Annotated in this window: 51 protein-coding genes and 1 riboswitch; of the genes, 19 read left to right on the forward strand and 32 right to left on the reverse strand. The window is 66.6% G+C overall.

Going from position 1 to position 47,797, the window contains the following annotated elements; genetic code table 11:
* Nucleotides 1-92 precede the first annotated feature (92 nt).
* On the reverse strand, nucleotides 93-419 hold the full coding sequence (locus A5740_RS08270) for a hypothetical protein (protein WP_076193057.1): 327 nt from the start codon (nucleotides 417-419) through the stop codon (nucleotides 93-95).
* A gap of 10 nt (nucleotides 420-429) precedes the next feature.
* Entirely contained in the window at nucleotides 430-654 is a 225-nt protein-coding gene (locus tag A5740_RS08275) for a hypothetical protein (RefSeq protein WP_139335013.1), read from the reverse strand.
* Nucleotides 655-750: 96 nt separating this feature from the next.
* Here A5740_RS08275 and A5740_RS08280 point away from each other — a divergent pair, with 96 nt between their 5' ends.
* Nucleotides 751-1,998, forward strand: coding sequence for a TetR/AcrR family transcriptional regulator (locus A5740_RS08280; RefSeq protein ID WP_076193061.1), 1,248 nt, complete (start codon nucleotides 751-753; stop codon nucleotides 1,996-1,998).
* Here the strand turns inward: A5740_RS08280 and A5740_RS08285 are convergent.
* The 7 genes from A5740_RS08285 to thiC form a co-directional block, all read right to left on the reverse strand.
* Nucleotides 1,965-2,234 carry a hypothetical protein gene (locus A5740_RS08285; protein WP_076193062.1) on the reverse strand — a complete coding sequence of 90 codons (270 nt, stop codon included), beginning with the start codon at nucleotides 2,232-2,234 and terminating at the stop codon, nucleotides 1,965-1,967. The two genes, A5740_RS08280 and A5740_RS08285, sit on opposite strands and share 34 nt — an antisense overlap.
* 16 nt (nucleotides 2,235-2,250) lie before the next feature.
* On the reverse strand, nucleotides 2,251-3,735 hold the full coding sequence (locus A5740_RS08290; RefSeq protein ID WP_076193064.1) for an NAD(P)/FAD-dependent oxidoreductase: 1,485 nt from the start codon (nucleotides 3,733-3,735) through the stop codon (nucleotides 2,251-2,253).
* A 42-nt stretch (nucleotides 3,736-3,777) separates the two neighbouring features.
* The gene (locus tag A5740_RS08295) at nucleotides 3,778-5,166 is read right to left on the reverse strand and encodes a cytochrome P450 (protein ID WP_076193066.1); all 1,389 of its coding nucleotides are present in this window, start codon (nucleotides 5,164-5,166) and stop codon (nucleotides 3,778-3,780) included.
* A 46-nt stretch (nucleotides 5,167-5,212) separates the two neighbouring features.
* Nucleotides 5,213-5,752, reverse strand: a complete 540-nt coding sequence (locus tag A5740_RS08300) for a septum formation family protein (RefSeq protein WP_076193068.1) — start codon at nucleotides 5,750-5,752, stop codon at nucleotides 5,213-5,215.
* Nucleotides 5,749-6,381, reverse strand: a complete 633-nt coding sequence (locus tag A5740_RS08305; protein ID WP_076193070.1) for an alpha/beta family hydrolase — start codon at nucleotides 6,379-6,381, stop codon at nucleotides 5,749-5,751. The genes A5740_RS08300 and A5740_RS08305 overlap by 4 nt, the downstream gene beginning before the upstream one ends.
* A complete protein-coding gene (gene thiD, locus A5740_RS08310) occupies nucleotides 6,378-7,214 on the reverse strand; it encodes a bifunctional hydroxymethylpyrimidine kinase/phosphomethylpyrimidine kinase (protein ID WP_175616199.1) in 837 nt (278 codons plus the stop codon). Before thiD ends, A5740_RS08305 begins: the two co-directional genes overlap by 4 nt.
* Nucleotides 7,211-8,851 (reverse strand): phosphomethylpyrimidine synthase ThiC, encoded by a 1,641-nt coding sequence (thiC, locus tag A5740_RS08315; protein WP_076193072.1) that lies wholly within the window; start codon nucleotides 8,849-8,851, stop codon nucleotides 7,211-7,213. The genes thiD and thiC overlap by 4 nt, the downstream gene beginning before the upstream one ends.
* Nucleotides 8,842-8,951, reverse strand: a riboswitch (TPP riboswitch). It overlaps the preceding gene by 10 nt.
* A 162-nt stretch (nucleotides 8,952-9,113) precedes the next feature.
* Between thiC and A5740_RS08320 the strand changes: the two genes are divergently transcribed.
* From A5740_RS08320 to A5740_RS08330, 3 genes are all read left to right on the forward strand, one after another.
* Nucleotides 9,114-10,877: an MFS transporter gene (locus A5740_RS08320; protein WP_371454736.1), complete on the forward strand. Its 1,764-nt coding sequence runs from the start codon at nucleotides 9,114-9,116 to the stop codon at nucleotides 10,875-10,877.
* A 104-nt stretch (nucleotides 10,878-10,981) separates the two neighbouring features.
* Nucleotides 10,982-11,623, forward strand: a complete 642-nt coding sequence (locus A5740_RS08325) for a class I SAM-dependent methyltransferase (protein ID WP_076193076.1) — start codon at nucleotides 10,982-10,984, stop codon at nucleotides 11,621-11,623.
* The gene (locus A5740_RS08330) at nucleotides 11,620-12,369 is read left to right on the forward strand and encodes a TIGR00730 family Rossman fold protein (protein ID WP_076193078.1); all 750 of its coding nucleotides are present in this window, start codon (nucleotides 11,620-11,622) and stop codon (nucleotides 12,367-12,369) included. Before A5740_RS08325 ends, A5740_RS08330 begins: the two co-directional genes overlap by 4 nt.
* A gap of 10 nt (nucleotides 12,370-12,379) precedes the next feature.
* Here A5740_RS08330 and A5740_RS08335 read toward each other — a convergent pair whose 3' ends face one another.
* The 3 genes from A5740_RS08335 to A5740_RS08345 are packed head-to-tail and all read right to left on the reverse strand — an operon-like array spanning nucleotide 12,380 to nucleotide 14,730.
* Nucleotides 12,380-13,192, reverse strand: coding sequence for an exodeoxyribonuclease III (locus A5740_RS08335; RefSeq protein WP_076193079.1), 813 nt, complete (start codon nucleotides 13,190-13,192; stop codon nucleotides 12,380-12,382).
* A gap of 24 nt (nucleotides 13,193-13,216) precedes the next feature.
* Nucleotides 13,217-14,137, reverse strand: a complete 921-nt coding sequence (locus tag A5740_RS08340) for a GNAT family N-acetyltransferase (RefSeq protein WP_076193081.1) — start codon at nucleotides 14,135-14,137, stop codon at nucleotides 13,217-13,219.
* The gene (locus A5740_RS08345; protein WP_076193083.1) at nucleotides 14,137-14,730 is read right to left on the reverse strand and encodes a peptide deformylase; all 594 of its coding nucleotides are present in this window, start codon (nucleotides 14,728-14,730) and stop codon (nucleotides 14,137-14,139) included. The genes A5740_RS08340 and A5740_RS08345 overlap by 1 nt, the downstream gene beginning before the upstream one ends.
* A gap of 138 nt (nucleotides 14,731-14,868) precedes the next feature.
* Between A5740_RS08345 and A5740_RS08350 the strand changes: the two genes are divergently transcribed.
* From A5740_RS08350 to A5740_RS08370, 5 genes are all read left to right on the forward strand, one after another.
* Nucleotides 14,869-15,180, forward strand: a complete 312-nt coding sequence (locus A5740_RS08350) for a DUF3263 domain-containing protein (protein ID WP_076193085.1) — start codon at nucleotides 14,869-14,871, stop codon at nucleotides 15,178-15,180.
* 74 nt (nucleotides 15,181-15,254) lie between these two features.
* Nucleotides 15,255-15,728 (forward strand): LytR C-terminal domain-containing protein, encoded by a 474-nt coding sequence (locus tag A5740_RS08355; protein WP_139335014.1) that lies wholly within the window; start codon nucleotides 15,255-15,257, stop codon nucleotides 15,726-15,728.
* Between the two features lie 10 nt (nucleotides 15,729-15,738).
* Nucleotides 15,739-16,449, forward strand: coding sequence for a superoxide dismutase family protein (locus A5740_RS08360; protein ID WP_076193088.1), 711 nt, complete (start codon nucleotides 15,739-15,741; stop codon nucleotides 16,447-16,449).
* Nucleotides 16,430-17,560 carry a glutamate--cysteine ligase gene (locus A5740_RS08365; RefSeq protein ID WP_076193090.1) on the forward strand — a complete coding sequence of 377 codons (1,131 nt, stop codon included), beginning with the start codon at nucleotides 16,430-16,432 and terminating at the stop codon, nucleotides 17,558-17,560. Before A5740_RS08360 ends, A5740_RS08365 begins: the two co-directional genes overlap by 20 nt.
* A 68-nt stretch (nucleotides 17,561-17,628) precedes the next feature.
* Nucleotides 17,629-18,255: an LON peptidase substrate-binding domain-containing protein gene (locus tag A5740_RS08370; RefSeq protein WP_076193092.1), complete on the forward strand. Its 627-nt coding sequence runs from the start codon at nucleotides 17,629-17,631 to the stop codon at nucleotides 18,253-18,255.
* Nucleotides 18,256-18,267: 12 nt separating this feature from the next.
* Here A5740_RS08370 and A5740_RS08375 read toward each other — a convergent pair whose 3' ends face one another.
* The 9 genes from A5740_RS08375 to A5740_RS08415 form a co-directional block, all read right to left on the reverse strand.
* The gene (locus tag A5740_RS08375) at nucleotides 18,268-19,173 is read right to left on the reverse strand and encodes an SAM-dependent methyltransferase (RefSeq protein WP_076193094.1); all 906 of its coding nucleotides are present in this window, start codon (nucleotides 19,171-19,173) and stop codon (nucleotides 18,268-18,270) included.
* A 535-nt stretch (nucleotides 19,174-19,708) separates the two neighbouring features.
* The gene (gene mnhG, locus A5740_RS08380) at nucleotides 19,709-20,062 is read right to left on the reverse strand and encodes a monovalent cation/H(+) antiporter subunit G (RefSeq protein WP_076193096.1); all 354 of its coding nucleotides are present in this window, start codon (nucleotides 20,060-20,062) and stop codon (nucleotides 19,709-19,711) included.
* On the reverse strand, nucleotides 20,059-20,358 hold the full coding sequence (locus tag A5740_RS08385) for a monovalent cation/H+ antiporter complex subunit F (protein ID WP_076193097.1): 300 nt from the start codon (nucleotides 20,356-20,358) through the stop codon (nucleotides 20,059-20,061). Before A5740_RS08385 ends, mnhG begins: the two co-directional genes overlap by 4 nt.
* Complete coding sequence (locus A5740_RS08390) at nucleotides 20,355-20,897, reverse strand: Na+/H+ antiporter subunit E (protein WP_076193099.1); 543 nt, start codon at nucleotides 20,895-20,897, stop codon at nucleotides 20,355-20,357. Before A5740_RS08390 ends, A5740_RS08385 begins: the two co-directional genes overlap by 4 nt.
* Nucleotides 20,894-22,492 (reverse strand): Na+/H+ antiporter subunit D, encoded by a 1,599-nt coding sequence (locus tag A5740_RS08395; RefSeq protein ID WP_076193101.1) that lies wholly within the window; start codon nucleotides 22,490-22,492, stop codon nucleotides 20,894-20,896. Before A5740_RS08395 ends, A5740_RS08390 begins: the two co-directional genes overlap by 4 nt.
* Complete coding sequence (locus A5740_RS08400; RefSeq protein WP_076193102.1) at nucleotides 22,489-22,956, reverse strand: Na(+)/H(+) antiporter subunit C; 468 nt, start codon at nucleotides 22,954-22,956, stop codon at nucleotides 22,489-22,491. The genes A5740_RS08395 and A5740_RS08400 overlap by 4 nt, the downstream gene beginning before the upstream one ends.
* Nucleotides 22,953-25,835, reverse strand: coding sequence for a Na+/H+ antiporter subunit A (locus tag A5740_RS08405; protein WP_076193104.1), 2,883 nt, complete (start codon nucleotides 25,833-25,835; stop codon nucleotides 22,953-22,955). Before A5740_RS08405 ends, A5740_RS08400 begins: the two co-directional genes overlap by 4 nt.
* Nucleotides 25,836-26,042: 207 nt before the next feature.
* On the reverse strand, nucleotides 26,043-27,329 hold the full coding sequence (locus tag A5740_RS08410) for an SLC13 family permease (protein WP_076193106.1): 1,287 nt from the start codon (nucleotides 27,327-27,329) through the stop codon (nucleotides 26,043-26,045).
* A gap of 21 nt (nucleotides 27,330-27,350) precedes the next feature.
* The gene (locus tag A5740_RS08415; RefSeq protein ID WP_254849119.1) at nucleotides 27,351-27,860 is read right to left on the reverse strand and encodes a CBS domain-containing protein; all 510 of its coding nucleotides are present in this window, start codon (nucleotides 27,858-27,860) and stop codon (nucleotides 27,351-27,353) included.
* Nucleotides 27,861-28,016: 156 nt separating this feature from the next.
* Here A5740_RS08415 and A5740_RS08420 point away from each other — a divergent pair, with 156 nt between their 5' ends.
* Together A5740_RS08420 and A5740_RS08425 are read left to right on the forward strand one after the other, a co-directional pair.
* Nucleotides 28,017-28,976, forward strand: a complete 960-nt coding sequence (locus tag A5740_RS08420; protein ID WP_076193143.1) for a sensor histidine kinase — start codon at nucleotides 28,017-28,019, stop codon at nucleotides 28,974-28,976.
* A complete protein-coding gene (locus A5740_RS08425) occupies nucleotides 28,976-29,623 on the forward strand; it encodes a response regulator transcription factor (RefSeq protein WP_076193108.1) in 648 nt (215 codons plus the stop codon). Before A5740_RS08420 ends, A5740_RS08425 begins: the two co-directional genes overlap by 1 nt.
* On the opposite strand, the gene A5740_RS08430 is transcribed toward A5740_RS08425, so the two are convergent.
* The 3 genes from A5740_RS08430 to A5740_RS08440 all read right to left on the reverse strand — a co-directional run bounded on the left by A5740_RS08430 (nucleotide 29,590) and on the right by A5740_RS08440 (nucleotide 30,981).
* Nucleotides 29,590-30,039 carry a DUF1707 domain-containing protein gene (locus A5740_RS08430; protein WP_076193110.1) on the reverse strand — a complete coding sequence of 150 codons (450 nt, stop codon included), beginning with the start codon at nucleotides 30,037-30,039 and terminating at the stop codon, nucleotides 29,590-29,592. The genes A5740_RS08425 and A5740_RS08430 overlap by 34 nt on opposite strands.
* A 67-nt stretch (nucleotides 30,040-30,106) precedes the next feature.
* Nucleotides 30,107-30,595 carry a hypothetical protein gene (locus tag A5740_RS08435; protein ID WP_076193112.1) on the reverse strand — a complete coding sequence of 163 codons (489 nt, stop codon included), beginning with the start codon at nucleotides 30,593-30,595 and terminating at the stop codon, nucleotides 30,107-30,109.
* Nucleotides 30,592-30,981, reverse strand: a complete 390-nt coding sequence (locus tag A5740_RS08440) for a hypothetical protein (RefSeq protein ID WP_076193114.1) — start codon at nucleotides 30,979-30,981, stop codon at nucleotides 30,592-30,594. Before A5740_RS08440 ends, A5740_RS08435 begins: the two co-directional genes overlap by 4 nt.
* 21 nt (nucleotides 30,982-31,002) lie before the next feature.
* Here A5740_RS08440 and A5740_RS08445 point away from each other — a divergent pair, with 21 nt between their 5' ends.
* Both A5740_RS08445 and A5740_RS08450 read left to right on the forward strand, forming a co-directional pair.
* A complete protein-coding gene (locus tag A5740_RS08445; protein ID WP_076193116.1) occupies nucleotides 31,003-31,584 on the forward strand; it encodes a TetR/AcrR family transcriptional regulator in 582 nt (193 codons plus the stop codon).
* 36 nt (nucleotides 31,585-31,620) lie between these two features.
* Entirely contained in the window at nucleotides 31,621-32,076 is a 456-nt protein-coding gene (locus A5740_RS08450) for an SRPBCC family protein (RefSeq protein ID WP_076193118.1), read from the forward strand.
* 518 nt (nucleotides 32,077-32,594) lie between these two features.
* Here the strand turns inward: A5740_RS08450 and A5740_RS08455 are convergent.
* Genes A5740_RS08455 through A5740_RS08480 form a run of 6 tightly spaced genes read right to left on the reverse strand, consistent with a single transcriptional unit; the run spans nucleotide 32,595 to nucleotide 39,868 of the window.
* On the reverse strand, nucleotides 32,595-34,820 hold the full coding sequence (locus A5740_RS08455; RefSeq protein ID WP_076193120.1) for an AAA family ATPase: 2,226 nt from the start codon (nucleotides 34,818-34,820) through the stop codon (nucleotides 32,595-32,597).
* A gap of 1 nt (nucleotide 34,821) precedes the next feature.
* Nucleotides 34,822-35,631, reverse strand: coding sequence for a CDP-diacylglycerol--serine O-phosphatidyltransferase (gene pssA, locus A5740_RS08460; RefSeq protein ID WP_083653976.1), 810 nt, complete (start codon nucleotides 35,629-35,631; stop codon nucleotides 34,822-34,824).
* Nucleotides 35,632-35,681: 50 nt separating this feature from the next.
* Nucleotides 35,682-36,380, reverse strand: a complete 699-nt coding sequence (locus tag A5740_RS08465) for a phosphatidylserine decarboxylase (RefSeq protein WP_076193121.1) — start codon at nucleotides 36,378-36,380, stop codon at nucleotides 35,682-35,684.
* Between the two features lie 35 nt (nucleotides 36,381-36,415).
* Nucleotides 36,416-37,615 carry a gephyrin-like molybdotransferase Glp gene (gene glp, locus A5740_RS08470; RefSeq protein ID WP_076193146.1) on the reverse strand — a complete coding sequence of 400 codons (1,200 nt, stop codon included), beginning with the start codon at nucleotides 37,613-37,615 and terminating at the stop codon, nucleotides 36,416-36,418.
* A 2-nt stretch (nucleotides 37,616-37,617) separates the two neighbouring features.
* Nucleotides 37,618-38,541, reverse strand: a complete 924-nt coding sequence (locus A5740_RS08475; RefSeq protein WP_076193123.1) for an SDR family NAD(P)-dependent oxidoreductase — start codon at nucleotides 38,539-38,541, stop codon at nucleotides 37,618-37,620.
* Between the two features lie 31 nt (nucleotides 38,542-38,572).
* Entirely contained in the window at nucleotides 38,573-39,868 is a 1,296-nt protein-coding gene (locus tag A5740_RS08480; RefSeq protein WP_076193125.1) for an NAD(P)/FAD-dependent oxidoreductase, read from the reverse strand.
* 94 nt (nucleotides 39,869-39,962) lie between these two features.
* Here A5740_RS08480 and A5740_RS08485 point away from each other — a divergent pair, with 94 nt between their 5' ends.
* From A5740_RS08485 to A5740_RS08500, 4 genes are all read left to right on the forward strand, one after another.
* Nucleotides 39,963-40,370 carry a MerR family transcriptional regulator gene (locus A5740_RS08485; protein WP_076193127.1) on the forward strand — a complete coding sequence of 136 codons (408 nt, stop codon included), beginning with the start codon at nucleotides 39,963-39,965 and terminating at the stop codon, nucleotides 40,368-40,370.
* A gap of 29 nt (nucleotides 40,371-40,399) precedes the next feature.
* A complete protein-coding gene (locus A5740_RS08490) occupies nucleotides 40,400-40,912 on the forward strand; it encodes a PH domain-containing protein (RefSeq protein ID WP_139335015.1) in 513 nt (170 codons plus the stop codon).
* A 68-nt stretch (nucleotides 40,913-40,980) separates the two neighbouring features.
* Complete coding sequence (locus tag A5740_RS08495) at nucleotides 40,981-42,414, forward strand: PH domain-containing protein (protein WP_083653977.1); 1,434 nt, start codon at nucleotides 40,981-40,983, stop codon at nucleotides 42,412-42,414.
* Between the two features lie 25 nt (nucleotides 42,415-42,439).
* A complete protein-coding gene (locus tag A5740_RS08500) occupies nucleotides 42,440-43,255 on the forward strand; it encodes an HAD-IIA family hydrolase (protein WP_076193131.1) in 816 nt (271 codons plus the stop codon).
* A 114-nt stretch (nucleotides 43,256-43,369) separates the two neighbouring features.
* On the opposite strand, the gene A5740_RS08505 is transcribed toward A5740_RS08500, so the two are convergent.
* Together A5740_RS08505 and A5740_RS08510 are read right to left on the reverse strand one after the other, a co-directional pair.
* Nucleotides 43,370-45,076, reverse strand: coding sequence for a DEAD/DEAH box helicase (locus A5740_RS08505; protein WP_076193132.1), 1,707 nt, complete (start codon nucleotides 45,074-45,076; stop codon nucleotides 43,370-43,372).
* Between the two features lie 295 nt (nucleotides 45,077-45,371).
* On the reverse strand, nucleotides 45,372-46,298 hold the full coding sequence (locus A5740_RS08510; RefSeq protein WP_076193134.1) for an SDR family NAD(P)-dependent oxidoreductase: 927 nt from the start codon (nucleotides 46,296-46,298) through the stop codon (nucleotides 45,372-45,374).
* A 99-nt stretch (nucleotides 46,299-46,397) separates the two neighbouring features.
* On the opposite strand from A5740_RS08510, the gene A5740_RS08515 reads away from it, so the two are divergent.
* Entirely contained in the window at nucleotides 46,398-46,952 is a 555-nt protein-coding gene (locus tag A5740_RS08515) for a TetR/AcrR family transcriptional regulator (protein WP_076193136.1), read from the forward strand.
* The gene (locus tag A5740_RS08520) at nucleotides 46,949-47,758 is read left to right on the forward strand and encodes a sulfotransferase (protein ID WP_076193138.1); all 810 of its coding nucleotides are present in this window, start codon (nucleotides 46,949-46,951) and stop codon (nucleotides 47,756-47,758) included. Before A5740_RS08515 ends, A5740_RS08520 begins: the two co-directional genes overlap by 4 nt.
* Nucleotides 47,759-47,797: the final 39 nt, after the last annotated feature.

The raw sequence follows: 47,797 nt of genomic DNA on the forward strand, positions 1-47,797 counted from the left end.
GTAGGCGGACCGTAACGCCGCCACCGCCTCAACCGCACCTGCCTGCATGATTCGAACATACATTCGACCACCGACAAGTCCCGCGGCTCAGGTCAGGGCGTATCGCGCTTGGGCAGCAGGGATTCGTGTGCCGATGACGTCGCGGCGCGGAACAGTACGGCGATCAGTGCCAGTGCTCCGAGTGCGACGACCGGGATGGTCCACAGCCGACGCATCGTCAGGGCGCTCCCGCACTTGTCGACGTATTCCTGGCCGGCCGCGGTGGCCTGCACGAGGTGAGCCGAGAACCCGGACCCGCAGGGGATCTGCATGCCGTACTGGTCGAAGTCATTCAGATAGACCGGCATGCTCATCAGGTACAGCCCGATGGCGAGCACCACGGCGCCGGCCAGTCCGATGTAGACAGCGCGATAACTCACGCATCCCCCTTCAGGTCATACAGACGTCGGTGAACAGCAAAACGGGCCACGAGACGATCGACCCGAGGAACGACACCACCGCATCCAGACCGGCCATCGACTGCAGGTGATCGGTATGGGTGCCGGACCAGACGGTGCCGATCAAGAGGTACGGCACCCCCAGCACCACCGCGACGACGATCAGTTCGCCGAGGGCGGCGCGGTAGGCCAGCAACCTTCGCAACCTGGCAAGCACGAGACCCCCATCCAGCGACGATGCCATCTATGTTAATGACGATTCTCACTGGAACCACCATTTTGACCCGGCTGTTCGGTCGGTTAGGGTGACGGAATGGCGCGCACCTCGCCCCGGTCGATGGACAGCGGTGCCAATGGTGTGCGACGACGACCGAAGGATCGAAAGGCCCAGATAGCGCGGGCCTCGGCGGAGTCTTTCAGCGCTCTCGGCTACCACGGGGTGAGCATGGAAGCCATCGCCTCGCGGGTCGGAATTTCGGCAGCCGCGTTGTACCGGCACTATTCCAGCAAGTACGAATTGTTTCGCGACGCGGTGCTCAACCTCAGCCAGCAACTTGTCGACGGGACGACGTTCGCTGACGAAGCCGAGGGCGACCCGCAGGAGCAGCTGCGCCGGATCGTCGCCGCGCTCAGCGACACCGCGCTGGCCAACCGGGAATCCGGCGGCCTGCACCGCTGGGAGGCGCGCTATCTGCGCGGCGACGACCAGAGCACCCTGGATGCGCAGGTACGCACCGTGCACCGCCGGATACATCGGCCACTGACGCAGTTGCGGCCCGAGCTGAGCTCGCGGGAACGCTGGACGATGTCGACCGCAGTCCTCGGTGTGATCGGCAGCGTCGTCGACCACCGGTCCAAACTGCCGGCCGGGCAGGTTCGCGCCCTGCTGGCCGACATCTGCGACACCGTGCTGGCCGCCGAACTGCCCGAATTCCCCACGGCGAGCGATCCGGTGGAAACCCCCCAGCCCGCGGTGACCACCACCAAATACGAAGCGCTGCTCACCGAATCGATGCGACTGTTCAACCTGAACGGCTACCGCGACACCACGATGGAGGACATCGCCGCCGCGGTCGGCATGCCCGCCTCGGGGATCTACCGGTACTTCTCCGGCAAATCCGACATCCTGGCCGCCGGGTTCCGCCGGGCTGCCGACCGGCTGTCGGCGGACATGGCCGAGGTGCTCGGTGCGGCTCAGGATCCCGAGCAGGCGCTTGGGGCCCTGATCGACGACTACGTGGCCCGGTCGTTCGACCACCCCGAACTCGACTACGTCTACTACACCGAACGTCTGAACATGACCCCGGCCGACCAGAAGATCCTGCGCGACCTGCAGCGTGCGGCCGTGGAATCCTGGGTCGAGGTGGTCACGCCGGTGCACCCGCAGTGGAGTGCGGGGCAGGCGCGCTTCGCCGTTCATGCGGCGATGGCTTTGGTGATCGACTTGGGCCGGCTCATGAATTATCAGAACTCCGAGCCGGCCCGCGCCGTCGTCTCGACGATGATCGATCTCACGCTGCTCGGTCGTTACCGATTACGAACGGCGTTGCCGGCCAGGTAGGCCAGGTAACCCAGCGAGCCGATGGCGGCCAGCTTGCGGGTCTTGGGCACGAGCAGCCCCACACCGATGGCGGTCTCGATGCTGCCGTTCGTGTAGATGTGCTTCTGCGTGTTCTTGGGAAACGCCGGCTTGGTGATCGACTCGAACAGCTGCGGTTTCACGAAATGTGAGATACCGGCACCGGCCAGCCCGAGTCCGGCGATCTTGGCCAGCGTGGAGTTGTTGCCCTCTGCCATGTGTGATCCTCTCTGATCAGGCAAATGTGTAGTCGCTCAACGGGAATCGTGAAGCTTCTGCGACGGCCCGGCGGGTCGTCATCGGTCGGAGGAGCGTGGCTTCACCGGCCGGATTGAAATAGTACGACCGTGCCGATGCGCAGTTTCCGAGGGTGAACAGCGAATCGCCGAGCGCCTCGGTCATGCGGTCCAGGTACTGGGCATTGGCCTGCTCGGTCACCTCGAACGTCGTCGCGTTGCGACGCTTGACCTCGCCGAACAACCGCGTCATCAGATGCATTTGATACTCCATGGTGTTGAAGAAGTTCAATCCCAGGAATGCGTATGGACTGGCCAGGCTCAGGTAGTTCGGGAAATACGGCATCGAGACACCCTGATAGGCCTGGAAACGCGTCTCGCGCCACCACTTTCCGAGGTTGCGGCCGTCGCGTCCGATCACCTCGATGGCCGGGAAGTTGGCCTCCCACAGATCGAACCCGGTGGCCAGCACCAGGGTGTCGATCTTCGTCGTGGTGCCGTCGGCGTTGACGATCCCGTCGGTTTCGACGCGTTCGATGCCGTCGGCCTGAAGGTGCACGTGCGGTTTGGTGAACGTCCGGTAGTAGCTGTTGGAGAATGTCGGGCGCTTGCAACCGAAGTCGTAATCCGGGGTCAGCTTGCGGCGCAGCTCGGGATCGCGGATCGAGGCGAACCGGTGCAGCTTGGCCAGATCGGCCGCTGCGATGTTGAACCGCCGGAAGTGCCGGTGCTTGAGCACCGCGGTGTCGACCATGAACGCATAGATGCCGTCGGTGACCGCCCGCACCGCGCGCTGGGTCAGCGGGACCCGGGCGAACAACGACTTGATCCGGGCGGAGAACTTCAGGTCGATCTTGGGCACCACCCAAATCGGGGTGCGCTGGTAGACGGTCAGGTCCGCGGCTGTCTTGGCCAGTTCGGGGATGAGCTGGACGGCGGTGGCGCCGGTGCCGATGATCGCGATCCGCCGGCCGTCGGGACGGTAGCTGTCGTCCCACTGCGTGGTGTGGATGACGGTGCCGCCGAAATCGTCGATGCCGGGGATGTCGGGGGTGCGGGGCTGGGACAGGAACCCGGTGGCGGTGAACAGGAACCGGGCGCTGAGCACCTCGCCCTCGGTCAGCGTGACGCGCCAGAGCGAGGCTTCCTCATCCCAGCGGGCGCCCTCGACCGTGGTGTCGAACCGGATGTGCCGGCGCACGTCGTACTTGTCGGCGACGTCGTCGGCGTAGCGCTTGATCTCGGCGCCCGTGGAGAACAACCGCGACCATTGTGGATTCGGCTCGAAGAAATAGGAGTACGTCGTGGTGGGCACATCGACGGCCAGGCCCGGGTAATGGTTGACGTACCAGGTGCCGCCGAGGTCTTCCTCGCGTTCCAGGATGACGAAGTCGTCGATGCCCAGCCGCTTGAGTTGGATGGCCGCGCCGATGCCGGCGAAACCGGCGCCGACGATGATCGCCTCGAAATTTCCCGGGCCCATGCCGCAAACAGTACCGCAGGTACTGGGTACTTTGTCGAGGGGTCACCCCGGCGGCGACGCGTTTCGCCTGGTGACGCGGGCCGGAACCGGCCCCGCGGCGACCACGGTGAACGGGCTTGCCACCGGGAACTCGTCGTGCAGCGAGCACATCGAGACCTCACGCACGATTGTCGCCAGCGCCAGGGTGGCCTCCAGCATGGCGAAGTGATCGCCGACGCAGGATCGTGGCCCGCCGCCGAAAGGCAGGTACTGCCAGCGATTTCGGCCGACAGAACGCTCCGGGGTGAACCGGTCCGGGTCGAAGGTCAACGGATCGTCCCACAGCGCCGGATCCCGGTGCAGGGCATAGATGTCGACGCTCGCCATCGATCCGGCCTCTGCCCGATAGCCGTCGACCGTGATCTCTTCGCTGAGTACCCGGATCATGCCCGCAGCGGGTGGGCACAACCGCAATGCCTCGTGCAGTACCCGCACCGTGTAGTCGAGGTGTGGCACGTCGTCCGGGGTGAGCATGCGCTCACCGAGCGCGGTGACCTCGTCGTGAACCCGGGCTTGGATGTCAGGGCGGCGGCCCAATGTCCACAACGAATAGCACAGCGTGGTCGACGTGGTGTCGTGCCCGGCAAGCATGAAAAGCACCAATTCATGGCATATTTCGTCGTCGGTGAGCCGGCGACCGGTATCCGGGTCGGTAGCCTCGATGAGTGCCTGGACCAGGGGCGCGTCCCGGCCGGGCTCGGCACGCACCACGGCGAGGATCTCGGCGGCCAACCGGTGGAGCCGCGCGTTGGCCGCCCGGGCGCGGCGCTGGCCCACCGTCGGGAACCACTGGGGAAGGTTGACCGGTCGCACCGCACGGTCGGCCACCCACGACAACGCCGTGCGCAACGCCGGCCCGATCTCGTCGGCCCGCTCGTCGAGGTCCAGCCCCAGCACCGAGCGGCCCAGGGCGCGCAAAGTCAGGACACGACAGGCATTGTCGAGGTCGATGCGCTCACCGTGTATCCACCCATCGGTCAACGACTGCGCCGCGGCCGCCATGTGACCGGCGTACCGAGGGACGTGCTGCTTGGTGAACATCGGCTGCAAGGTGCGACGGCGCGGCAGCCAGCGGTCATGCGGGAGGTCGAGCAGGTTGCCGCCCATGAGCTGCCGCAGCTGCACCATCGTGGTGACACCGCCGCGGTCGACGACGCCGTCACGCCGGCTGAGCACATCGTGCGCGCCCTGCGGGGTGGCGACCAGGAGAAGCGGAGGGATCAGCCACCGAGGACCGAGCACGGCTCGGGTCACGGGACCGCCGGCCTCGTGCAGTCGCAGCTGACCGACGGCGAAGTCCCGTAACGACTTCAGCTGCTGCCGGTAGGGCAGCGGATTACGTGGTGCCAGGGGCAGCGCCGTCGACGCCGGCGCGAGCTGGATCTCGACCATGCGTCGAGTCTCCGGTCGTCGGCGTCGGACGGCCTAGCGTAGTGCGTTACCCTATTTTCCCAGTTCGGGGATTTTTGCTGGTCGCAATGCATGTGACGGTGCGGTCCCCGCGTTGCCAGGAGTCCGCGGTCGGATACAGCACGAACAGTTGGATCCCGGATTCCTCGTGGGCCGTGGGGGCGTAGCCGGCGAGGGCAGGCGCACACTTGTCGGTGTATTTCATCACCGCGGTGTCGCCGGGAAAATCCCCGTCGGGCAGCGACAGTACTGCGAACACCTCACCCTTGTGCGGCTGATCGCAACTCACCGTCTTGACGTAGAGCACGCGGCTGCTGTCGGGAATCTCGGCCAGGCAGTCCCCCGACTTGATCTGGCTGGCGTCGGTGGCACCGCGGTCCCGGGCCAGATAGAACACCGCGCCGGCAGCGACCACCAGCGCAATCAACACGACGACCGCCAACAACACCCACTTGAGGGCCGAGGAAGGCTTCGGTGGCGGCGCCGAGAACTGGCCCGCCCCGGTGGAATACGGCTGTGGCGGAGGCGGCGGGTAGTTGTGATTCGGCGGACCGGGCGGGTAGGTCATGGCTCGACGATATCGAGTGCCCGCAAGGCCGCGTCCACGGCGAGGGCCGGCACGTCGACGGCCTTGGACCCGAGATCGTGACGCGCACCCTCGATGACGACGAGCTCGGTCGGACCGGACACCTTTGCCGCTGCAGCGGTGAGCTCGTCGACCGTGCCGAACGGATCGGAAGTGCCACAGGTGAATACGGTGGGCACCGTGATGCGGGGCAGGTGCTCGGTGCGGGCACGTTCGGGCTTGCCCGGCGGGTGCAGCGGGTAGGAGAAGAGTGTGAGGACATCCGGCGCGTCTTTATCGCCCGCCGCCGCCACCATCGACGTCATCCGGCCGCCGTAGGAATGACCACCCGCGATCACCGGGCCGTCGCTGAGAGTGCGGGCCAGGGCGATCGCCTCCGCGATCCCGTCCTGGTCAGCAGCGGCTGACCCGGACGGTGGCCCCTTCGGCCTGCGCCGGCGGTAGGGCAGGTTGTAGCGGATGGCCAGCCAACCCCGGGATGCCCACTCATCGCAGAGTTTGATCAGCATCGCCGCGTCGCGGTTGCCGCCCGCGCCGTGAGTGAGGATGACGACGCCCTGGGCCGGTCCTTCCGGTTCGTGCGCGACGCCCGCGATCTCCTCGAGCGTCATCGCGGCAACCGGAAGAGCGCGTTCACCGGTCCGTGCCCGTGGCCCAGGGGATATGCCGCCCGGATACATTCGGTCACCCACGCTTTACCGAACGCCACCGCCTCGGGAACTGAAAGGCCATGGGCCAGAGCGCATGCCGTCGCCGCCGCGAGGGTGTCGCCGGCGCCGTGATCGTGTCCGGTGTCGACCCGGGGCGCCTGGAACTCGTGGAACTCGGTGCCGTCGAACAGCAGATCGGGACTGGCTGCCGACGAGCGCAGATGCCCGCCCTTGACCAGTGCCCACTGCGGCCCCAACGCGTGCAGCGCACGCGCCGCATCGCGCTGGGAGGCGGAATCGACGACATCGATGTCCACCAGGAGCCGCACCTCGTCGAGGTTCGGCGTGACCAGCGTGGCCAGCGGGAACAACTCCGTGCGCAGCGCATCCAGCGCACTGTGATGCAGCAGCGGGTCGCCGTGCATCGATGCGCAGACCGGGTCGACGACGAGCGGCACGGTGGACGCCAGCCCCTCCGCGCGCCAGGTATCGGCGATCGTGGTGATGATCTCCGCAGACGCCAGCATCCCGGTCTTGGCGGCCTCGATGCCGATATCGGTGACGACTGCCCGTATCTGGTCAGAGACGATGTCGACCGGGATCTCGTGAAAACCCTTGACACCCACCGAGTTCTGCACCGTCACGGCGGTGACCGCGACGCATCCGTGCAGGCCGAGCATGGCGAAGGTCCGCATGTCGGCCTGGATTCCGGCGCCACCGCCGGAATCGGACCCGGCAATGGTCATCACCCGTCGCGGTGTGTCCCCGGCGGGTGCCAACGGCAAGTAGTTCACGTCGCCAATGGTAGGTAGACGCGGTTGCCGTGGTCGGCGAACTCCTGGGACTTGGCGGCCATGCCCGCTGCGATGTCGTCCGGGACCCCGTCGGGATAGGCGTCTCTGATGTCCTGCGTGATGCGCATCGAGCAGAACTTCGGCCCACACATCGAGCAGAAGTGGGCGGTCTTGGCCGGCTCCGCAGGCAGGGTCTCGTCGTGGAACTCGCGGGCGGTGTCGGGATCGAGCGAGAGCGCGAACTGATCGTGCCAGCGGAACTCGAAGCGGGCCGTGGAGAGCGCATTGTCACGTTGCTGCGCGCGAGGATGGCCTTTGGCCAGGTCGGCCGCGTGCGCGGCGATCTTGTAGGCGATCACCCCGTCCTTGACATCTTTGCGGTCGGGCAGGCCCAGGTGTTCCTTCGGCGTGACGTAACACAGCATCGCGGTGCCGGCCTGGGCGATGATGGCTGCACCGATCGCGCTCGTGATGTGGTCATAGGCCGGGGCGATATCGGTGGCCAGCGGGCCCAGTGTGTAGAACGGCGCTTCCTCGCAGAGCTCTTCCTCCAGGCGCACGTTCTCCACGATCTTGTGCATCGGGACATGGCCCGGACCTTCGATCATCACCTGCACACCATGGGATTTCGCGATCTTGGTCAGCTCACCCAGCGTGCGCAGCTCGGCGAACTGAGCCTCGTCGTTGGCGTCGGCGATGGAACCGGGCCGCAATCCGTCACCGAGGGAGAACGTCACGTCGTAGCGGGCCAGGATCTCGCACAATTCCTCGAAGTGGGTGTACAAGAACGACTCGGTGTGGTGCGCGAGGCACCAGGCCGCCATGATCGACCCGCCGCGGGACACGATGCCGGTGACGCGCTTGACCGTGAGCGGGATGTAGCGCAGCAGCACGCCGGCGTGCACGGTCATGTAGTCGACACCCTGCTCGCACTGCTCGATCACGGTGTCGCGGTACATCTCCCACGTCAGCTTGGTGGGATCCCCGTTGACCTTCTCGAGTGCCTGGTAGATCGGCACGGTGCCGACCGGAACGGGGGAATTGCGCAGGATCCACTCCCGCGTCTGGTGGATGTCCTTGCCGGTGGACAGATCCATGATGGTGTCCGCGCCCCACCGGGTGGCCCACACCATCTTGTCGACCTCTTCGCCGATCGAGGAGGTGACGGCCGAATTACCGATATTGGCATTGACTTTCACGCCGAACGCCTTGCCGATGATCATCGGCTCGGCCTCGGGATGGTTGTGGTTGGCCGGAATGACCGCCCGCCCACGGGCCACCTCGTCGCGCACCAGCTCGGCGGAAACACCTTCGCGTTCAGCGATATACGCGATTTCGGCGGTGATCTCGCCGGCCCGGGCCCGCTGCAGTTGCGTGCCACGGTCTTTGACCACTGCCGGACGCGGCGGCAGACCCGTGTTCAGGTCGATCACCGCGTCGTCGGCGGTGTAGGGGCCCGAGGTGTCGTACAGGTCCAGGTGCTCGCCATTGGTGAGGTTCACCCGGCGAAACGGCACCTGCATCGCGGTGCCGTCATGGTAGATCTCGCGATAGACCTTGGTGCTTCCGGTGATCGGACCGGTGGTCACGGATGCGTCGACCGTGCTGTGGAACGTGCCGTCAACAGAACTACTCATTTTTCATCTCCCTACGCCGGCATTACCCGGTCAGGTTCTTACGGTCGACGGGCGTACCCGTCCTCTCAGTGCGCTCGTGCGCACTCCCGCGTGTGGTTTGCAGTCCCCAACGTAGCGCAGGCGCGCGGCCAGGGATACCGGGAGTCAGCCAATTGACAGAAACCGTTCGAGTTGCCCTGCCTTGATTTGCATAGCTAATATATGTGTTTTGCATGGTTTCGGGTCCTGACGACCTCCGATTTTGTTCTTGAAGCGATACGAGATGACGACTGAAGCTGAAATGACCAAACCTGTGGCCGGCGTCGACAGCGCAGAGGCCGAGACCGCCGACCGCCGTAAACGGATAGACCACGACCACCCCTTCTACAAGTGGGTGGTGCTGTCCAACACCACGCTGGGCATCCTTCTCGCCTCGATCAACGCCTCGATCGTGCTGATCTCGCTGCCCGCGATCTTCCGCGGCATCGGCCTGAACCCGCTGGCCCCCGGCAACGTCAGCTACCTGCTGTGGATGCTGATGGGCTACCTCGTGGTGACCGCAGTACTCGTCGTGCCGTTCGGACGCCTCGGCGACATGTACGGCCGGGTGCGCATCTACAACCTCGGCTTTGTGGTCTTCACCGTGGCCGCGATCGCACTGTCTTTCGACCCGTTCCAACTCGGTGGCGGCGCCGTCTGGCTGATCGGCTGGCGCGTCATCCAGGGCGTCGGGGGCGCCATGCTGATGGCGTCGTCCTCGGCGATCCTCACCGACGCCTTCCCGGCCAACCAGCGCGGGATGGCCCTGGGTACCAACATGGTGGCCGCCGTCGCCGGGTCGTTCCTCGGCCTGCTGATCGGTGGCTTCCTGTCCGAATGGCATTGGAAAGCCGTCTTCTGGGTGGGTGTGCCCATCGGTGTCATCGGCACCATCTGGAGTTACCGCTCCCTCAAAGAACTCGGTGTCCGCACCGCCGGACGGCTCGACTGGGCCGGCACCCTGACCTTCGGGCTGGGCCTGACGGTGCTGCTCATCGGCATCACCTACGGCATCCAGCCCTACGGGGACTCCACGACCGGTTGGACCAGCCCGTGGGTGCTGGGCGCCATCGTCGTCGGCCTGCTGCTGCTGGTGGCGTTCTGCATCGTCGAGTTGAAGGTGTCGTCGCCCATGGTCGACATCCGGTTGTTCAAATCGGCGGCCTTCGGCATGGGCAACCTGGCCGGGCTGATGTCGTCGGTGGGCCGCGGCGGGCTGCAGTTCATGCTCATCATCTGGTTGCAGGGCATCTGGCTGCCGCTGCACGGCTACAGCTTCGAGTCGACTCCGTTGTGGGCCGGTATCTACCTGTTGCCGGTCACCGTCGGATTCCTGGTCGCCGCACCGATCGCGGGATCGCTGTCGGATCGCATCGGCGCGCGACCGCTCACCGTCGGCGGCATGTTGCTGATGGCGGCCACCTTCGTCGCCCTGCTGCTCATCCCGGTCAACTTCGACTATTGGGTGTTCGCGATCCTGGTGTTCCTCAACGGCCTGGGTGGCGGCATCTTCACCGCCCCCAACACCGCGGCCATCATGTCGAGCGTGCCGGCCGGTCAGCGTGGGGCGGCCTCCGGCGTGCGGTCCACCTTCTTCAACGCCGGCAACTCACTGTCGATCGGTATCTTCTTCTCGCTCATGATCGTCGGGCTGGCCAACACGTTGCCTGCAGCGTTGACCAACGGCCTGACGCAGCAAGGGGTTTCGGCATCGGTGGCTCACGATGTGGCGAGCCTGCCCCCGGTCGGCAGCTTGTTCGCAGCCTTCCTGGGCTACAACCCCATGGCCGAACTGCTCGCGCCCTATGACGCGTTGCATCAACCCGGCGTGAACGCCGATGTGATCACCGGGCAGACGTTCTTCCCGCAGCTGATCACCGAGCCGTTCCATTCCGGATTGACGGTGGTGTTCACCGCCGCGGCGGTGATGATGGTGATCGGTGCGGTGGCGTCGATGTTCAGTGCGGGCCGGTATGGGACGGAGGCGGGAGCCGACAACGAGGCCTGAGAGGCGGGAGCCGACAATCAGGCCTGAGAGGCGGGAGCCGACAATCAAGCCTGAGAGGCGGGAGCCGACAATCAGGCCTGAGGGGTCGACCTACACTCGGGTCGGTGACCACCACACAGCGCCGCGGATTCAACGACGCCATCACGAGCTTCTGGAGTGTCGCCGCACCGGCCTACGACCAGGGTTGCCTCCAGCGCTGGGTGTACCGGCCCGCCCAGGATGAGGTGATCGCCCAAGTTCAGGAACGCGGTGCCCGCACGATCGCCGACATTGCCTGCGGTACCGGCATCCTGGCTGACCGTATCCAGCGGGAACTGCAACCCGATGAGGTGTACGGCCTGGACATGTCCGATGGCATGCTGACCCAGGCCCGCAAGCGTTCGGGCGACGTGCGGTGGAAGTCGGCCCCTGCCGAGGAACTGCCTTTCCATGACGACTTCCTGGACGCGGTGGTGACCACGTCGGCATTCCACTTCTTCGACCAGCCGGCCGCACTCGCGGAGTTCTATCGGGTGCTGGCGCCCGGGGGAATGGTCGCGGTGACGACGATGAGCCCGCGCCGCACCTTCCTGCCGCTGCACGCGCTGTCGGCCGACCTCGGTGCACCCGCGCACAGCCCCACCGAGAAGGAGATGCGCGCGCTGTTCGAGGCGGCCGGATTCACCGTCGTCGAGCAGCACCGGGTGCGCCGGCCCGTGTGGACGCCGATCTCCGACGTCATCACCGTGGGAGTCAAACCCACGTGACCGAGAACGACGACACCGAGCTCCAGATTCGCGGCTCGGTGCAGCTCCGGCGGGACCGTTGCGCCACCTCGACCGCCGATCAGCGCCTGCTCGACCGGCGCGGCCCCACTGATTGGGTGCACACCGATCCTTGGCGGGTACTGCGAATCCAGGGTGAGTTCGTCGACGGTTTCGATGCCTTGGCGGAAATGCCGAGGGCGGTCACGGTTTTCGGCTCGGCTCGGACCGAGCCGCATTCGCCGGAGTATCGGTTGGGTGAGGAACTGGGCATCGCGCTGGTGCGGGCCGGCTATGCGGTGATCACCGGGGGCGGCCCGGGATCGATGGAGGCCGCCAACCGCGGGGCCAGTGAGTCCGGCGGCTACTCCGTGGGTCTCGGCATCGAGCTCCCGTTCGAGCAGCGCCTCAACCATTGGGTCGATCTCGGCATCAACTTCCGCTACTTCTTCGTCCGTAAGACGATGTTCGTCAAATACGCACAGGCATTCGTCTGTCTGCCCGGTGGGTTCGGCACCCTCGACGAGCTGTTCGAGGCGCTCACCCTGGTCCAGACGCACAAGGTCACGGAGTTTCCGATCATCTTGCTGGGCGTCGATTACTGGTCCGGTCTGATCGACTGGATTCGCAATACGGTTCTGCGCGAAGGGAAGATCTCGGAATCAGACTTGGCGCTGCTCCATTGCACCGACAGTGTGGCAGAAGCCGTGGAGATCATCGCTGCGTCGGCATCAGAGTCGGCGTCGTAGCCGCCAAGCGTCAGCTCAGCTCCACCACGACGGGCGCGTGGTCGCTGGGGGCGGTGGTGCCTTTCTTGGGGCGCCGTTCGTCCTTGACGATGTCGGCGTGCGTCACGCGGGAGGCGAGGCCGGGGGACCCGAGGATGAAGTCGATGCGCATGCCGCGGCGCTTCTGGAATGCCAGCTGGGTGTAGTCCCAGTAGGTGTAGATCCCGGGGCCCGGGGTGAAAGGCCGCACCACATCGGTGAATTGGGCATCGTGCATGGCCTGGAAGGCGGCCCGCTCCGGTTCGGACACATGGGTGCTGCCCTTGAATGCGGCCATGTCCCAGACGTCCTCGTCGGTGGGTGCGATGTTCCAGTCGCCGACCAGGGCGATCGGCTGCTCCGGATCGTCCTTGAGCCATCCGGCGGCGGTATCACGAAGGGCGGCAAGCCAACCCAACTTGTAGGTGTAGTGCGGGTCGGCCAGGGTGCGACCGTTGGGCACGTACAGACTCCACACCCGCACCCCGCCGCACGTGGCTCCCAGCGCGCGAGCCTCGGCGGTGGCCTCTTCCTCGGGCTTGCTGCTCCAGGTCGGCTGACCCGGAAAGCCGATCTCGATGTCGTCGAGGCCAACCCGTGAGGCGATCGCCACGCCGTTCCACTGGTTGAGCCCGACGTGGGCCACCTCGTAGCCCAACGCGGCGAACGGCATCATCGGGAACTGCGCGTCGGTGCACTTGGTTTCCTGCATGGCCAGAACGTCGACGTCGGCGCGTTCCAGCCAGTCGACCACGCGGTCCACTCGGGTTCGGATCGAATTGACGTTCCAGGTGGCCAGGCGCATGGGGTTAGAGGGTACGTGCCGGGCTCAGGCGAGCAGGTCGTCGGCCGCCACATAACGGGTCTGGTGATGCAGCCGGAAGCCGAGCGACGTGTACAACGCGATGGCCTCGTGGTTGTCGACCTCGACCTGGACGTAGGCCCGGGTACCGCCGGCCTCGACGCCCCAGACCAACAGCGCCTGGCAGACCGCGCGGGCGTGGCCTTGACGGCGATGCTCGGGGGAGACCCGGACCGAGGAGATGCCCAGCCAGACGGTGCCGTCCGGCGCCGTCGTCACCGCGCCACGGCCGACCGCGCATCCGGGGACCGTCGCGAAGGTCAACCGCCCGTCGACCACGGCCGTCAATACGTCGAGGGGAACTTCGCGGTCGTAGATTCGGAGCCATTGCGCGTCCGGCTGCTGCGCCAGCGTGACGCCGGAGGTCGAGGGTTGCGCCGGTGTGACAGTGGGTGCCGGAGCGGGCAGCTCGCGCACCATCACCCGCGCCGGCTTGATGCCCGGGTTGCGCAGCGGCAGCAGTCGCTCGGGCAGCGCCAGCCAGGCCGGCAGGTCGCGTTGGCGGTACCAGGCGAGCACCGCGTCCAGATCGGCGATCTGCGCCGACGCGCCCAAGGGGATCGCCGAATTGGCGCGGCTCGTCACCCCGTGCCCGGCGCGCAGTAGCCAACCGCCCAGCCATTGCTGTTCGACGCCGGGCCAGGCCAGTGCCGCAGCATGTTCGAGCGCGCGGATCTGCGAACCCCGCACCGGGGTGTGCGACAACTCGCGCACGCTGACGACATCGGCCGGTGCCACCTCGACGAGTTCGCCATCCTTGGTGCGGATTTGAACTGTGGGCTCAGCGCGTTCGAGGTACCCGATGACATCGGTGAGCGGCTTGGCCGACCCGGCCGGCAGCCGGTAACGCAGGCTGATCCGGGACCCGAGCGCCGGCAGGTTGGGCATCAGTGACCGAACGGGTCGGGGACCTCGCCGGGCATCCAGGACAGGCCGGGCACACCCCAGCCGTTGCGCTTGACGGTCTTCTTCGCCGCACGGGCATGGCGGCCCACGAGACGGTCGATATAGAGGAATCCGTCGAGGTGCCCGGTCTCGTGCTGCAGCATGCGGGCAAACAGGTCGGTGCCCTCCAAAGTGACCGGTGACCCGTCGGCGTCCAGCCCGGTGACCCGCGCCCAGTCGGCCCGGCCGGTCGGGAAATTCTCGCCTGGAACGGACAGGCAACCTTCCTCGTCCTCGTCGGGATCCGGCATCGTCTCGGGCACTTCGGAGGTCTCGAGCACCGGGTTGATGACCACGCCGCGCCGGCGGGTCGTGTGCCCGCGTGTGGCGGCGCAGTCATAGACGAACAACCGCTTGGCCACACCGATCTGATTGGCTGCCAAGCCAACTCCGTTGGCGGCGTCCATGGTGTCGAACATGTCCTGGATGAGTTCGGGGAGGTCTGCGGGAAGCGAACCGTCCGGCCCGACCGGCACCGGCTCGGTCGGCGTGTGCAGAACGGGATCCCCGACGATGCAGATCGGTACTACGGCCATGGGGGAAGCTTAAGGTGGCAATCGTTGTGGGCCGACTCGCGGGTTTATGTGTCAGCCAGACCCAGCAAGCCGTGGTTGAATAATCGACGAACCACAGCCATGTAATTTTTCGAGTGTCGGAAGGGTCCAAGGAGCAATATGGACGGCGCTATCGCGCGGACTGAGCAATCCGGGGATGACTCTGATCTGACCGATGGGCTAACCCGTCGCGAGCACGACATCTTGGCGTTCGAACGCCAATGGTGGAAGTACGCGGGCAGCAAGGAAGACGCGATCAAAGAGCTGTTCTCGATGTCGGCAACCCGGTACTACCAGGTGCTCAACGCGCTCGTGGACCGCCCTGAGGCGCTGGCTGCCGACCCGATGCTGGTCAAGCGGTTGCGTCGGTTGCGGGCCAGCCGTCAAAAAGCGCGGGCTGCGCGGCGGCTCGGCTTCGATATCAGCACCTAAAGGTCTTCCCGCACGCGAGGAGGACTGATGGCCGGAGTGAGGGATCGGGCGCTTCGCTCGATACAGTGGTGGCGATGAATCAGCGAGACTCCTCCGGGCTACCCCTGCGCGCCATGGTGATGGTGCTGTTGTTCCTCGGGGTGGTGTTCCTGCTGGTCGGCTTCCAGGCGCTCGGCTCCGATGACGACTCTGCGGACCAGTCGTCCGTGGCGACGACGAGCGCCACGACCACTGCCGCGAAGACGTCGGCAAAGGCCGAACCCGCCCCCGAGGTCAAGGCCGACGTGCGGGTCTACAACATCTCCGATGTTGCGGGCGCCGCCGAAACCGCGGCCAACCAGTTGCGTGAGGCGCGCTGGAACGTCACCGAGACCGGCAACCTGCCGCCAATGGAAGGCATCGCAGGCACCACGGTGTTCTTCGGTGACACGCCCGATGAGAAGGAAGCCGCCGAAAATGCGGGCAAGGTACTGCACGCACCCGTCGAACCCCGGCGCCCGGAACTTCTCGAGCAACCACCGGGAGTGATCGTGGTAGTCACCGGCTAGGCTTTGGACCATGCTGAAGCCCGTCAGTGTTGCCGTCTTGTTCGCCGCCCCTGTTGTTGCGCTGAGCGCCTGCAGCCCTCCCGGCCAGGTGCCCTCCGACACCCCCGGCACGACGCCGGCGATCTGGACCGGATCGCCCTCGCCCTCGGCCGCTCCCGGTGAGCACGGCAGCGGGCACGGAGCACAGGCCACCACCGGTGGCGAGACGCTCACCGCCGAACTCAAGACCGCCGACGGGACCTCCGTGGCCACCGCCGACTTCCAGTTCGCCGATGGTTTCGCGACCGTGACTGTGGAGACCACCGCTCCGGGCAAGCTCGCTCCCGGCTTCCACGGCCTGCACATCCACTCGGTCGGCAAGTGCGAGGCGAACTCGGTGGCTCCGACCGGCGGCGCGCCGGGCGACTTCAACTCGGCCGGCGGCCATCTCCAGGTCTCCGGACACACGGGCCATCCCTCCAGCGGTGACCTGAGCTCGCTGCAGATCCGTGCCGACGGCTCGGGCAAGCTGGTGACCACCACCGACGCATTCACCGCCGAGGATCTGACGGGCGGCGCGAAGACCGCGATCATCATCCACGAGAAGTCGGACAACTTCGCCAACATCCCGCCGGAGAAGTACCAGCAGGTCATCGGCGGCGCGCCCGGCCCCGATCAGGCGACCTTGGCCACCGGCGACGCCGGCAGTCGGGTGGCGTGCGGTGTTATCGGCGCCGGCTGACAGCCGGATCGATTTCGCCGGGTCGCCCCGGCCCACTGTCGGCGTCGAATGGGAGTTCGCTCTCGTCGACGCCGACACTCGTGATCTGAGCAACGGCGCCGCCGAGGTGATCGCCGAAGTCGGCGAGACCCCGCACGTGCACAAGGAGTTGCTGCGCAACACCATCGAGATCGTCACCGGGATCTGCGACAACACCGGTGAGGCGATGGAGGACCTGCGCAGCACCCTCGGCCCCGTCCGCAAGATCGTGCACGACCGCGGCATGGAGCTGTTCTGCGCGGGTACCCATCCGTTCGCGAAATGGTCGGCACAACAACTGACCGACGCGCCGCGGTACGCCGAGCTGATCAAACGCACCCAGTGGTGGGGGCGGCAGATGCTGATCTGGGGCGTGCACGTGCACGTCGGGATCTCCTCGGCCCACAAGGTGATGCCGATCATCTCCTCACTGCTCAATCAGTATCCGCACCTGCTGGCGTTGTCGGCGTCGTCGCCGTTCTGGGACGGTGAGGACACCGGATATGCCAGTAACCGGGCGATGATGTTCCAGCAGCTGCCGACGGCCGGTCTGCCGTTCCAGTTCCAGAGTTGGCGTGAGTTCGAGGGCTTCGTCCACGATCAGAAGAAGACCGGCATCATCGACCATCTCAACGAGATCCGTTGGGACATCCGGCCTTCCCCGCACCTGGGCACGGTCGAGGTGCGGATCTTCGACGGCGTGTCCAACTTGCGTGAGCTGGGCGCGCTGGTGGCGTTGACGCACTGTCTGATCGTCGATCTGGACCGCAGGCTCGACGCCGGTGAGGAACTGCCGACCATGCCGCCGTGGCATGTGCAGGAGAACAAGTGGCGCGCGGCCCGGTACGGACTGGACGCGGTGATCATCCTGGACGCCGACAGCAACGAGCGGCTGGTCACCGAGGACCTCGACGAGTTGTTGAATCGTCTTGAGCCGGTGGCCAAGTCATTGCGGTGTGCCGATGAGTTGGCCGCGGTCACCGACATCTACCGCGGCGGCGCGTCCTACCAACGACAGCGCCGGGTGGCCGAGGAGAACGACGGCGACCTTCGCGAAGTCGTCGACGCCCTGATCGGCGAACTACACATCTGAGCCCAGGTGCGCCGGCGCAAGACCAAACGCGCATTGACCAAATCGGGGCCGAGGACGATCCTGGCCGGATGACGGTCTCACCGATGTTTCCTCTCGAAGTGGCGATGTTGCCCGGCCAGGAACTGCCGCTGCGGATCTTCGAACCGCGCTACGTGGCGATGGTGGCCGAATGTATGGCGATGCCGGAGCCGTCTTTCGGGGTGGTGCTGATCTCGGCCGGACGCGAGGTGGGTGGTGGTGACCGGCGCTGCGACGTCGGCGCGCGGGCCTTGATCGTCGATTGTCAGGAGTTCGGCGTGGGCAAGTATCGGCTGCTGTGTGTGATGGGCGAACGGATCCGGGTGCAGCGGTGGCTCGACGACGATCCGTATCCGCGTGCCGAGATCGAGCCGTGGCCCGACGATCCGGACCAGCCGGCCGACGCCACCCGCATCGGCCAGGTCGAAGACCGGATGGTGGCGCTGCTGGACCGGATCGGCGAGGCGCGCGGCACCCCGATCCGTAGCCGCGAGATCGTGGAGTCGGCCCGAGTGGACGCGGAGAACCGCTTGTACGCCTTGGCCGCTCGGTTACCGATGGGACAGGCCGACCGGTACTCGCTGCTGGCTGCACCATCGGAGGCGGCTCGGGTCGAGGCGCTCAGCGAAGCGGTCGACACCGTCACGGCGATGGTGGAGTTCCAGCTTTCGGAGTAAAGACGCGCTCTGTCACCCGGCCGCCGTCATCACCCCTTCGACGAATTCGGTCGCCATGGTGGGTTCTGTGTCGTCGGGCAGCGTGCGGTGGTAGCGCGCCATCAGATCGTCGGCCGGCAGGGCCGCCACCTCCCAGCAGCGCCGGCTGAGCCAGTCGGCGACGTGGGGCCGATCCTCGATGAACCACAACTGCTCCGGATCGGGCATCTCGTCACCGGTCTCGGCGGCCTCCGCGCGCATCTGCTCGATGAGCTCACGACGACGGGCCAGGTGCTCCTCGGAGAAGAAGTCTGCGCTGAAAGCCTCGACGGCGATGCGGCTGTCGCGTGCCGACAGTTCGGTGATCCGCTCGAACAGCAGATCCTGGGCCTCGGCGGGCAGATAGGGCAGCAGCCCCTCGACCGACCATGCTGTCGGCTGTGACGGGTCGAAACCCGCCTCCTGCAGTGCTTTCGGCCAGTCGTGACGTAGATCGACGCCCACGGGGACATAGCGGGGCTTCGACACCACCCGGTGCGCCGCCAGCACCTCTTCCTTGAACTGCAAGACTTGCGGCTGGTCGATCTCGAAGACCACGCTGTCGTCGATCCACGGCAACCGCCACGCGCGGGCATCCAGGCCGGCCGCCAGGATCACGGCTTGACGGATTCCCGCCGCGCCCGCGGCGACGAAGAACTCGTCGAACCACCTGGTGCGCGAGGCGGCGTAATTGCCGATGGTGCGGACCCGCTGGGCCATCGCGCCGGTCGGTGGACGCCAGCCCCGCGTGGCGGCGGCGTCGAGAAACATCTGGGCATAGGGATCGGTGAACAACGGGGTGTCGGAGGCGGTTTCGGCGGCCCGCGCCATCGCCACACCGAGCGCCGTGGCACCCACGCTCTCGGTGATCTCCCAGCTGTCGTCGTCAGTTCTGGTCATCGCTGCCAGTGTGCCCGCTAAAGCCCGACTTCAGACATATTCTCCGGCGGGCCGAGTCGGCTTCGGCGTGTCGCGTGATGGGACTGGGTGCCGATCTGCCCGCCTATGCGCGACTTTTCAGCGACTATCGCCGCGTGGGCACCGCCGGCACCGATTGTCACGTGGCCGATGACGACTCCCGTCGCTCACGCCCCAGCTGCCTCGCTCGTCACGGATTTTGCGTTGCCCAGCTATCAGCGACGGAGTCGCTGACAGTCGGACATTGGACAGATGATGCTGATGCGACTGGTGGTGTACATGTGTCAAAAACCGTGAGCGACAATGGTTTTGGCGAGTTAACTGTTGCTGGTGTGGCGATTGTCGCTCGATTGTCGCTAACAGTCGGGCACATCGGATATCGCTCCGGCAACGACGACCGATGTGGTCGGACACAGTGTGAGGCCCCGCCGACGTGCTCTGCGGCTCCGCGCCTCTGCCACGCCGTGACGCCGTGACGCTGTGCCACTGTGACGCCCTGTCTCTGTGACGCCGCCCCTCACTCCCCGTCGGCGCTGCCCGTCTCGTCGAGTTCGGCCATCTCGTCACGGGTCAGCAGATCGTCGCGGATGTTCTGCTCGTGGTAGGCGAGCTGGCCGACGCGATTGGCGATCACCGGTGCGGTGATCAAGGTGAACAATCCGGTCAGGATGACCATGCCGATGTCGGCGTGGCCGCGCAGCCGGATGGCTGCACCCGCCAACACCAACAGCAGGCCGAGCACCTGCGGCTTGGTGGCCGCGTGCATGCGTGAGAGCGTGTCAGGGAAACGGACCACCCCGATCGCCGCCGTCAACGCCAAGGTGGATCCACTGAGAATCAGCACCGCGGTGAGGATGTCGAGGATGTTCATCGCGGCCCCCGTCGGGGTCGGAGCCGCGGCCGGCGATCGTCGGTGTCCGGCACGCGGAAGCGGGCCACGCTCACCGAGCCGACGAAGCTGATCAACGCCAGCGCGGTCAGGCTGTAGGTGACCGTGGTGTCGAGGCTGAACGCTGCCCAGGTGCCGATACCGCACATCGTCACCGCGATCAGGGTGTCCAGCGCGACCAGCCGATCCAGCGTGCTCGGCCCGGCCAGGACGCGGAACATCGTGATCGCGGCCGCGGCGGTCAGCATGACCGCCGCGATGATCCAGACCGTCATCATGTGTGACCCGCCTCCCGCTCGGCCGACGGTTGCCAATCGCTTTGCCGCTCAAAGGCGGCCACCAACATCCGCTGAATCTGCTCGACCTGACGGTAGAACCGCTGCACCGTGCTTTCCGAGCCGACGTCGATGACGTGCATGTAGAGAATCCGGCGAGCCTGATCGATCTCCAGCACGATCGTGCCGGGAATGACGTTGAAGATGTTGACGGCCAGGGCCAGCACGAGATCGGATTTCAGAGTCGGCAGGTTGGCGCGCAGCACGGCGACCAGCGGCGGTGGGCCAGGCCGGATCGCCAACCAAGCCACCTGGAAAGACGACAACACCATGTAGTAGCCGACCACCGCAACAAGTTTCACCAGCGACAACGGGTGCAGTCGGCCCTCGACCGGCACCGACGGTAGCGGCAGCAACACGGTGATGACCAGTGCCACCGCAAGTCCGCTGGCCACATTGGCGACGCTGAAGTGGCCCCACAGCAGCACCCAGACCAGCGTCAGGAAGCACACCAGCCAGACCCGAAGCACGAGATGTCTCATCGGGGTGAACCTCCCAGCACTGCCGAGATGTACTGCCCGCGGTCGAGCACCTCGGCCGCCGACCGTTCGCCGTAGCCGAAGATCGGACCGGCCGCGACCGTCAGCACCAATCCGACGACGATCAGCGCGGCCGTCGGGACCAGCATGCCGACCGGCATCCGGCCGACGCTGTCGCGGTCGGCGAACTCGATGTCTTCGGAATCGTCGAGCAGGACCGCCGGAGCGGCGGCCGACAAGTGCCCTTCAGGGGCGTCGGCACGGGACCGCCAGAACGCCTTCGTCCACACCCGGGCCACGACATACAGCGTCAACAGGCTCGTGACGACGCCGCCGGCCACCAGGATCCAGGCCAGCACCGACCCGTTGGCGGCCCCGGCCTCGAGCAATGCCACCTTGCCGATGAAGCCCGAGAACGGCGGGATCCCACCCAGATTCAGCGCGGGGACGACGAACACGAAGGCCAGTACCGGGCTCGCCGCGGCCAGCCCGCCGAGGCGGTTGAGGGTGGACGCGCCGGCCTGCCGCTCGATCAGCCCGACCACCAGGAACAGCGTCGTCTGCACCACGATGTGGTGGGCGACGTAATAGATCGCCCCGGACATGCCGAGCTCGTTGCCCAGCGCGACACCGAACACCATGTAACCGATGTGGCTGACGAGCGTGAACGACAACAACCGCTTGATGTCGCTCTGGGCGATGGCACCGAGAATGCCGATCACCATGGTCAGCAGTCCGGCCACCAGCAGCACCGAGTCCAGGCTGCCGCCGGGGAACAACAATGCGTGCGCCCGGATGATCGCGTACACACCGACTTTCGTCAGCAACCCGGCGAACACCGCGGTGACCGGGGCCGGCGCGGTCGGATACGAGTCGGGCAACCACGTCGACAGCGGGAACACCGCCGCCTTGATGCCGAAGGCCACCAGCAGCACCGCGAACAACGCGTTACGGGTTCCGGTGGGTACGTCATCGAGGCGTACGGCCAGCTCGGCCAGGTTCAGGGTGCCGGTGGCGGCGTAGACCAGGGCGATGCCGATCAGGAAGATCAGCGACGACACCATCGACACCATCACGTAGGAGATGCCGGCCCGGACGCGTTCCTCGCTGGCCCCGATCGTCAACAGCACGAAGCTCGCCGACAGCAGTACCTCGAACCCGACGAACAGGTTGAACAGGTCACCGGCCAGGAATGCGGTACACACCCCGGCCGACAGCACCAGGTAGGTCGGCATGAAGATCGACACCGGCTGGCGTTCGTCGCCGTCGCGGATACCCTGCCCGATGGCGTAGGCGACCACCGCGAGCAACACGATCGAAGACACCACCAACATCAACGCCGACAGCCGGTCGACCACCAAGGTGATCCCCAGCGGCCCCATGCCGGGCACGCTCTGCCCCCAGCCGCCGACGTGCAGCACCAGGGTGCCGTCGCGATCGGCCAGATACAGCAGGGCCGCACACACCGCAACCACGGCCGCCAGCGCGATCTGGGTGATCAGCCGCTGTAATTGCGGACGACGTCCGGCCACCAACGTGATCGCCGCGGCCAGCGCCGGGATGAGCACCGGCAGCGGGATCAGCGCCTGGGGCGTCATTTCGAACCCTCGAATCCGGGCAGCGCATCGAGTTCGTCGGGCGCGTCGGTGTCCAGGTGGGTTTCGGGTTCGGGAACCTCGTCGTCGGCGCCTGGCTCGGCGCCGGCCTGCTGCGAGACGCGGGTGTCCTCGGGGTCGTTACTGACTTCTTCGACTGTGGTCAACCGATAGGACCGGTAAGCCAGGGCCAGCACGAACGCCGCGATCCCCATGCTGATGACGATGGCGGTCAGGATCATGCCCTGCGCCAGGGGATCAGCGGTGGACGATGCCCCGTTGCTGGTGCGGCCACGGATCGGCGGATTGCCGCCGGCCCCACCGACGGTCAGGATCAGCAGGTTGACCGCGTTGCCGATCAGCAACAGTCCCAACAACATTCGGGTCAGGTTGCGCTCGAGCAGCAGATATACCCCGGCGCTGGTCAGGCCGCCGATGATGATCAGCGGAATCATGAACGTCGTCATCGCGTCATCGCCTTCGAAGTCGCCGGGACACCGGTGGTTTCGACGTCCACCCGCGCCCCGAGGCTGCGTAGCACGTCCAGTACCAGTCCGACCACGATGAGGTAGACACCCAGGTCGAAGAACAGCGCGGTGACGAGCTTGACATGGCCGAACACCGGTAGGTCGAACTGCAGAACCGCCGAAGACAGGGCCGGGGCGCCCAGCAGGATGGAGACCACGGCCGTGCCGGCCGACAGACCCAACCCGGTGCCCAGGATCTTGCCGGCGTCCAACGGCAGCGTCTCGCCGAGTTCGTAGCGGCCACCGGCCAGATAGCGCAACACCAGGGCCAGACCCGCGGTGAGCCCACCGGCGAATCCGCCGCCGGGCGTGTTGTGCCCGGCGAAGAAGAAGTACGCCGACAACACCATGATCAGCGGGAAGATCACCCGGGTGGCGACCTCCAGCACCAGTGACCGGTACCGCGGATCGCGTAGTTCGGACCCGCGCAACCAGGTGACGTCGCCGATGGCCGGGCTGTAGGCGCCGACGGGCCCGATGTCGGGTTGCCCGGGCGCTGCGCTGACCCGGGGCGCGGTGCCGAAACGGCGGTGCCGGAACACCAGCGAGGCCACGCCCGTCGCGGCGACCAGCAGCACCATGATCTCGCCCATGGTGTCCCAGGCGCGGATGTCGACCAGCAGTACGTTGACGGTGTTGGCGCCGTGGCCGCGGTAGTAGGCGGCATCGGGCAACAGTTCGGCGATGCCGACGCCGTTGCGGGCGGCCATGGCGTAGACGGCCAGGGACGTGACGGTGACGCCGACCGCCAGGGCCAGCAGCGCCCGCGGCAGGCGGTGGCTGTTGATGTTGGCGGCGTCGGCCTCGGCCGGCAGGGTCCGCAGCACCAGCACGAAGATCACCAAAACCAATGTCTCGACCAGGAATTGGGTCAACGCCAGGTCGGGGGCGCCGTGGAAGGCGAAGATGGCGCCGCAGCCGTAGCCGGTCACCCCGACCAGCAGCACCGCGGCCAGACGGTTGCGCATCACGATCGCTCCCACCGCGGCGGCCAACATCAGCAACCCGACCACCACCTGCAGCGGCGAGTCCCACAACGCGAAATCGGGATGGTCGCGCGCGCCCAGGATCAAAGTCGCGAGGGGCAGTGCCACCAGCGTGCACAGGATCACCGACTGCGTGGCAGGCAGCGAACCACGTTGCGTCGACCCGGTCAGGCGCAGTGAGACCACGTCCAGCGCCCGGATCGTCGCGTCGTACATGCGGTCGGCGTTGCCCAGCGGCTGATAGGCGAACCGGGCACGGGGCAGGCGACGACGGGTGACGAACACCGCGGTGCCCACGGCCAGCACCACGACCGACAACACCAGCGGCAAGCCGAAGCCGTGCCACAGCGCCAGGTGATAGCCGGACCCGCCGGGCATGGTGTCGGCATACTCGTCGAGCACCGAGTCGAGCCCGGCCGGCCACAGCCCGAAAAGCAGACCGGCCATGGCCAGGACGGCCGGCGGCGTGAGGAAGACCACCGACGGGCGGTGCATCTCGGCCACCCGGGCGCTCGGTTCCGGTGAGCCCTTGTCCGCGAACGCGCCCCACATGAACCGCAGGCTGTAGATCGTGGTGAACACCGAGCCGACCACGATGCCGGTGAGCACGTACGGGGCGGTCGAGCCCAACGCCGGGCTGTGCAACACCGTCTCCAGGTCGGCTTCCTTGGCGACGAAACCGAAGAACGGCGGCAGGGCGGCCATGCTCGCGGTGGCGGCGACCGCGATGACGAACAGTGGCCGGTGTTGACGGCCCAGGCCGGCCAGGCGGCGAATGTCGCGGGTGCCGGTGGCGTGGTCGATCACGCCGACCACCATGAACAGCGACGCCTTGAACATCGCGTGTGCGCAGAGCATGGCCAGGCCGGCCAGCATCATGTCGCTGCCGCCGGTGCCGACCATCACGGTGATCAGACCCAGCTGGCTGACCGTGCCGAACGCCAGGATGAGTTTGAGGTCGTATTCGCGGACCGCGCGCCAGCCGGCCAGCAGCATGGTCACCAGCCCGAGGCCCACCACCATCGGACGCCAGAACGAGGTGTCGGCGAACCCGGGCGCCATGCGCGCCACCAGGTAGACACCGGCCTTCACCATGGCCGCGGCGTGCAGGTAGGCGCTCACCGGAGTGGGGGCGGCCATGGCGCCGGGCAGCCAGAAGTGCAGCGGCACGATGGCCGACTTCGACAGGGCGCCGACGAGAATGAGCGCCACCCCGATGGCAGCCGCCGTCCCCGCCGGCGGCGCCGCGATCAGCTCCGACAACAGGTAGGTGCCGGCCAGATTGCCCAGCACGATGATGCCGACCAGCATCGCCAACCCGCCGAACGTCGTCACCAACAGGGCCTGGGTGGCCGCGCGGCGGCTGGTGGCCCGCTCGGCGTAATGGCCGACGAGCAGGAACGACAGCACCGTGGTGGTTTCCCAGAAGATGTAGAGCACCAGCATGTTGTCGCTGATCACCAGGCCGAACATGGACCCCGAGAAAGCGACCAGCTCGGCGGCGAAGCTGGGTAGGCGCTTCTCGATCCGTCCGTCGTGATGGTGGAAGTACTCGCCGCAGTAGAACAGCACGAGCGCACCGATCGCCAGCACCAGCACGCTCATGATCGCGGCAAGCGAGTCGAACCGCAGCGCGATGTCCATCGACAGTTCGGGCACCCACGGGATGTTCAGCGTGGGCACGCGATCATGGCTGGGCCAGTTCAGCGCGACCCAGGCCAGCGAGCCCAGCGGCACCAGCGCGAGCGGATAGAACGCCCTCCGTCCCCATCTGGCCACCAGAAGTGGCGCCAGCGCGGTGGCGACCGCGTGGGCGAGGAGGACGGCGAGCATGGCACTCCGATCGGGTTGGGGTCGGGGTGTCGGCCACCGATGAGCGCTTGCGCGAAGAGCATCGGCGTAAGTGGCTAATGACTGGTGTTACCCCATTCTACGTGGGCCGTTGTCGTGGCCCCGGGTCGGTAAAGGCTCCGCCCGGGGTTGGGATGAATCTTCCGGTGGCTGAAGGAGTTCCGGTGCTGCCCCGCCATCGTGTAGCCATCAGAAGTACCGCAGCCAGACGTACCCCCAGGCCAGAGCGGTACTCAGCGCGGTGACGACGATGCCGTAGCGGGTGAAATGCCAGAAGCTGATCGGATGCCCGGCCCGCTTGGCGATGCCGAGAGCCACCACGTTGGCGCTGGCGGCGATGGCGGTGCCGTTGCCGCTGAAGCAGGCGCCCAGGGCGAACGCCCACCACAGCGCCTGGCCGGTGTGCGCATCCGGAGCTTGGGCCACCATGTCCTCGACGACCGGCGTCATCGTCGCCGTGTAGGGAATGTTGTCGACGAACGCGCCCACCACCGAGGACCCGAACAGCAACGCCGTGGCCGCGGCGAACCAGTTGTCGCCGAAGGCCGACTCTCCCACCGAACCGAGTGCACCGATCACCCCGGTGTGCACCAGGCCGGCTACCATGACGAACAGCCCCATGAAGAACACGAGCGTGGGCCATTCCACCTCGGGCAGCACCTCGGCGACGTCGATGTCGGTGATCAACAACATCGCACCGGCCCCCAGCAGCGCAACGATCGATGGCGCGACATGCAGCACCGAATGCAACGCGAACCCGACGATCACCAGGTTGAGCACCAGAAGGGATCGCAACAGCAGCCGCTTGTCCTTGATCGCCCGGCGTTCCTGCAGCGCCATCACCTCGTCGACGTGCACTTGATCGGCGCGCAGATCTGCGCGGAACAACACCCGGGTGAACAACACGAACAGCGCGAAGATCACGACGACGATCGGTGCCATGTGGATCAGGAAGTCGTTGAAGCTCAGGCCGGCGCGGCTGCCGATGATGATGTTCGGCGGGTCACCGATCAGGGTGGCGGCGCCGCCGATGTTGGAGGCCAGCACCTCGGCGATCAGATAGGGCTGCGGCGCGATACGCAACCGGTCGCAGATCACCAGGGTGACCGGGGCGATCAGCAAGATGATCGTCACGTTGTCGAGCACCGGCGAGGCGAAGGCCGTGATCGCCATCAGCATGACCATCAGCCGGAACGGATTGCCGCGGGAGCGTTTGGCGGCCCAGATCGCCAGGAAGTCGAACAGCCCCGTCTGTTTGATGACGCCGACGATCACCATCATCCCGAGCAACAAGAAGATGACGTTCCAGTCGATGCCCTGGTGCTCGGAGTAGAACACCTGCGCGCCGGGGATCAGCCCGAGCAGGGCCATCAGACCCGCGGCCACCAGGACGGTCTTGACCTTGTCGGCTCGTTCGGTGGCAATGAACCAGAAGGCGACGACGAAGATCGTCAGCGCCAGGACCGGGGCCAACATGGGGGGAGTGAGGTGCCGGAGTCAGTCGCCGGGACCGGCGACCGCAAGACTGGTCAACAGCCGCTCGAGTGTGACCGCTCCGGTGAGCCGTCCGCCGCGGTCGACGACGGCGATCAGCGGGCTGCGCTTGTTGGCCATCACCGTGGCGATCTCCAACAGTGTCGCGTCGGGCGTCACGGTCGCCGGTTTGGTGGCGGGCCCCGGAAGGCAGTCACCCACGGTGAGCTTGCCGGGACCGTGCCAGAACAGGTCGGCGTGAATTTCGTCGACGGTGCGGACCAACGCCGGATCGTCTTGGTAGGACTCGGGAATCGCCAACCGCAGCACCTGAGTGCCCGGCAGCACCGCCACCGGACGATCGTCGTCGTCGACCACCACCAGCCCGGGCAATCGGTTGACCACCATGAGCTGGACGGCTTTGGAGACCGGATCATCGATTCGAACCGTCGGTAGGTGGGCCGCGATTTCATGTGCCTGCATGAGCTCGTTCCAATGCGCCAGTGTCGTCGTCGGTGTCGTCCGCAGTGTCATGGTCCTTGTTCTCCGATCGAATCGCGTCTTTGCTCCTCCCGCTGTCGTTTCAAGTGTGTTTGTGCTGGTGGGCGGTGAACATCAGGGCAGACACCCATTCGGCGGGGGGTTCTGCCTGTATGGACAAGAGCACCGTCCGCGGGTCACGCTGGTGTGGTGAAACCGGCGCGCACCCCGGCGGCCGCGTTGTTCCGGCGGGTGTTCCTGATCAACGGGTTGATCTTCACGCTGGGCACGCTGGTTCTGGCGGTATCGCCGGCGTCGGTGTCCACCCGCATCAGAGCCACCGAAATCCCGGTCCTGTTGGTCGGTTTGGTGGTGATGTTGACCGCCAACGCCGTACTCCTGCGGTCCAGTCTTGCCCCACTGGATCGGCTCGCCGCGTCGATGCGGCGAGTCGATCCGCCCAAGCGCAGCGATCGTGTCGACGACCGCGACAGCGGCGATCTGCAGCACCTGATCGAATCGTTCAACGCGATGCTCGATCGGTTGGAGACCGAACGGACCACCGCGAGCGCATCGGCGTTGGCTGCCCAGGAAAACGAGCGTCAGCGCATCGCGCGGGAATTGCACGACGAGATCGGGCAGACGCTGACCGTCGCGCTGCTCACGCTCAAACGGGCCGTCGACCGGTCGCCGGAGTCGATCCACGCCGAACTCGTCGATGCGCAGGAAATCGTGCGGGCCAGTCTCGACGAGGTACGCGACATCGCCCGACGGCTGCGACCGGATGCGTTGGAGGACCTCGGTCTGCACAGCGCGCTGAACGCCCTGTGCAGCGACTTCGCCCAGGCATCCGACATTGCGGTGGTCAAACACATTGCCGTGCATGCGGATCGGTTGTGCTCCGATGTGGAGTTGGTGTGTTACCGCATCGCCCAGGAAGGATTGACCAATGTGGCGCGCCATTCCGGGGCGCGCAAGGTGTGGGTGGATCTGCATACCTCCGAGCGCGAACTGACGCTGCGGGTGGCTGACGACGGTTGCGGCGGTGTGGATGTCGAAGGTGCCGGCATCACCGGCATGCGCGAGCGGGCCCTGCTGGTGAACGCCGCCTTGAGCATCACGTCCCCGCCGGACGGCGGCACCGAGGTGCGGTTGGTGATCCCGCTCTGATGACTGCCCGAATCCTGCTTGCCGACGATCACGCCCTGGTCCGGAGTGGATTGCGAATGATCATCGATGCCGAACCTGATCTGCAGGTGGTGAGTGAAGCGGCCGATGGATACGAGGCGTTGAGCGCGGTCGAGACGACACCGGTGGATCTGGCGATCCTGGACATCGCGATGCCACGGATGACGGGGCTGCAGGCCGCCCGGGAGATCAACCGGACCCACCCGCACGTGCGCATCCTGATCCTGTCGATGTACGACAACGAGCAGTATTTTTTCGAGGCGCTCAAGGCTGGGGCTTCGGGATATGTGTTGAAATCCGTGGCCGACCGCGACCTGCTGGAGGCCTGTCGAGCCACGATGCGTGGTGAGCCGTTCTTGTATGCGGGGGCCGTGACGGCGTTGATCCGCGATTATCTGCACCGTTCGCGCCAAGGAGACGAGCTGCCGCACAACATTCTCACGCCGCGTGAGGAGGAGGTGCTCAAGCTGATCGCCGAGGGGTACTCGACGCGCGAGGTCGCTTCGACGCTGACGATCAGCGCCAAGACCGTCGACCGACACCGCACCAACATCCTGGCCAAGCTCGGTCTGCGGGATCGGTTGGCGTTGACGCGTTACGCGATCCGAGCCGGGCTCATCGAACCGTGAGCCCACACCGGAATCACATGGGACACAACCCCGATGCCCCAACCCATGATCGGCCAGACCGGCCAGAAGTACCAACCGCCACCACCTAGGCCAACGGCCAGCCAGATGCCGAGCATCAGCAGCGATCCGGCGACGTAGCCGGCCAGGTGAATCCTGACGCTCATGCGGGCAGTGCGCTGTTGTGCGGCGCGGCGGCGGGGATCGTGACGGCGGAGCCGAGTGACGGGTAGATCGGAGACGAGTCGTCGCAACTCGTCGGTGGTCTGCGCCCGAAACGCCGACTGCAGGCGGTCCTCATACTCCGGCATCGTCAGGTAGCCCTGGGTGAGTGCCTGCCCGAGGTCGTTCGCGGTTCGTTCCCGTTCCCGGTCACCGGCGCGGGCGGTTTCAACGGTGTGTAAGGCGGTGTCGGCCATTTCAACTCCCGTGAATCTAGTCAATGACAAGTTGTACTATGCCACCGTAACTAGTCACCGTCAAGATTTAGGTTTTGGCCGTTTCCTGTTCGGCCAACCCGCGCAGGGTGAGCAGCTGTTTGCGCATCATCACCACGTCACCCAGTGCCAGCGCCCAGCCGAGGATCCGGTTCGCGCCGAAACGCACCCGCACGTGCAATCGAGTGCCGCCGGCTTCGGCTCGGGTGGCATACGTGACCGCGACCGTTCCGGATCGCAGCGTGATATGCCCGCCCTCGATGAACGAGTCCAGCGTGAAGATCTGCATGAAGCGTTGGCCGACCCGAAGTGCGGTCAGGTCCGGGTCGCGGGTTTGCGGGCTCCGTCGACCGAGGTTGTCGATCAGGTCGTAGCTGTACGGCGCGACGCGGAGTTGGCAGAGCCAGCCGAATACTGTCGCCGGCGAGGCGGCGATGCTGATGGCCCGGTCCGCCCACATCGCGGCGTCGGGGGCCAGTGCATCGCACGGCAGTGTGGCGGATCGTTCGTCGGCCGTCGCGCCCCAGTTCAGGATCATGCCAGCACGTCCGGTCGCGGGCGAAGCTGTCCCGCAATCCGTTTCAGTGTTCGACGTACCGCGACCACGTGGGCGCCCGAGTTGATCACCAGGGTTCGGTAGATCTTCCCGTGCAGGCCGGGAAAGACCGCCCGCGTTTGTGAGCGCACCCGGGTCTGGTGCGGGCCGAGCGTGTCGAGCTCGAAGATCCATTCGTAGATCGAGAAGGGGTGACGGCCCTTGAGGACCAGGCGTTCGCGTGGGGTGCGTTCACCGATTGCGAATCCGAACGGGGCGCGCGGGTCGGCCGGATCTCCGCACAGGGTGCGCAGGACGGCGGCCCATGTCGTAGCCGTATCGGCGTCGACGGTTATGGCATGCTCATCGATATAGGGTAAACGTTCCATATAGAAGGACCGTACTAGATCATGGCGCCTCCGCGGAAGCATGAAACCGACGCAATCTTGGATGCGACTCGGGCGCTGGTCCTTGCCGAAGGACCCCGCGCCGCGAGCGTGGCGGCAATCGCCAAGGTCAGCGGCGCCCCGGCCGGCACGCTGTATCACCGCTTCGGCAATCGCAACGGCGTATTGACCGCGGCGTGGCTGCGAGCACTGGAGCGTTTTCAGTCCCGGGCCATGTCGGCGGTCGGGGCCGACCCCGTCGAGGTGGCAGTGGCGATGGCCGTGGCTGCCATCGGTTTCGCCCGTTCGGTGCCCGACGATGCCCGCCTGCTGTTGACCCTGCGGCCCAGTGACCTGCTCGACGGGGAGCCCGACTCGCAATTCACCGCGACATTGGCTGCGATGAACGCTCCACTCATCGAGCGGATACACGAACTGGCACGCGGAATTTTCGGTAGCGATGACGCGCGGTCGATGGACGCGATCTCACGAGCGGTCGTCGACCTGCCTTACGCCGTGGTGCGCCGCCACGCCAATGACGCCGAGCTGCCCGCTTGGCTGGAGGAAGATCTGGCCGACGCGGCACGGAGGTTGTTGGTTCGGTAGCGAATTGGCGCGGAAATGGTGGGTATGGTTTCGCCTATGGATGACGAGGCCGATGCTGCACGAGTTGTCGCTGCGAGCCGAGAGATCGCCGCACCGGCCGAGGTGATTTTCGAGTTGATCGCCGATCCCTCACAACAGCCTCGCTGGGATGGCAATGAAAACCTGGCCGAGGCACCCGCCGGGCAGCGGGTGCGCGAGGTCGGAGATGTGTTCACCATGACGATCAAGCAGGGCGGCAGCCGCGAGAATCGCATTGTCGAATTCGAGGAAAGCCGACTCATCGCATGGCGTCCCTCGGAGGTCGGTAAAGAACCGCCCGGCCATCTCTGGCGTTGGCAGTTGGAGCCGTTGGGCGACAACCGGACTCTGGTCACCCACACCTATGACTGGTCACAGCTCAACGATGAGAAGCGGCTGGTGCGGGCCCGCGCGACCACTGCGGACAAGCTACGGGCATCGATCGACCGGCTTGCCGCGCTGGCGGAGTCGTAGTCAGTCTCATTTTTCCCGCTGGTCGCCGGGATCGGAGTAGGGGGCGTTGTGCCCGCCTATCCGCGACAATTCAGCGACAAACGCCACGTACGTAACTCCTGTTAACTGCTGACACAAAGACGTTGTTTACCTGTGTCACTCAAGTGCGTATTTGCCTCAGCAGTAACGGTTTTCGGGTTGTCCAGCTAAGAGCGACAGAGTCGCTGTTAACTGGGCGTGGGACTGCTGATGCTAACGAGGCGTCAGGATAGCCATGTGATGGATGTGACCCGCCCTTTTGGGGCAAGTGATGCTTATGCGACTCAGGAGGCGATTGTCGCTCGATTGTCGCGGATAGGCGGGCAACTCGGCCAACGCTTCCGGAGGCGCGGCCGGTGAGGCCGAATGTGACTGCTGGGCAGAGTGACCCGTCAGAGGCCGAATGTGACCGCCGGGCAGAGTGACCCGTCAGCGGCCGAATGTGACTGCCGGGCACGCCCACCCCAAGCCGGCCGAGCTGCTGACTGGTCACTCTGGTCTCAGCGCCCGGCGGCGAATTCTCGCAAAGACTGCACCTGCGCGGCATCCAGCGACGGGCGCACGGTCTCACGGGCTTTCGCCACGTCGGCCGCGGTGACGTCGGCCGCATCGATGGACCGGCGCATCGCCGTCATCGCCGCCTCGCGGAGCAACGCCACGCAATCGGCGGCGCTGTAACCGTCCAACTCGGCAGCCAGGGCATCGAGGTCGACATCGGGGGCCAGTGGAATGGATTTGCCTGCCGTGCGCAGGATTTCGCGACGGGCCTCTGTATCGGGCGGTTCGACGAACACCAGCCGCTCCAGCCGGCCGGGCCGGAGCAGTGCGGGGTCGATGAGATCGGGCCGGTTCGTCGCGCCGAGTACCACGACGTCGCGCATCGGTTCGATGCCGTCGAGTTCGGTCAGCAGCGAGGCCACCACGCGGTCGGTCACCCCGGAGTCGAAGCTCTGTCCCCGCCGTGGGGCCAACGCATCGATCTCGTCGAGGAACACCAGCGACGGCGCCGAATCCCGAGCTCGGGCGAACAGTTCGCGCACGGCTTTCTCCGAGGAGCCGACCCACTTGTCCATCAGCTCAGCGCCTTTGACAGCATGCACCGAGAGCTTTCCCGAGCTGGCCAGCGCCCGCACCACAAAAGTCTTGCCGCATCCGGGCGGCCCGTAGAGCAGCACGCCGCGCGGCGGCTGGACACCGAGGCGCTGGAACGTGTCGGGATGCTGCAGCGGCCACAGCACCGCCTCGGTGAGCGCCTGCTTGGTCTCGACCATGTCGCCGACGTCGTCGAGCGTGACCGAGCCGACCGACACCTCCTCGGCCGCCGACCGCGACAGTGGCCGGATCACGGTCAGGGCACCGGTCAAATCCTCCTGCCACAGCACCGGCTCATTGCCGTCGGCGCTGGCCCGCGAGGCGGCCCGCAGCGCACCCTCGCGGACCAGGGCAGCCAGATCGGCGACCACGAAACCGGGTGTGCGGTCCGCGATTTCCCGGAGGTCGAGCTCGGCGGTCGGGACACCACGCAGCACCACCTCCAGCAGGGACTTGCGAGTGGCGGCGTCGGGCAGGGTCAGGGCCAGCTCGCGGTCGCACAGATCCGGCGCGCGCAGACGCGGGTCCACGCCGACGGGCACGGCCGACGTCGCGACGAAGGCCACGCCGGGGGTGGCCACGGCGTCCCGCAGCTCGGCGATGATCAGCGCGGCCACCGGTTCGGGAGCGCGGTCGGCGGTCGCGGGAAGCAGTGCGTCGATGTCGGAGATCAACAGCACCCCGCCGCCGTCGCGCACCGTGGCCACCGCGTTGGACACCCGGTTCAGCCGGTCCTCGGCGGCCAGGGCCCCCACTTCGGGCCCGTCGAGCTCCACCAGCCGGCGCTCACTACACACCGTCCGAACCATGGTGGCCTTGCCGACGCCAGCGGGGCCGGTCACCAGCACGCCGAGATTGGGCGTGGCACCGAGGGTTTCGAGCAGCTGAGGCTCGTCGAGAGACAGCTTGAGCCATTCGGTGAGCTTGCCGGCCTGGGTGTGGGCGCCTTTGAGATCGTCGAAACTGACCGTCGGCTCGCTGCGCGCGGGGCTCACCGTATGGGCGCCAGTGGAATCCGTCATCCCCTTCGAGGTCGCGGTCGGCTCAAGGCCGGACCCCCACGACACCACCGAGTTGGGCTGGATGCTCACCGGCCCGGCCGGATCGACACCGGTGACCGTCAACAGTTCCGAGGTCCAGGTGATACCCACCGACGATGCCAGCGCCGCCGTTGCCGCCGACGTCGAGGTGCCCGGGCCCAGATCGCGGGGCAACAGCGACACCGTGTCGCCGACCGTCATCACCTTGCCCAGCAGTGCTTGGCGCAGCGTCGCCGACGAGATCGAATCGGTCGCCAATTTGGACCCGCTCACCGTGACGGCGCGGGCGCCGTACACCGTCACCGGCGACACAATCACCGTGGCGTTCTCTCGGATTCCGGCGTTGGACAAGGTGACGTCGTCGAGTAGCGCGGTACCGCTGGGCGTACCGGCGACAGCGACGCCGACGACGGCCGCAGTCGTCCGCGACCCGGTCAGTGAGACCGCGTCCCATTCGCGAAGTCCCAACGCGGCGATCGCTTCGGGATGGAGCCGCACCACCCCGCGCCGTGAATCGAGAGCCGAGGTGTTCAGCCGCGCGGTGAGGCGCAGATGTCCGAGTGCCGGATCTTCGTCGACCTCGAGCTGCGACATGTCAGCGTCCCGGCTTCCGCAGCCCCAGACGCGCCATCGACCGGCGGTGCGGTTGTCCCCGTCGGATCGCGCGGCGGGCCGCGCGACGCTGCCGCGGCTTCTCGTCCCAGGACTCGGGATGGCTGGCCACCCACTTCTTGGTGCGGATGGCGAACGGGATGTGGATCACGTAGGCGACGATGATCACCATGATCACGATGTAGCCGTAGAACACCGAGGCTGCGACGCCGATGGCGACCAGTGCCAGCAGCGGGGCCACCATGTTCGGCGGTACCGAGAAAGTGTGGATCTTGCGCATCGGGATCCGGCTGACCACCAGCAGCGAGACGCCGATCATCCAGATCGACACCGCCCACTCGCTGGTCCACCAGCCTTCACCGAACTGCATTTTGGCGGCCAGCAGGCCGATCGCGCCGATGGCACCCGCCGGAGCAGGCATGCCGACGAAATACTCCTTCTCGTAGGCGGGCTGGTCCACGTCGAGCAGTGCGTTGAACCGGGCCAACCGCAACACGATGCACACCGCGTACAGCAGCACCACGATCCAGCCGATGCGGGAATGCGACAGCAGCGTGCCGTAGACGATGAAGGCCGGTGCCACGCCGAAATTCACCGCGTCGGCCAGGGAATCGATCTCCTCGCCCATCTTGGAGGTGGCGTTGAGCATGCGGGCCACCCGCCCGTCGAGCGCATCGAGGATCGCCGCGACCGCCAGAAACGCCATCGACTCGGTGGGCCGGCCGTCCAGCGCCATCTTGACCGCCGACAAGCCCAGACAGATCGCGGCCACCGTCATCGCGCTGGGAAGCATCCGCACCGTGAAGGTGGGCGGTTTGATGCGCGGCTTCACGCGGGCCTTGATCACGGCAACTCCGCCAGGACGGTTTCCCCGGCCAACGTCCGTTGCCCGTTGCTGACAAGCAGTTTCGACCCGGCCGGCAGATAGGTGTCCAGGCGAGAACCGAACCGGATCAGCCCGTAGGTCTCACCGATCGCGAGTTTGTCGCCGACGTGCGCGTTACACACGATGCGCCGGGCCACCAACCCGGCGATCTGCACCGCGATCACCTCGGTGCCGTCGGGCGTACGGATGACGACGCTGTTGCGTTCGTTGTCCTCGCTGGCGGCTTCGAGTTCGGCCGAGTGGAAGCGGCCCGGGCGGTGCTGCACGGCCACCACGTCACCGCCGATCGGGGCGCGCTGCACATGGGCGTCGAGCACCGACAGGAAGATGCTGACCCGCGGCAGCGGGGTGGCGGGCAGACCCAACTCGGCCGGCGGCACGGCGTCCTGGATCAGACACACCAAGCCGTCGGCCGGTGCCACCACCACGCCGGGGCGCGTCGGCGGCACCCGCGGCGGATGACGGAAAAACGCGGCGTTCGCCCCGGCCGCCAACAGGCCCGCGCGTCGCACCCAGCGGCGCTTGCGGCCCAGGGCGGCGACGGCGAGGCTGGCGCCGACAAACGGTAGGCCCGCCGAATGCATCGGCGGAACACTGGATCGCACCAGCGCCGCGAGGCGTTCTGGGCCGGATTGGAGATCGGGGCGTCTGGCCATCGGGAGGATTCTACGTGCGGACCGTGGCGGATTCGCTAGCTCAGGTCCCAGACGGGAACCGTTGACCCGGCCGTCAGTTCGGTGACGTTCTCGCCGATCTCCAGCAGGCAGTTCGCCGAGGCGAGCCACCGCAGATGATGCGACGCCGGCGGGCCGTAGCTGCTGACCGCATCACCGGTCAGCACACCACGGCGGAACTGCCGTTTCCCGCGCGGAGAAGTGAGGTCCTCGGTCAGCTGCGCGGTGCGCCGGGGCCGGTCGGCTTCGGCGTATCCCATCGCCGCGCGCAACGGTGAGCGGACGAACACCTCGAAGGACACCAACGCGCTCACCGGATTGCCGGGCAGCGTGACGATCGGGACGTCGTCAACGACGCCCGCGCCCTGCGGCATCCCGGGCTGCATGGCCACCTTGACGAACTCGACAGAACCGCCGGAATCGCGCGCCAGGGCTTCTTTGACCACCTCGTAGGCGCCTGCGCTGACCCCGCCGGTGGTGATGATCAGATCGGCGTCATGCGCGTGGGCCGCCAGCCCGGCGCGGAAGGCGTCCACATCGTCGGCAGACATCGGCGCGATCGTGGCCTGGGCGCCGGCGTCACGGACCGCCGCCGCCAGCATCACCGCATTCGACTCGTAGATCTGTCCCGGCCGCAACTCGGTGCCGGGGGTCACCAGCTCGGTTCCGGTGGACATCACCATGACGCGCATCGGCGGCACCACCGGCAACGTGGCCAGACCCAGCGCGGCGGCCAGTCCCAGGGCGGCCGGGGTGATCACCTGACCGGCCTGCAACACCGCGGTGCCCGCGGTGACGTCCTCACCGGCCCGGCGGATGTGCTGGCCGGCCCGGGCGCCGGCGCGGATCGTGACGGTATCGGTGGCGCCGTCGGTGGCTTCGACGGGAACCACCGCGGTGGCGCCCGACGGCAACGGCGCCCCGGTCATGATGCGGTGGGCCGTGCCGGGCTGCAGCGTCAGCAGATCGGTGCGGCCGGCCGGGATGTCCTCGGCGACCGGCAGCCGCACCGGGGTGTCCTCGGTGGCGGTCGCCACGTCGTCGGCGACAACGGCGTAGCCGTCCATCGCGGAGTTGTCGAAACCGGGCAGCGACAGCGGGGCGACGATGTCGGCCGCCAACACCAGGCCGAGCGTGTCGTTGAGTGGAAGATCCTGCGGGGGACGGGCTTTGATCAGTGCGGCGACGACGTGCTGGTGTTCTTCGACAGTCCGCATCATCACACTCCGAAGGTGACGCCGGTGAGTTCTTCGGACACCGCCCAGAGCCGGCGCTGCAACTCCTCATCGTGGGACTGCCGGCTGGAATTCACCAGCTTCGGATAGCCGCGCAATTCTCGGAAACCGTCCGGCCCGTAGTACTGCCCGCCCCGCACGGCTGGGTCGGTGGCGGCGCGCAGCGTGGCCAATGCGCCCTTCAGCGCGCTGTTGACGAGCAGGGAGGTGACTCGGCTGACGCCCGGCAACCCGGCACCGGGGATGTGCCGGGTCAGTTCGGTGTCCGAGACGCCGGGATGGGCGGCCACCGCGATCGTCGGTGCGTTCTTGGCCGCCAGCCGCCGCTGCAGTTCATAGGTGAACAGAAGATTCGACAGCTTGGACTGCCCGTACGCGGCGACCCGGTTGTAACTGCGTTCCCACTGCAAGTCGTCGAAGTGGATGCCGGCCTGGATGTCATGGGCGATGCTCGCGACCGCGACGACGCGCGACCCCTCGACCGGCAGCAGGTGGTCGAGCAGCAGCCCGGTCAGCGCGAAGGCGCCGAGATGGTTGGTACCGAACTGCAGCTCGAAACCGTCGACGGTGGTCTGCTTGGGCGGGTACATCACCCCGGCGTTGTTGATCAGCAGGTCGATCCGCGGATACGCGGCCTTCAATTCGTCGGCCCCGGCGCGGACCGAGTCCAACGAACCCACATCGAGCTTCTGCAGCGCAACGTCTGCTTTCGGCACGGCCTTGGTGATCCGCTGAACGGCGTCCCGACCCTTGTCCAGATTGCGTACCGCGATGACGACGTGGGCACCGTTGGCCGCGAGCACGCGCGCCGTCTCATAGCCCAGACCGGTGTTGGAGCCGGTCACGATGGCAATCCGGCCGGACTGATCGGGGACGTCGGCCTCGGTCCACTTGGAATTGGCGCTCATGCGTCGAACTCTACGGGGATGCCGGTGTGCCTCACACTCCTGCGATCAGGGATGCTGACGACTGCGTCCGCATAACGTGGTCGGCATGGATCTGGCTCGCGATGAACCGGCCGTTGTCGGCGACCGCGGCCAGGCCCGTGCGGGCCAGTGAGTCGCCGTCGGGCAGCCCCGCGAAGTAGAGGCCTGGGAGTGCGCCCAGGATGCCACCTTCTTGAAGGGGCGCCCCGTTCTCGTCGAGCGCGTGAGCGGGCAGGATCCGATAGTCGGGTCGGAAGCCGGTGCACCACACGATGGTTGAGATGTCGTGCCGGAGGAGGTCGAGCCGGGTCTCGAAGCCTGCGATCACATCGAGGTTCACTGTGTGTGGCGTCGCCGCCTCGGGAGCGACGAAGCCGCGATCGCGCAGCCCGGCGTCGATCTTACTGATCACGTCCTGGAATGAGAGTGCGGATGCCTCGGCGATGTCGACGACGTTGTCCTCGAGCATCAGCACACTGCCTCGTGCCCCGCGCACCGAACCGACCAGGATGACACCTTTTTCGGCCAGGGTGCCGAGATTGAGTTCGGCGGTACCAAGCCTGTTGCCGCAGACCGGCAATCCCGGAAGCCGTGAGCCGCTGTCGGCACCGGCGGTGACGAAGTCCTCGTACAGCGAGAACACGTGCATCCACTCGTGGATGGTGCGGCCGCAGTAGTGCCGGGGCCAGGCGCGGTGCCGCCCCACCGACAGGTAGACCCGTCGTCCGGCGTCTATCAGTTCGTCGGCGATCTGCTGACCGCTGATGCCCGAACCGACCACCAGGACCGAGCCGGCTGGAAGTAAATCGGGATTGCGGTAGTCGGCCGAATGGCTTTGGTGGATGGTCGAATCGATGTCGCAGGACAATACGGGCTTGCGCGGTTGGGCATAGCCGCCGACAGCCGCGACGAGATTGCGTGATTCGACGGTCCCGCCGTCGTGTAACCGGGTCCTGAACCGCACGCGGTCGGCGCCTGCACCAAACAGACTCTCGACAGCCTGTACCGGGGTGTGCTCTCGGACCGTGAGGTTACGGTCGTGCACATAGCGCCGCAGATGGCCGGCTATCTGCGGCCCCGAAGGCAAGGCGAACGGTTCGTCGCCGTCGTAATCCCACCCGGGCAGTCGGATCGATCGGTTTCCGCTGCCGACGCGCAGGCTGTCCCACCGTTCGTGCGCCCACCGTTGGCCGACCACACCTTTCTCGAACACAATCGACTCGTGTCCGATCTCCTGTAGCGCGCCGGCCACGCCGCAGCCTTGTTGACCGGCTCCGATGATGACGGTCCCGATGTATTCCTTGCTCATGAGAGAGCCTTTCTTTGGACGCCTGATTAGTTAGGGTGTCCTAACACGAGCACTTCAAGTGGGCTTCAGATCAAGGCGTTGAATGCGGGGCGACATGAGTGACGACGACTTCATCGGCATCGGTGCGGCCGCGCGGCGGTTCGGTCTGGCCGAATCGGCACTGCGGTACTGGGAAAAGCGCGGGTTGCTCCATCCGGCCCAGCGCCGGTCCAGCTGGCGGCTGTACGGTCCTGACCAACTCCACCGGATCGGGCTGATCAAAATGTGGCGCGAAAGCGGCCTCATGAGCCTCGACGAAATCGAGGCGGTTGTCACCGCCGGTAACTATGACTGGCGCGACGCCGTGCGCGACCGGCTCGGTGAAATCGAGCGACAACAGGATCGACTGGCGAAAGCCAAGGATCACCTTGAGCACCTGCTGACCTGTCCGGACGCGAACCCTGCGGAGGACTGTCCGTACCTGCGGAAGATGACGGCCGAATTACCCTTCGCGTCCACCTAGTCGGGGTATCGGTGCGGCATCCTCGAACCATGGACAGTGTTCCCGGCGTGAGGCTGAACGATCCGGCGCATCCGCCCAGCCGTAAGGCCCCACTGGTGTGGGCTTTAAGCGCCGCGATCCCGTGGGCGTTTCTGGCTCTGGCCCAGATGATCTGGCTCGCGCTGGACCGACGACTGTGGTGGTTGCACGGTGTGGCCGCGCTCGTCACCGTGCTGGGTGCGGTGCTGTTCATTGTGATTGTCCCGATCTGGCGCTATCGCGTGCACCGCTGGGACATCAACATCGGATCCGGCACGCCGGCGGTCTACACCCGCACCGGATGGCTGGTGCAGGAACGACGCATCGCGCCGATCTCGCGGGTACAGACCGTGGACACCTACCGCGGCCCGCTGGATCGCTTGTTCGGCCTGGCGAACGTGACGGTGACGACGGCGTCCTCGGCCGGTGCGGTGCGCATCGTGGCGCTCGACGACGCCGTCGCCGAGCAGGTGGTGGCCCAGCTGACCGATATCGCGGCGATCGGTGAACAGGACGCCACGTGACCGCACCCGCCGAGCCGCCCGTGCCACCCGGGCCCACCGGGCCGGCCTGGCAGCGGCTGAGCCCCCGCATGCTGCTGGTGCATCCGGTTCACGAGGTGTTGCAACAGATTCCGCTGCTCGTGGCTTCTGTGGTGCTCGGGTCGGCCACCGGTAACGCCGGCTGGACCGTCGCCGCGATCGCGTTGACGATCGCCGTCGGTATGGCGCGATGGTTCACCACCGGCTACCGCATCGAACCCGACGAGGTGCAACTGCGTACCGGCCTGCTGCAACGCAAGGTGCTTTCGGTGCCGCGCAACCGGATTCGGTCGGTGTCCACCGATGCCCGCTTGCTGCACCGGGTACTCGGGCTGACCGTGTTGCGCATCAGTACCGGCCAGGAGGCCAAAGGCGACACCGAATTCGCCCTCGACGCGGTCGAGGCGCAACAGGTGCCGCGGCTGCGGGCGATCCTGCTGGCGGATGCCGTACCGGCCGCCGACGCGCCGGTGGGACGGGTGTTGGCTCGGTGGCAGCCGTCCTGGCTGCGCTACAGCCCGCTGAGTTTCACCGGGCTGGCCATGATCGCGGCGGCCGCGGGGGTGATCTACCAAGCCGGAGTCGGTGCGGCACTGCAGGATTCGCAGTTCGCACGATCCGGTATCGCGTTCGCCGAACGGCTCGGCGTACTTCTCACCGTGGTGGTGAGTGTGATCGCGGTCTTGGTGGCGTCGGTGGTGTTGTCGGTGCTGAGATCGCTGCTCACCTACGGGAATCTGGTGCTGGCTCGGCGGGACATCCCGGGAAAGGCTGGAGTACTGCACCTGCAACACGGCTTGTTGCGTGTGCGTGAGCACACCTACGACATGGGACGGCTACGCGGCGGCACTTTGCGCGAGCCGCTGCTGGTCCGGGGCTTCGGCGGCGCGCGCCTGGACGCCGTGATGACCGGCGTGGGCGGCGAAGGCGAGGCATCACTGCTGCTGCCGCCATGCCCCGCCGGTACGGCCCGGACCGTGCTGACCGAATTGATCGACGATCCCGGCGCGGTCGACGCACCTCTGGTGGCTCACGGTCCGGCGGCGCTGCGCCGGCGCTGGACCCGGGCGCTGACGTTGCCGGTGCTGCTCGGTGTGGCGATGGTCGCCGTTGGGGTGCCGGTGTGGGCGTGGGTGGTGTGGGCGTTGGTCGTCGGGTGCGCCTGCCTGCTGGCCGCGGACCGGGCCCGGTCGCTCGGACACCTGGTACGCCAGGGCTGGCTGGTCGCCCGGTCCGGCAGCGTGGAACGGCGCCGCGATCACCTCCAAGCCGCCGGGATCATCGGATGGACGGTGCGCCAGACGTTCTTTCAGCGCCGCGCAGGCGTGGCCACCCTGATCGCGGCGACCGCGGCGGGGGAGAAGCGCTACACCGTGATCGATGTCCCCGCGGGGCAGGCCTGGTCGGTGGTGGCGGCGGCCTCACCGCGGGTGGCCGACAACAGTTGGGTGGTCACCGGCGCGGCGGGCCCCGAGTTGCGCTGACTTCGCAGGCGTTTACTGTCGCTGCATGGCTATCGGTGGAGTGCTGTTCGACATCGATGGTGTGCTGGTGACCTCCTGGCAGCCCATCGACGGCGCGGCGCGGACCTTGCGGCTGTTGGCCCAGCACCAGATCGCCCGGTCCTATCTGACCAACACCACCACTCGTACCCGAGCGCAGATCGCCGACCTGCTCACTGCGGCCGGAATGGACGTCGCCCCCGACGAGGTGATCACCGCGGCGGCGCTCACGGCCGAATACGTGCGTGACCGCTATCCCGGTGCCCGATGTTTCCTCGTCAACAGTGGGCGGATCGACGAGGACATGCCCGGCGTCGAGATCGTCTACTCCGACGATTGCGAGGGACCGCGCGCGCCGGAAACCCCCGATGTGGTGCTGCTCGGCGGCGCCGGCCCGGAGTACAACCATTTGACGCTCAGTTGGGTGTACGACTGGATGGCCCAAGGCGTCCCGGTCGTCGCGATGCACCGCAGCACCGCGTGGAACACCACCGACGGCTTACGGGTGGACACCGGCATGTATCTGGCCGGCATGGAGCAGACCTCGGGCCGGAAGGCCACCGCCGTCGGCAAGCCGGCCCCGGAAGGGTTTTTGGCCGCGGCCAACCGCCTCGGCGTCGACCCCGAGGAGATGTACATGATCGGTGACGACCTCAACAACGACGTACTGGCCGCCCAGGTGGTGGGGATGGCCGGCGTGTTGGTGCGCACCGGGAAGTTCCGTCAGTCCACGTTGGACCGTTGGGCCACAGACGAATTCGCCATGCAGCCCAACCACGTCATCGATTCGGTGGCCGACCTGCCGGAGTTGTTGGGGCTGTAGGTCTTCGGCCGGCTGGGCCGCCGCGCCGTTTTCTACACCTGGGTTGTGCTTTTCGAGCGGGGGCGGCCCTCAGGTGGAAAACGGCGTCTGGGCCGCCCGAAACTGCGAGGGCTGTCAGGCCTTCAGATCCCGCACGGCCTCGATACGTGCCTTCAACTGATCGGTGGTCGCGGCCGCCACCGGAGGGCCACCGCAGATGCGTCGTAGCTCGTTGTGAATCCAGCCGTGTGGCTTGCCCGTGCGGTGATGCGCGATGGTGACCAGAGCGTTGAGTTCACGACGCAACTCGCGCAACTGGCCGTGCGTGGTGCGTGACGGCGGGGGCCCGCCTGACACCGCAGCCTCGGCCGTTCGCTTGGTCAGTTGCTCGTCTTGCCTGCGCCGCAACAGGTCTCGCATCTGCTCGGCATCCAGCAGACCCGGAATACCCAGGTAGTCGGCTTCCTCGTCGCTGCCGGCCGGGGTCGCGGTGCCGAACGACGCGCCGTCGAAGATCACCTGGTCCAGTTCGGCGTCGGCGCCCAGGTACTCGAAGCCGTTTTCCAGCTCGCTCTTCTCGTCCTTGCGCTTCTCGGCAGCTTCGAGCGCCTCGTCGTCAAGGCCGTCGGATTCGCGGTGCGGCTTGCCCAGCACGTGGTTGCGCTGGGCTTCCATCTCGCTGGCGAGCAGGAGCAGGTTGGGGACCGACGGCAGGAAGATGCTCGCGGTCTCGCCGGGGCGGCGCGACCGGACGAACCGGCCGATGGCCTGGGCGAAGAACAACGGCGTCGACGCGCTCGTGGCATACACGCCGACCGACAGTCGCGGCACGTCCACGCCTTCGGACACCATGCGCACCGCCACCAGCCACCGACTGGTGGACGCCGAGTACTGGCTGATCCGGTCCGACGCGGTCGGATCGTCGGAGAGCACCACGGTGGGCACCTCGCCGGTGATCTTGGTGAGCAGGTCGGCGTAGGCGCGGGCGGTGGTCTGGTTGGTGGCGATGATCATGCCGCCGGCGTCGGGCACGTGTTGCCGCTTCTGCTGCAACCGTTTGTCGGCCGCGGCGATGACCGCGGGCATCCACTCGCCGGCCGGATTCAGCGCAGTGCGCCAGGCCCGTGCCGTCTGCTCGGCGGTCAGCGGCTCGCCGAGGCGCGCGGCATGCTCCTCGCCGGCGCTGTCGCGCCAACGGGCCTCACCCGAGTAGGCCAGGAACACCACCGGGCGGACCACACCGTCGGCCAGCGCGTCGGAATAGCCGTACACGTGGTCGGCCTGCGAGCGCTGGAACCCGGCCTCGTCGGGCTCGTAGTTGACGAACGGGATCGGGCTGTCATCGCTGCGGAACGGGGTACCGGTGAGGGCCAGGCGCCGCGTCGCGTCGTCAAACGCCTCGCGCATCGCGTCACCCCAGCTCTTCGCGTCACCGCCGTGGTGGATCTCGTCGAAGATGACCAGCGTCTTGCGGTTCTCCGTGCGGACGCGATGCCGGGTGGGATGGCTGGCCACCTGGGCGTAGGTGACGACGACACCGTGGTACTCGGCCGAGGTCTGGGAGTTGGAGTTGCTGAATTTCGGATCCAGCGCGATGCCGTTGCGGGCCGCCGACTGCGCCCACTGGATCTTGAGATGCTCGGTGGGCACCACCACGGTGACCGCGTCGACCGTGCGGTCATTGAGCAATTCCGCGGCGATTCGCAGCGCAAACGTCGTCTTACCCGCGCCCGGGGTGGCCACGGCCAGGTAATCCCGCGGTTTCGCGGTCAAATACTTCACCAGCGCCTTGCGCTGCCAGCCCCGCAGTGCCTGGGTGCTGGGCGCTGCATCAGCCCGCACCCAAGGACTCCTCTCGGTCGGAAAGCAGTCTATGGCAGGGCGTTACGTCAGCGCATATCCCCAGGACGGTGTCGGGCGTGTCGCCGGCTGGGTGGGCGGTCGTTGTGGAGGCGCCACCTGGCTCGTTCGGCGCCGGTGCGGTACGCCAACTGGGCGAACCCGTCGAAATCGGCCTGCTGCGGCGGTGGGGGAGCAAACGTTCTGGATCTTTGCGCCGTCTCCGTGTCGCCGATTTCCACCGAGGGGTCGTTCGCATCGCGGCCGAGCAGCCCTGCGGTAGAAACCGGTGACGCGGTCAGGCGCGGGCTTCGTCGAGAATCGGATAGGTGACACCCGTGAGTTCCTCGGACACCGTCCACAGTCGGCGCTGTTGATCGATGTCGTAGGACTGCTCGCTGGAGGTGACCAGCTTCGGATGCCCCTTCTGCTCACCGAGGCCGTCGGGGCCGTAGTACTGACCACCAAGGGCACTCGGGTCCGTCGCCGCGCGCAGCGTTGGCAACGCACCCATGGCGGCCTCCTGGAACACCAGACGTAGCACGGGGACGGCGCGCTGTACGGGGCGCGGCAGATGACGAGCGAGTTCGGTGTCGGACCCTCCAGGGTGGGCGGCCAACGCCGTGGTGTGCTGCCCGACGAGGCGGCGTTGCAGCTCGTAGGTGAACATCAGGTTGGCGAGTTTGGATTGCCCGTAAGCACCCAGCCGGTTGTACCTACGCTCCCATTGCAGATCGTTGAACCGGATACCACGGCGAGCGGCGCGGTGGCCCATGCTGCTGACCGTCACGATGCGTGAGCCGATAACCGGCAGCAGACGGTCGAGCAGCAGACCCGTGAAGGCGAAATGACCGAGGTGGTTTGTGCCGAACTGCAACTCGAACCCGTCGGCGGTGACCTCCTTCGGCGGCGTCATCACCCCGGCGTTGTTGATCAGCAGGTCGATGCGGTCGTACTGCTCTTTGAGTTGGTCGGCCGCCTCGCGTACCGAATCCAGCGAACCAAGGTCGAGGTGCTGCAGGTGAAGGTCCGCGCCGGGCACCGACCGGGAGATCCACTCGGCGGCCGCCTCGCCCTTGATGAGGGTGCGGACGGCGAGGATGACGCGAGCGCCCTTGGCGGCCAGAGCCTTGGCGGTTTCGAGGCCGAGACCGGTGTTGGCGCCGGTGACGATGGCCGTGCGGCCGGTTTGGTCCGGAATGGCGACGGTGGTCCACTTGGCCATGAGAGACTCCTGATGGGTTAACCGGAGCGTACTCTCCGGTTTGGTCGACTATACGGAGCGATCGCCCCGTTTTGTCAACGTCGTGTGAGGTGAGAACGAATGCGTGCGGATGCGGCGCGAAACCGTGCCCGGGTGCTCGAGGTCGCCTACGAGACATTCGCGGCCGACGGACTGTCGGTGCCGATCGACGAGATCGCGCGTCGCGCCGGGGTCGGTGCGGGAACCGTCTATCGGCATTTCCCCTCCAAGGAGGACCTGTTCCGGGCAGTGATCGCCGAGCGGATCCGCAGCGTGGTCGACGAAGGACGGGCCATGCTCGCCGACGAGCCGCCCGCCGACGCGTTGTTCACGTTCCTGCGTTCGATGGTGTTGCAGTGGGGTGCGGCAGATCGCGGGCTGGTCGACGCACTCGCCGGGCTCGGCATCGACGTCAAAACCGTTGTGCCCGAAGCCGAGGACGAATATCTTTCCGTGCTGGGCGATCTGCTGGCCGCCGGACAGTCGGCGGGCACCGTGCGACGCGACGTCACGGTCGCCGACGTCACGGCCCTGCTGGTGGGTTGTCAGGCCATGCAGAGTTACAACGACGACGTGGCCGATCGGGTCACGTCGGTGGTGTTCGACGGGTTGCGGGTGGGAGGACGAGCTCGGTGACGGCGATTCATTTCATCTCGGGCTTACCGCGTTCAGGCTCAACGCTGTTGGCGGCGCTGCTGCGGCAGAACCCGCGGGTCCAGGCCGGGATGTCCGGGCCATTGGCCGGACTTTTCGATGCCCTACTCGGTCAGATGAGCGCCCGCAATGAATTCTCGGTATTCCTCGATGATGCCAAGCGGGAACGTATCCTGCGCGGGCTGTTCGACAGCTACTACGCCGACTGTTCCGCCGAGGTGGTCTTCGACACCAACCGGGCCTGGTGTGCCCGGATGCCGGCGATCGCGCAGCTTTTCCCGGAGGCGAAAGTCATTGCCTGCGTGCGTGATCTGCCGTGGGTGATCGACAGCATCGAGCGACTCGTCCAGCGCAACGTGTTCAGCCCATCGTCAATCTTCAACTACAACCCCGGGGGCACCGTGTACACGCGGGCCAATGATGTGGCCGCACAGGAGGGTATGGTGGGCGGCCCCTACGACGCCCTCAAGCAGGCGTGTTACGGCGCCCAGCGTGATCGCCTTCTGGTGGTGCAATACGAAACGTTGTCCACCGAGCCGGCCAAGGTTATGCGCGCCGTCTATGAATTCATCGGTGAGCCCGATTTCGAGCATGACTTCAGTCACGTCGACTACGACGTCACCGAGTTCGACGAACGAGCCGGTACACCCGGATTGCACACCGTGCGTGGCAAGGTACAAGCCGAGTCACGAGAGACCGTGCTACCACCAGATCTGTTCAATCGCTTTGTCCACGATGCATTCTGGAGCGATCCGAGCAAGGTCGCCGAGGGTCTGCGGGTGGTGTGATCTCGCACTAGATGCGATAGGTCCCCGCACACAACGGCG

The sequence above is a fragment of the Mycobacterium sp. GA-1841 genome, from assembly GCF_001954135.1.
Taxonomy (GTDB): domain Bacteria; phylum Actinomycetota; class Actinomycetes; order Mycobacteriales; family Mycobacteriaceae; genus Mycobacterium.

What these genes read in the sequence shown, in the direction of transcription:
- A5740_RS08320 (WP_371454736.1), top strand. Translation starts at nt 9,114, where the DNA reads ATGACGACTGAAGCTGAAATGACCAAACCTGTGGCCGGCGTCGACAGC.
- A5740_RS08410 (WP_076193106.1), bottom strand. Translation starts at nt 27,329, where the DNA reads ATGTTGGCCCCGGTCCTGGCGCTGACGATCTTCGTCGTCGCCTTCTGG.
- A5740_RS08350 (WP_076193085.1), top strand. Translation starts at nt 14,869, where the DNA reads ATGGACGGCGCTATCGCGCGGACTGAGCAATCCGGGGATGACTCTGAT.
- A5740_RS08355 (WP_139335014.1), top strand. Translation starts at nt 15,255, where the DNA reads ATGAATCAGCGAGACTCCTCCGGGCTACCCCTGCGCGCCATGGTGATG.
- glp (WP_076193146.1), bottom strand. Translation starts at nt 37,615, where the DNA reads ATGCGGACTGTCGAAGAACACCAGCACGTCGTCGCCGCACTGATCAAA.
- A5740_RS08485 (WP_076193127.1), top strand. Translation starts at nt 39,963, where the DNA reads ATGAGTGACGACGACTTCATCGGCATCGGTGCGGCCGCGCGGCGGTTC.
- A5740_RS08340 (WP_076193081.1), bottom strand. Translation starts at nt 14,137, where the DNA reads ATGCCCAACCTGCCGGCGCTCGGGTCCCGGATCAGCCTGCGTTACCGG.
- A5740_RS08440 (WP_076193114.1), bottom strand. Translation starts at nt 30,981, where the DNA reads ATGGAACGTTTACCCTATATCGATGAGCATGCCATAACCGTCGACGCC.
- A5740_RS08385 (WP_076193097.1), bottom strand. Translation starts at nt 20,358, where the DNA reads ATGATGACGGTCTGGATCATCGCGGCGGTCATGCTGACCGCCGCGGCC.
- A5740_RS08360 (WP_076193088.1), top strand. Translation starts at nt 15,739, where the DNA reads ATGCTGAAGCCCGTCAGTGTTGCCGTCTTGTTCGCCGCCCCTGTTGTT.
- A5740_RS08475 (WP_076193123.1), bottom strand. Translation starts at nt 38,541, where the DNA reads ATGAGCGCCAATTCCAAGTGGACCGAGGCCGACGTCCCCGATCAGTCC.
- A5740_RS08370 (WP_076193092.1), top strand. Translation starts at nt 17,629, where the DNA reads ATGACGGTCTCACCGATGTTTCCTCTCGAAGTGGCGATGTTGCCCGGC.
- A5740_RS08480 (WP_076193125.1), bottom strand. Translation starts at nt 39,868, where the DNA reads ATGAGCAAGGAATACATCGGGACCGTCATCATCGGAGCCGGTCAACAA.
- pssA (WP_083653976.1), bottom strand. Translation starts at nt 35,631, where the DNA reads ATGCTTCCCAGCGCGATGACGGTGGCCGCGATCTGTCTGGGCTTGTCG.
- A5740_RS08280 (WP_076193061.1), top strand. Translation starts at nt 751, where the DNA reads ATGGCGCGCACCTCGCCCCGGTCGATGGACAGCGGTGCCAATGGTGTG.
- A5740_RS08290 (WP_076193064.1), bottom strand. Translation starts at nt 3,735, where the DNA reads ATGGGCCCGGGAAATTTCGAGGCGATCATCGTCGGCGCCGGTTTCGCC.
- A5740_RS08390 (WP_076193099.1), bottom strand. Translation starts at nt 20,897, where the DNA reads ATGAGACATCTCGTGCTTCGGGTCTGGCTGGTGTGCTTCCTGACGCTG.
- A5740_RS08515 (WP_076193136.1), top strand. Translation starts at nt 46,398, where the DNA reads ATGCGTGCGGATGCGGCGCGAAACCGTGCCCGGGTGCTCGAGGTCGCC.
- A5740_RS08345 (WP_076193083.1), bottom strand. Translation starts at nt 14,730, where the DNA reads ATGGCCGTAGTACCGATCTGCATCGTCGGGGATCCCGTTCTGCACACG.
- A5740_RS08450 (WP_076193118.1), top strand. Translation starts at nt 31,621, where the DNA reads ATGGATGACGAGGCCGATGCTGCACGAGTTGTCGCTGCGAGCCGAGAG.
- thiC (WP_076193072.1), bottom strand. Translation starts at nt 8,851, where the DNA reads ATGAGTAGTTCTGTTGACGGCACGTTCCACAGCACGGTCGACGCATCC.
- A5740_RS08510 (WP_076193134.1), bottom strand. Translation starts at nt 46,298, where the DNA reads ATGGCCAAGTGGACCACCGTCGCCATTCCGGACCAAACCGGCCGCACG.
- A5740_RS08295 (WP_076193066.1), bottom strand. Translation starts at nt 5,166, where the DNA reads ATGGTCGAGATCCAGCTCGCGCCGGCGTCGACGGCGCTGCCCCTGGCA.
- A5740_RS08300 (WP_076193068.1), bottom strand. Translation starts at nt 5,752, where the DNA reads ATGACCTACCCGCCCGGTCCGCCGAATCACAACTACCCGCCGCCTCCG.
- A5740_RS08425 (WP_076193108.1), top strand. Translation starts at nt 28,976, where the DNA reads ATGACTGCCCGAATCCTGCTTGCCGACGATCACGCCCTGGTCCGGAGT.
- A5740_RS08465 (WP_076193121.1), bottom strand. Translation starts at nt 36,380, where the DNA reads ATGGCCAGACGCCCCGATCTCCAATCCGGCCCAGAACGCCTCGCGGCG.
- A5740_RS08490 (WP_139335015.1), top strand. Translation starts at nt 40,400, where the DNA reads ATGGACAGTGTTCCCGGCGTGAGGCTGAACGATCCGGCGCATCCGCCC.
- A5740_RS08430 (WP_076193110.1), bottom strand. Translation starts at nt 30,039, where the DNA reads ATGGCCGACACCGCCTTACACACCGTTGAAACCGCCCGCGCCGGTGAC.
- A5740_RS08395 (WP_076193101.1), bottom strand. Translation starts at nt 22,492, where the DNA reads ATGACGCCCCAGGCGCTGATCCCGCTGCCGGTGCTCATCCCGGCGCTG.
- A5740_RS08495 (WP_083653977.1), top strand. Translation starts at nt 40,981, where the DNA reads ATGCTGCTGGTGCATCCGGTTCACGAGGTGTTGCAACAGATTCCGCTG.
- A5740_RS08435 (WP_076193112.1), bottom strand. Translation starts at nt 30,595, where the DNA reads ATGATCCTGAACTGGGGCGCGACGGCCGACGAACGATCCGCCACACTG.
- A5740_RS08405 (WP_076193104.1), bottom strand. Translation starts at nt 25,835, where the DNA reads ATGCTCGCCGTCCTCCTCGCCCACGCGGTCGCCACCGCGCTGGCGCCA.
- mnhG (WP_076193096.1), bottom strand. Translation starts at nt 20,062, where the DNA reads ATGAACATCCTCGACATCCTCACCGCGGTGCTGATTCTCAGTGGATCC.
- A5740_RS08375 (WP_076193094.1), bottom strand. Translation starts at nt 19,173, where the DNA reads ATGACCAGAACTGACGACGACAGCTGGGAGATCACCGAGAGCGTGGGT.
- A5740_RS08400 (WP_076193102.1), bottom strand. Translation starts at nt 22,956, where the DNA reads ATGACGACGTTCATGATTCCGCTGATCATCATCGGCGGCCTGACCAGC.
- A5740_RS08455 (WP_076193120.1), bottom strand. Translation starts at nt 34,820, where the DNA reads ATGTCGCAGCTCGAGGTCGACGAAGATCCGGCACTCGGACATCTGCGC.
- A5740_RS08335 (WP_076193079.1), bottom strand. Translation starts at nt 13,192, where the DNA reads ATGCGCCTGGCCACCTGGAACGTCAATTCGATCCGAACCCGAGTGGAC.
- A5740_RS08500 (WP_076193131.1), top strand. Translation starts at nt 42,440, where the DNA reads ATGGCTATCGGTGGAGTGCTGTTCGACATCGATGGTGTGCTGGTGACC.
- A5740_RS08415 (WP_254849119.1), bottom strand. Translation starts at nt 27,860, where the DNA reads ATGACACTGCGGACGACACCGACGACGACACTGGCGCATTGGAACGAG.
- A5740_RS08305 (WP_076193070.1), bottom strand. Translation starts at nt 6,381, where the DNA reads ATGACGCTCGAGGAGATCGCGGGCGTCGCGCACGAACCGGAAGGACCG.
- A5740_RS08445 (WP_076193116.1), top strand. Translation starts at nt 31,003, where the DNA reads ATGGCGCCTCCGCGGAAGCATGAAACCGACGCAATCTTGGATGCGACT.
- A5740_RS08285 (WP_076193062.1), bottom strand. Translation starts at nt 2,234, where the DNA reads ATGGCAGAGGGCAACAACTCCACGCTGGCCAAGATCGCCGGACTCGGG.